This window comes from Kribbella polygonati (genome assembly GCF_050320105.1).
Classification (GTDB): domain Bacteria; phylum Actinomycetota; class Actinomycetes; order Propionibacteriales; family Kribbellaceae; genus Kribbella.
On the sequence record NZ_CP190129.1, the window covers coordinates 6,198,436 to 6,254,435 of the forward strand.

Here is a 56,000-nt window from a genome sequence, read left to right on the forward strand (position 1 = left end):
GCCGTACGGCACCTCCGCGGCCGATCTCGGTCCGTACGCCGCGATGGCGCTGGTGATCGGGTTCGGGATCCTGGAGATCGTGCTGCTGGCCGGGACCGCGTTCGCGGTCGGGGCGCGCCGGCAGACCCGGGAGCTCGGCCTGGTGATGGCCGCCGGTGGTACGCCGGGCGACGTACGGCGGATCGTCGTGACGCAGGGGCTGTTCGCCGGGCTGGTCGGGGTGCTCGGCGGACTCGTGATCGCGGGCGTCACCGTGTTCAGCGCGAAGCCGCTCTGGGAGGCGATGACCGACTCGATCTTCACCGCCTGGCAGATCCCGTGGGGGACGATCGCCGGGATCGCGGTCCTCGGGGTCGGCGCCGGGCTCGCGGCGGCCGTCGTACCGGCGATCAGCGCCGGCCGGCAGGCACCGATGGCGGCGCTGGCCGGGCGGTTCACGGTGACCTCGAAGGCGGCGCGGATCCGGATCGTCGCCGTCGTGTTGCTGGCCGTCGGACTGGTCTGCGTGTTCGCGGGCAGCGCCCAGCTCGGGGCGGCGCTGAAGTCGGCGCGGAGTTCACAGTTGGGCAACCAAGCGACGGCGACACCGAACGGCCCGATCGCGCTGGTGCTGCTCGGGATCACGGCCGCCGTCATCGCGCTGGTGTGGATGCTGCCGAGCCTGGTCGCGAAGGCCGCCGGCCTGGCCCGGATGCTGCCGTTGAGCGGCCGGATGGCGCTCCGCGACGCGTCCCGGCACCGGCACCGGACAGGTCCCGCGACCGCGGCGATCATGATGGCGGTCGCGGGTACGGCGGCGGTCGCGTTCGCCGCCGCCAACTCGATCGCGGCGGACGCGGCGAACTACGTCGCGGTCAGCAAGCACGGCAACGCCGTACTGCGGTTCGATCAGGGCGTCCCGGGGGCGCTGACGTACCGGCCGGAGCTGATCACCAGCCTGGACGGGATCCTGCCGGTCCGGCAGCAGTACGAGCTCGGCGACGTACTGCTGCCGAACGCGAAGGCCAACCAGTACGGCTACACGCCGGTCCTCGCGGTCGCGACGCCGCAGAACTTCGAGGGATCCGACGGGTTCACGCTGCTGGCGGTGGACCCGGCGTTCGTCGCGACGTTCGGCGCGTACGGCGAACAGGTGGCGGCCGGGATGCGGGACGGCAAGGTCGTCCTGCCGGGCGTTCCGTTGCAGGCGGGGCAGAAGGTTGCCATGCACAACGATGACAGCGAGCACCTGCTGCGGAACCTGGACGCGGTCTCGTACGGCAAACCGCCAGCGGTGCAGTTCCTCCGCGACACCGCGCTGATCAGTCCGGAGGCGGCGCGGAAGCTCGGCACGGTCCGGGTCTCCGAGGTGCATTTCGAGCTGACCCGCGATCCGTCGAAGGATCAGCTCGCCGCAGTCAGCCGGCTGCTCGGGTCCGACGAGGGCCTGACGGTGGAGAAGGGGTACCAGAACCCGGGACGGCTGTTCCTGATCGGGATCCTGCTCGCGGCCACCGTCGTGACGTTGCTGGGTGTCGCGATCTCGGTGTCGCTGTCGGCCGCCGAGGGCCGGGCCGATCTCGCGACACTGGCCGCGATCGGTGCCCCGCCACGGCGCCGGCGCTCGCTCGCGGCGGCCCAGGCGTGGGTGCTCGGTCAGCTGGGCTGCGTGCTGGGCGTGGGGGTCGGCGCGCTGTACGGGTACACCGCGCACACCGCGTTCGGGTCGCCGCGCTTCACGGTCCCGTGGGCGGAGCTCGCCGGCATCGTGGTCGTCGTACCGCTGTTCGCCGGCCTGCTCGCCTGGCTGCTCACGCGGTCCCGGCTACCGATGGTCAGTCGCGTCGATTAGCGCGATCTCGGGGTAGGCGACGGGATACGGGGGTGTGCTGGTGATGCGCCATTGGCCGCAGGCGCACTGCTGGTACACCACCAGGCCCTCGCTGACCTGGTGGCTGGAGACCGCGCTCCAGCGGTGCCGGTGGGTGTCTGTCATGGAACCATCGTGATGTAATGGCATTATGCATCTCAACCCTTACGGCGCCGACGCGGTGCTGCTCGCGGTGAACCTGGTCACCCGGCCGGCGCACACGCCGGAGGAGCTGGCGGAGCGGTGCGAGGAGAGCGGCGTCGAGAGCCGTCTGGTGCGGGACCGGCACGTCACCGCCGCGGACCTGGCCGCCGTACGGACGGCACTCGACGAGTGGCTGCAAGTCGTGGACGCTCCCGACGAACAGACGCGGGTGGATCTGGTGAACGCCATGCTCGCGAAGTACACCGAGCATCCGCGGCTCACCAACCACGCCGGCGACGGCTGGCACGTGCACTACCGCCCGGACCACGTCCCGGTCGGCCGGCTGGTCGCGACGCTGATCAGCACCGGTACGGCGCTGCACCTGGCAGGCCGCGGCATCACCCGCCTCGGCCGGTGCGCGACAGCCGGCTGCGACAACGTGTACGCCGACCTCTCCCGCACCGGCCGCCAGCGCTACTGCACCCCCGCCTGCGCCAACCGGGACGCCGTACGCCGACACCGGGCCCGCAGTACGGACGCCTAGGATGGGGAGATGAGCGAGAGCAGCAGCGAGGACCGGGAAGTTCCGATGGCCGGGGCGCGGACCGAGGACGGCAAGATGCTGATCGTCGGGCCGGACGGCATGGCCGTCGAGGGACCGCCGCGCTCCGACAAGAACCACGACGAACCCGACGACGAGCCGCGTTCGGTGACCGAGCTGGTCGAGCAGCCGGCGAAGGTGATGCGGGTCGCCAACATGATCCGCCAACTGCTGGAGGAGGTGAAGTCGGCACCGCTCGACGAGGCCTCCCGGGCGCGGCTGCGGTCGATCCACGAAGCCTCGATCAAGGAGCTGGAGAGCGGCCTGGCGCCGGAGCTGGTCGAGGAGCTGGAGCGGCTCAGCCTCGACTTCACCGACGACAGCACCCCCACCGACGCCGAACTGCGGATCGCGCAGGCGCAGCTGGTCGGCTGGCTCGAGGGTCTGTTCCACGGCATCCAGACGGCGTTGTTCGCGCAGCAGATGGCCGCGCGGCAGCAGCTGGAGCAGATGCGTCGCGCGCTTCCCGGCGGGCAGCAGCTGCCGCCGGACGGCCAGTTCCCCGACGCGCCGCAGGCCGGCACCGACGGCCCGGGCAGCGGCGGGATGTACCTGTAGACCCCTTAGTTCAAAGGCTGGAAGAACTCTTCGAGGACGGCGGCGACGCCGTCCTCGTCGTTTGCCGGGGCCATCCGGTCGACGACCGCGAGAACGTCGGGGTGCGCGTTCGCGACGCCGTACGACGTACCGGCCCAGGCGAGCATCGGCAGGTCGTTGACCGAGTCACCGAAGGCGATCGTCTCGGCAGCCGAGATCCCTTGTGTGGCGGCGAAATCGGCGAGCATCGCGGCCTTCGAGACGCCGGTGGCGGAAATCTCCACCAAACCGTGACCTCCGCTGTGACTGGCGGTCACTCGTTGGCCGACCAACGGATTCACCAGGGCGAGCAGGTCGTCGGAGTGCAGGCTCGGATGCCGCACCAACAGTTTCGCGGCCGGCTCTGCGAGCAGCTCCTCGACGCTCGCGACCAACGTGTCGTCGGGTGTCGGCCACCGGTTCAGGTAGACCGGTTCCTGTCCGTAGCGGTTCGGTCGCTCGATGGCGAACTGTACGTCGGGAACCGCGGCGCGGATCGCCCGCGCGACCTCCAGCCCGACGCCCGGATCGATCAGCCGCGTCCGGATCGCCTTACGGTGCGGGACGTCGTACAGAATGGCGCCGTTGGCAACAATCGCGACACCGTGGTCGCCGACCAGGTAGGCGAGGTCGTGCAGCCAGCGAGGTGGCCGGGCGGTGACCATCACGAAAACACTTCCGGCGGCCTGGGCCGCGAGGACCGCGGCCCGGGTGCGTTCGGAGATCGTTCCGTCACTGCGGACGAGTGTTCCGTCGAGGTCGGTGGCTATCAGGCGGGGTTGGTGCGGAGCCGTCACAGGGCCACCGTAACGTCCGGCGACCCGGTCTCGCATTACCCTTCCAAGTGCGCCGGGCGCAAGCGGTCGAGCCCCGGATTGAGACCTTTTTGACTTATCTGATTGAGCTTTTGACAACGTCACCAGACCGTTACGGCAGGATGCTGCAAAGGCAGCAAGTTCCCCTGCATCGCACGGTTGGCGCGTGATTTAGTGCGGAGGTCTGGCGGGGAACCGGGGGCTGTTCGGCCGCGTCGTATGCGTGTTCTGGATCAGCGCGACTGATGCCGCCCCACCTCCGGAAGCACACACAAACGTCGAACAACTGTTGCGGAATTGGCTGCAACCAAAACCGCGGCAGTGGCGTCAAGAGTTATGGATCGGTGCGTCCCACGCCCGGGACGACATGGTGGGCCGGCAACAAAGTGCGGGTCCACCAGCTAGTGGAGCCGTGCGAACGAACGTCGTTCACCGTTCGTTCACTCGGGTCCTGATACTTGGGGAGCCTTGATGACCGTCAACAGCGCCAACCTAGCGGGGCCGGGGGGCAGTAGCTCTCGAGCGGCTGTCGACACATCTTCCAACAGGGAAGGGGCAATGACCGGATGTATTGCCCGCACTGATGTTTTTCAGCACCGCCTGATGGAAGAGCCGCCGCCTGCCTCTGCAACCCGCCGTACCCGCGAGCGGTACGACCAGCTCGTCCGCGAAGCGAAGGCGCTGTGCGCCTCCTGCCCGCTCTTCACCGACTGCCTGTACAGCGCGGTCGCGGAGCACGACGTGAGCGGTTTCGTCGCCGGAACCACCGCCGCACAACGGCGTTCGATCCGGAACCTGCTCGACGTCGAGGTGCAGGCCGACGACTTCGACCAGCTTGCCGGCGCGCGGGGGACGCGCCGGCCGGTGAGCCACGAAGAAGTCCTGCGGCTGCGCACCCAGTACCCGAACGACAGCCTCGAGTCGCTGGCCATGCGCCTCGGCTGCTCGCTGTCGACGGTGAAGCGGCACCTGCGGCGTGCGCGCCGCGGGCAGAGCCCGGCCGCCAAGACCCCGCGGCCCCGGCCGCAGGTCAGCGCGGTGCTGGACGCGTTCGACACGGTCGTCGAGCAGCACCAGCAGCGCCGGACGGGCAGCACCCGAGTCGCCTGATCTGACCGCCGACCCGCCAGCTGGCAGTCAGGTCGAAAGGCCCGGAAATCCTGTGCACACAGGGTTTCCGGGCCTTCACTTGTCAGGTGTCAAGTATTTCGGCTGTCGCCGAAAGGGCTTGCGTCAGAACCAGCGGTTGAGTACAGCGGCGACGCCGTCGTCCTGCACCGACTTCGTGACCTCGTCGGCGGCCAGCTTGACCTCTTCGGGCGCGGACCCCATCGCGACGCCGTGACCGGCGTACGTGAGCATCTCGATGTCGTTGCGGCCGTCGCCGATCGCCAGCAGGCCGGACGGGTCCAGGTCGAGCTGCGCGAGCGCGACCTTCAGGCCGGTGGACTTGTCCACGCCCTCCGGTGCGATGTCGAGCCACGCGGTCCAGCCGACGAAGTAGCTCACCCCGTGCAGGCCGAGCCGTTCCGCCAGCTGGACGAAGTCGTTCTCGGACTGCTCCGGGTCGCGGATGATCAGCCTGGTCACGGGCTGCGGCGCGAGCTCGTCGTCGCGGACCACGCGGATCTTCGCGTTCGCCCCGAGGTCGCCGTCCGGGAACGGCGCGGTGACCAGGTAGCTGCCGTCGCTGTCCTCGACGGCCATCCGGGCGTTCGGCGCGTACCGGCGTACCGACGCGATCACCGTGGACGGGTCGAACGTCCGCTCGTCGACGACCGCGCCGTCCGGGTAGCGCATCGTGCGCGCACCGTTGCTACAGACAACGAATCCGCCGGTAGGCAGGCCGAGCCGTTCGGCGATCGGCTTGGTCGTCGACCAGGCGCGACCGGTGGCCAGTACGACGGGCACCTGCGCGGCGGCCCGTCGTACCGCGTCGAGGACCGCGGCCGACATCGTGTCGTCGTGGTCGATCAACGTGCCATCGATGTCCAGGGCAACGACAGTCGGCGTACCGGTCATTGAGCGACCGGTTCGAGGACCTCGCGGCCGCCGACGTACGGGCGCAGCGCGGTCGGGACCCGGACCGACCCGTCGGCCAGCTGGTGCGTCTCCAGGATCGCGACGATCCAGCGGGTGGTGGCGAGCGTGCCGTTCAGCGTGGCAACCGGCTGCGTCTTCCCGTCGGCGTCCCGGTGCCGGATGTTCAGCCGGCGGGCCTGGAAGTCCGTGCAGTTCGACGTCGAGGTCAGCTCGCGGTACCGGCCCTGCGTCGGCACCCACGCCTCGCAGTCGAACTTCCGGTACGCCGAGATCCCGAGGTCGCCGGTGGCGGTGTCGATCACCCGGTAGCTGAGCTCCATCTTGTCGAGCATCTCCTTCTCCCAGGCCAGCAGCCGCAGGTGCTCGGCGGCCGCGTCCTCCAGCCTGCAGTAGGAGAACATCTCGACCTTGTCGAACTGGTGGACGCGGATGATCCCGCGGGTGTCCTTCCCGTGCGACCCGGCTTCCTTCCGGTAGCAGGACGACCAGCCGGCATACCGGCGCGGGCCGTCGGTCAGGTCGAGGATCTCGTCCATGTGGTACCCGGCCAGCGCCACCTCCGACGTACCGGTCAGGTACAGCTCGGGGTCCTCGAGCCGGTAGACGTCGTCGTGCGCCGACAGGTAACCGGTGCCGCCCATCACCTCGGGCTTGACCAGGGTCGGGGTGATCATCGGGGTGAAGCCGTTCTCGACCGCCTGCTGGACCGCCAGCTGCAGCATGCCGAGCTGGAGCAGCATCCCGACGCCCTTGAGGAAGTAGAACCGGCTGCCCGAGATCTTCGCGCCCCGCTCCATGTCGATCGCGCCGAGCAGCTCGCCCAGCTCGAGATGGTCGCGGGGCTCGAAGCCCTCGGCGGCGAAGTCGCGCGGCTTGCCGACCTCCTCGACCACGACAAAGTCGTCCTCGCCGCCGACCGGGGCCTCGTCGGAGACCAGGTTGGGCAGCGCGGCCGCGAGCTCGTCGTACCGGCTGCCGGCCTCGTTCGCGGCGGCCTCGTTGGCCTTCACCTCGGCGGCCAGCGTCTTGGTGCGCTCCAGCAGCGCGGCCCGCTCGTCGCCCTTGGCCTGGGCGACCTGCTTGCCGAGCGACTTCTGCTCGGCCCGGAGCGCCTCGAAGGCGGAGATGGACGATCGACGCTCACTGTCGGCGACCAGGATCTGGTCCACCACCTCGGTACTCTCGCCACGCTTGGTCAGGGCAGCGCGGACGACATCGGGGTTCTCACGGAGCAGTTTCGCGTCAATCACACCCTGAGGGTATCGGGGCGTGTCTGAACCGGCGAAGTCTATTCGGGATGATGGGCTGGCAACACCGTCACCGAGGGGGATCCGAGCGGCCGATGAACCACCACCCACCCAGTACCGCGGTCGGCCGTGCGCTCACGGTCGTACTGGGGGTGTTGCCGTTCACGGTCATCACGCTGCTGGTCTTCAAGGACTGGCCGCCGCTCGCCCGCTGGGACCAGTCGGTCGCGGCGCGTGCCTCGGCGTACGGCGCCGCCCACGAGGGACTGGTCGACTTCTGGCAGGTCGTCGGCGCGGTCGCGGTGCCGTGGACGACGCGGGCCGTGATTCTCGTCGTCGCGGCGTACCTCTGGCGCCGGCGGGCGCGGCTGCTGACCATCTGGCTGCTCACGTCCGCGGTCGCGGAGCTGGTCCTGGTCCAGGTCGTGAAGGCGGTCTTCGAGCGCGACCGCCCGGCCGGGATGCTGGTCGAGACGAGCGGGTTCTCGTACGTCTCCGGGCACGCGACGGCCGCGTTCGTACTGGCCGGGGCGCTGGGCGTCGTACTGCCGTCGGTGCGCGGGTGGCGGCGCCGGTTCCGGCTGCTGGTGCTGCTGCCGGTGATCGCGGTGGTGTGGATCGTCTCCGCGGACCGGATCGCGCTCGACGTGCACTACGTGTCCGACGTACTCGGCGGCTGGGCGCTCGGGCTGGCGATCCTGACCGCGACGTCGATCGGCTTCGGCCTGCGGCCCGGGCTGCGGCGGCGCAGGCGGCGTACGGCGTCCGAGGCCGACGGTACGACGGCCCCGCCGCGAGCGGCCGTGATCGTGAACCCGATCAAGGTCGGCGACGGCGTCGCGTTCCGCCGCAAGGTGACGCGCGCGCTCGCGGTCCGCGGGTACGACGACCCGTTGTGGCTGGAGACCCGCGAGGACGATGCGGGCAACGCGATGGCGAAGCAGGCGATCGAGTACGAGTCGGACCTGGTGCTCGTGGCGGGTGGCGACGGTACGGTCCGGGTGGTCTGCTCGGCGCTCGCGCACACCGGGATCCCCGTCGGCGTGATCCCGGCCGGCACCGGGAACCTGCTGGCCCGGAACCTGCACATCCCGCTCGACCTCGACGACGCCCTCGAGCGCATCCTCGAAGGCCGCGACCGGCGGATCGACCTGGTCGCCGTCCACGGTGACGAGCTGGACAACGACCGGTACGCCGTGATGGCCGGGCTCGGGCTGGACGCCGCGATCATGTCCGACGCGCCACCGCATCTGAAGAAGCAGATCGGCTGGACGGCGTACCTGGTGTCGGCGGCGAAGAACGTGAACCATCCGTCGGTGCGGGTGCAGCTCACGATCGACGACGCCGAGCCGATCGAGCGTCGCGTCCGTACCGTGGTGGTCGGGAACGTCGGCATGCTGCAGGCGAACATCCCCCTCCTCCCCGACGCCCGCCCCGACGACGGCCTCCTCGACGTCGTCGTGATCGCCCCGCGGCGGGTGACCCAGTGGCCGATCGTCCTCTGGGGAATGATGACCCGCACCAAGCGCACCGACATGTACCTCGAGCGCTTCACCGGCCGCAAGGTCGAAATCCACGCCGCCGTCGACGTCCAACGCCAACTCGACGGCGACCCCATCGGCCCCGGCCGCTACCTCGTCACCGAAATAGAACCCGGCGCCCTGACCGCCCGCGTCCCCAAACGGCGGTAAAAGCTGACAGGGACTGACATACCCCCCTCGCGGCCCCGCCTGACTCGGTCGTCGCCGTACTACGCCCCGCTCCCGCCCACCCCATGCGCCGAGGCTGCCCGCACAAACCCGAGCGACCGGCCCGCGCCTCCCGGAGCGGCGCTGAAGGCGACTGTGCTTGCCCCGCGGTGCTCCACCCGGCTCCTTCGTCGCCACGCTCCGCACCGCTCCCGCCCACCCCCGGGATGTCACCCGCACCGCCGCCACTGCACAACCCGGACCAACCGCTCGACGCCGGCGCAGGCTGGACCACCTGCCCGTGCGGCGAGCCCGATCGCGCCCTCGACTAGATACCTACGACTATTGTTCCACACCGCGGGTAGGCGTTTGCTAAGGCCACGATGACATGCCTAAAATGCTTCTATACCGCCCGTCTCCTTCGTGGGACGGGTTTACTTTTGCCTCGAGTGCGGTGCCGATGTCGTCCGGGTGGGTCACCACGGAGCTGGCTTCTGAAGACTCCCCACGACGGCTGGCAATTGGGCGCCGAAGAGGTCGGCGGAGGTTAGTTGGTACCACCAGTGCCCGCCGACACCGTCGGTCGGCGCGCCGTTGAGTGCGCCGGCGGTGTAGTTCTTGGTCGGATTGACCGTGCCGACCGGCACGCGCTCACGGGCCTGACGGATGGGAAACTCCAGATCGCTGTCGTTGCTGATGACAACCGCTGCGTCGACGTTGTGCTGGAGGACGTCGAGGAGCAGGTGAGCGGCGACGTTGACGTCGCTGCCCTTCTCCTCCCGTCGGGCGACCGAGACCATGAAGACGGCGTCCGGGATATCAGCAGAGCACGCGCCGTCCTTGATCATCACCGGCCAGCCAGGGCGGGCGAGGACCGGTCGCCGACGTCGGTTGGCTGTAGCGAGCGGAGCTGTCGCGACGCGGCTGACATACGTGCCGTACGCGATCTCGTCGACGGAGCCGCACGCGGTCAGCGCGCGAAGGTAGACGTCTTGTTCGCGCGGGCCCGGCGCGCCGGGGTTGTTCGCATCGGCGCGGATCCTGGCTGTGCAGTAGACGACGCGGAGCGAGGTGGGCGGCGTCCAGCCTGCGTTCGCGGTGATGATGTTGGAAGCCAGTCCGCGCAGATCGAGCCAGCGCCACCCGGGCAGCCCGCCACCGCCAACAAGGAACTTGCCGCCGTAGTAGAGGTTGAACCCGTCGATGTAGACGCCAACACGCATGCTGGTCAATTTCCTGTCCGGTTGCTGGGGTGAATGGCGGCCGCCGCGACCTACTTCGGCCCGTCTTGTCAGTCGCCCGCGCGCTGGCACGAACATGTGGGCCGTCGCATGCAATTTCACTACAGGTAGACATGCGGACACTAATCGTAACTGGGGATCCGCTGACCACGCTCGGTCCTGCGAACCACCTCGGCCAATGCAGTCACCGGCGAGCGGTAGCTCGCAAGAACCGGGCGCCAGCCCGGGGCCGGGTGAGAGCGCGCGTAGCAAGGCGCGTCTGAGGAGCCGAGCGACGAAGTGAGTGGCTGCGGAGGACGCGGGGGCCACCACCTGGTGGGCCGGGTTCGGGGCGGTTGTGTCAGGGGGTGGGTGGACTCGGCATTGGTCGGCCCCAGGAGGTGTGATTCGAGATGGCCGGGGGGAGGTGCAGGGCGTCGATGCCGATGCCGAGGTCTCGTAGGAGGGTGACCAGTTCGGAGTGATGTTGCTGGGCTTGGTCCTGGTCGCCCAGGGCGGCGTGGGCGGTTGCGAGTCGGGCGAGGTCGTGGGCGAGTTCCAGTCGTACGCCCTCGCGCCGATGGCTCAGTAGGGCTCGTTCGAGCAACGGAGCGGCTTCGGCGGCTCGGTCGCGGGCGAGCAGGAGGTCGGCGCGCAGGCGCAGTTCGCCGTCTGTCGGCTCCGAATCCGGGGCGCTCGGGCCGCGCGACGCCGAACTTTCGTTGAGGATGCGCTCGGCGGCGTCGACGTCATCGGCTCGTAGCGCGATCGCCGCTCGGGTCTCGGCGAGGTCGAGGAGGACGTTGCGGTCCTCCAGGCTCGTCGCGAGCTGTTCGGCCTCGTCCAGCGACCGCTCGGCCGCCGTGATGTCGCCGGTCAGCGCGAGGCAATCGGCGTACGTGATCAGCCAGATGCTCAGTCGGCGGGACGGCCCGCGGAGCCGTTCGGCCTGCACGTTCTCGGCGACCAGGGCCGCGCCCCGGGCGGGGTGTCCGGTGCGGGCCAGCATCGTCCCGAGGTGTCCGTGGGCCATGGCCTGGACCATGGTGTCGTCGTGCGCGAGGGCCGCGGCTTCTTCGAAGCAGGCCGCCGCCTCCTCGAAGCGTCCGAGCTCGCGCAGTGCACAGCCCAGCTGTATCAGCGCGATCTGCTCCATCGACCCGGCCTCGAGCTCGCGCGCGACGGCGAGCTGCGACTGTGCCAGCTCGGCCAGCTCGGAGTACCGCCCGGCCTCGGCGGCAGTGTGGAACAGCGACCGCAGGACGCCCCACCGCAGCACCGGGTCGGAACAGCCGGCCACCCGCTGCAGCAGACCCGCGCGGACGTGCTCCTCGCCGCGGACGACGAGGTACCCGTCCGAACGCAGCGCGAGCGCGGCCGCCAGATCGACCTCACCGTCGCGGCTCAGTGCGTGGACGAGGTCACGGATGCTGTCGATCTCAGCGTCGAACCAAGCCGAGGGTTGCTCGGCGGCGACGGTCACCCGGCGGGGCGGGACACCCGCCGGAACCGTGGCGCCGTCCGGGCCGATCACCGGGCGCATGCCGTGACCGAGGCCGTCGTCGGCCTGCGACGCCAGCCCCAACCAGGCCACGGCGGCGGTACGCCGACACCACGCGACAGTGCCCGGGTCCTCCTCCAGGGCAGCCCGCTCGCCGGCGAATGCCGCGACCAGCGGGTGCAGGGTGAACCGGAGCTGTCCCGCGGCATCCCGACCGACCGGCTCAACGAGGTGGACGTCGACGAGCTCGTCCAGCGCCCTCGACCCCAGCGGTACGTCGTCCTCCAGCAGAACGCCGGCAAACCACGCCGGCCAGGTCGTCACCGAGGCGGCGGCCACCCTCCGGAGCAGTCGCTGAGCCGGTGCGGACAGGTGCCCGTCGTACGACAGCGCGATGCTGGCCCGTACGTCGGCGTCCCCGATCGCGAGCTCGTCCAGGCGGATGTGTTCCTCGCTGAGGTGCTCGACCACTTCGGACAGACCGACGACCCCGGACGCGAGCCGGGCCGCAACGACCATCAAGGCGAGCGGGAGGCGCCCGCACAGCTGTACGGCGGACCGGGCCAGCCGAGGCTCCAGCTCGCCAACGTCGCGGCCGGCGAGCAGCAGCTCGACAGCCACCTCGGTCGACAGAGTCGGCACGTTGCGGCGGAGCACTCCGGCGAGGCCGGCGAGCCGGTGGCGCGAGGTGACGATCGCGGCCGAACGAGGCGACGGCGGGAGCAGATCGCGAACCTGCCGTTCGTCGAGGGCGTCGTCCAGAACCACCAGCACCCGGCGGTTGGCGATCGCGCTGCGATAGAGCGCCAGTCGTTCGTCCCGTCGGCCGTGGGCGGGTGGGGCGGTCGTACCGAGAGCCCGCAGGAATCGGTCGATGATCTCGTCCGGGTCACGCGGGTGGCGCGAGGTGCCGTCCAGCTCGGCGTACAAGGTGCCGTCGGGGTACGCGTTCTGCACGCGGTCGGCGAGAGCGACGGCCAGTGAGGTCTTGCCGATGCCGCCTGCGCCGACAAGGAGGACCGTGCCTGGAGTGGGTTCAGGCGCCCGCAAGGCCTCGGTCAGCTGGGCGAGGAGGTCGTCACGTCCGACCAGAGAGACGGGGCGGGGCAGCTGACGGGGCACGTGCCGAGGAGACGCCGACGGCGGGTCGCCGTCCCGCAGGAGACTGGAGTGGGTCTCCTGAAGATCCTGCCCGGGCTCGACGCCGAACTCGGCGACCAGCTGGCGTCGCAGATCCTGGTAGGCGCTCAGCGCTTCGGTACGACGGCCGCTCCGGGCGAGGGCCCGCAACCGAAGGTCGTGCAGACCTTCGTGGAGTGGATCGGCGGCCAGCAGGGCGTGCACCGTCTCGAGGACGCCGGCGTGGTCATGCCTGGCGAGCTGCGCCTGGGCGAGCGCTTCGCCGGCCGCGACCCGCTCCCGGTGGAGGGACTCGCGGGTCGCCGCGGCCCAGTCGCCGGACAGGTCGGCGAGCGCGTCTCCGTGCCACAGTGCCAACGCTGCGTCCAGCTCGCTCCGGGCGTCGTCGTACTGCTCGTCACGCAGGTACTCCCGCCCGCGGACGACCTGCAGCCTGAACTCGTGCAGGTCGAGTCCGTGGTCGGTCAGAGCGAGCTGATAGCCCAGCGGACGGGTCACGATGAGCGCCCCGGTCGCGTCCAGCTTGCGGCGCAGCCGGGCGATGATGTTGTGCAGCTGCTGCCGGGCGGACTGCGGCGGTGACGGCCACACCGTGTCGATCAGCCGGTCGGACGACGTGACCCGGTCGGCGTTGATCAGCAGCATCGACAGGACGAGCCGCTCCCGGCCGCCGAGAGCGACGGGTTCGCCTGCCACCTCGACCGGCCCGAGAACGCGAAAGTGCACGGCACATTCTCGGTCACGATCAGGCCCACGCGTAGCTCAACGCCCCCGGCCGTCGAATGCGGTCGGGGGCGTTGAGGTCATCAGGTACTGCTCAGCTGCTGAGGACCAGGTGCCAGTGCGGGCTGTGCGAGCCGACGTAGGTGCAGCTCCAGGACCAGCCCTCGTACGGGCTCGACGGGTTGCCGGTGATGTTCTTGCCGGACTGGTTGCAGGCACCGCTCGTGCTGTACCAGCCGCCGCTCACCGTACTGGCCGACGCGATGCCGGCGGTGGCGAAGGACACCGCCATGACACCGGTGGCAAGCGCACCGGTCAGCACAGCAGACTTACGGAAAGTGGACATCGTGGCTCCTTCCTGAGGCCCGCCGCACCCGACGGACCGAACGGGATGACGCGCAAAGGCTCGCCCACCCCACTCACCATCCGCTAACCACTCGCTCACGACGCACTACCGTCCGCTCACGAGGTCGCACTTCGGCCCGGCAGTCCCGGACTCACGCGGGCTGACCACATCCGGATGCCACCACCGCCCCAGTCGCCACCCTCACTCGCTCGCAACCAGCACATACTCACCACGTGCCGCCGCCTCGCCGAGAACACCCGCCAAGCAGTCACCCACCAGCACGCGTGGGGCTTGCCACCTCCACACGTCCAGCACAGCCGGCCGCCGCCCATCCCCAGCAACCACTCACCACACCCAGCCTCACGCACCACGCCCGCCAACGCAGTCACGCGGAGCACGCGGGGGGCTTACCTCAGTTGACGGTTGGGCCGGCTTCTTTGTGGAGGGTGTCGATGGCTTCTTCCTCTTCGGGGGAGAGCTTCGACTCGCTGGTGAAGGACTTGATTTCCTTCGCGTACGTGCGGGCGTCGGCGCGGCTGTTGATCGAGGTGAGGACGACGCCGTCGCCGTTGTCGTCGAGGAGTGCCATCGACCAGGAGAGCTTGCCGCCGGTGTCGCCGAAGGCGTCGTACCGGACGACTGCGAGGTGCTGGAGGGTTTCCTTCAGTTCGCCGCGGGTGACGTCGAGTTCCTTGCCGAGGCGGCGGAGTTCGGACTTGACGGTGCCGGGCTTGGCCTCGGGTTGGGCGGGCGGCGGTTCCGGCGTGGGCTCGGTGCTGGGCTGGTCAGCGGGGCCCGTCCGGGCCCTCAGGGCCTGGATCGCGAACACCAGGGCAAGCACCGCCACAAAGAGGGCGGCGACCCCGAAGGCACCGGCTAACGTCGAAGACACAGAACTAGAGCCTAAAGCATCGCCTGCTCTGCCTGAGTGTTCAGGTGATCGCACAGCGTGCGTGGCCGGGGACGGATGCGGTACCTCGGGCCGCGGCAACGTAGATTCGCGGCGTGACACATATGCCTGATCAGGGCCCACAACCGGGCGTCCACGACCTCGGGTACGCCCGGCTCGACACCGACCGGCTGGAACGTACCGGCGACGCCGAGGTGGTGTACGGCGCGGGCAAGACGCCGTCTCAGGTCGTGGAACTGCTCCGCACCCTGCACGCCACCCACCCGGGGCACGCCGTACTCGCGACCCGGTTGACGGACGAGGCGCAGGAGGCGGTCGCGGCCGCGCTGCCGGCGGCGGTGATCGACCCGGTCGGGCGTACGGCGGTCCTCGGCGAGCCGCCGCGGCAGTCCGGGACGGTGGCTGTGGTGGCGGCCGGTACGTCGGACGCGCCGGTCGCGGCGGAGGCGGCGACGACGGCTCGTGTGTTCGGGGCCGGGGTGGACGTGATCACGGACGTGGGCGTGGCCGGGCTGCACCGGATCCTCGGGGTGCGCGAGCGGCTCGCGGACGCGGACTGCCTGATCGTGGTCGCCGGGATGGAGGGGGCGCTGCCGAGCGTCGTCGGCGGGCTGGTCGGTGTACCGCTGGTGGCTGTGCCGACCTCGGTCGGGTACGGCGCTTCGTTCGGTGGGTTGGCGGCGCTGCTCGGGATGCTGAACTCGTGTGCGCCCGGGGTGACGGTCGTGAACATCGACAACGGGTTCGGGGCCGGGGTGTTCGCGGCGCGGGTCGCCCGGCAGTCCAGCCCGCGCGAGACGAAGGACGCCTGATGCGCACAGCCTGGCTCGACTGCTCCGCCGGGGCGTCCGGCGACATGCTTCTCGGGGCGCTGCTCTCCGCGGGCGCCGACCTGGAGTACGTGAACGCGGCGGTGGCCGCCGTCGACCCGTCGTTGTCGGTGACGGTCACGCAGACCGCCCGCCACCAGATAGCTGCCACCAAGGCAACAGTCGAGGTCAACGGCACCCCCCACCCGGAAAACTTCCCGGACGCCGGTCACGGGCATGGGCACGGCCACGGTCACGGTCACGGCCACGAGGCCCCCGCGGCTGACGCCGCAGACGCAGGAGCTAGCGCGGCGGAGAGCTCCGCTGCTGGATCTGGCGCGGGCGCTGGATCTGGAGTTGGCGCGGGCGCTGGAGCTGGGGATGGCGCGGGAGCTGGCGCGGGCGCGGGAGCTGGAGCGGGCGCGGGAGCTGGGGCGGGCGCGGGCGCTGGAGCTGGGGATGGCGCGGGCGCTGGGGATGGGGATGGCGCGGGCGCTGGGGATGGCGCGGGCGCGAGAGTCGAGAGGGCGGGCGCGGGCGTCGAGAGCGCGGGCGCGGGTGCGGGCGTCGAGAGCGTGGGGGTGGGGGGTGAGGGGCAAGGCGGTGGTTCCGCGGGTGGCTCGCACCAGCACTCGCACTCTGGGCCGACTCGGGCTTGGGCGGAGGTGCGGCGGTTGTTGGAGGAGGCCGCGCTTGAGGAGCAAGTGCGGGAGCGGGCGATTGATACGTTCGCGCGGTTGGCTCGGGCTGAGGGGGCGGCTCATGGGGTGGAGCCGGAGACGGTGCACTTTCATGAGGTTGGGGCGTTGGATGCGATCGCGGACATCGTCGGGGTGGCTGCTGCCGCGGTGAGTCTCGGGGTGGAGCGGGTCGTGGTTTCGCCGATCGCGCTCGGGAGTGGGAAGCAGGTGCGGGGACAGCACGGCGGGATTCCGATCCCTGGGCCGGCGGTGCTGCACCTGGTGTCCGAGGCGGGTGCGCCGGTGCTCGGCGGGACCGCGCCGTACGAGATGACCACTCCGACCGGGGCGGCGCTGCTCGCGACGCTGGCCGACGAGTACGGCGCGATGCCGCCGATGCGCGTCACCGCGACGGGCGTCGGCGCGGGCGGACGCGACCCGGTCGAGGTGCCGAACATCCTCCGCGTGATCCTCGGCGACTCGACCGACCAGCCGGCGACCGAGCTCGTCTACGAGACGAACGTCGACGACCTCGACCCGCGGCTCTGGCCGCAGGTGCTCGCGAAGTTGCTGGCCGCGGGCGCCGCGGACGCGTGGCTGACGCCGATCCTGATGAAGAAGGGCCGTCCCGCCCACACCCTCTCGGTCCTCGTCACCAGCGCGAACGCCGACGCCGTACGGCGGGTCGTGCTCACCGAGACCTCCGCGATCGGGCTCCGCGAGTACCCGATCCGCAAGCACGCCGCCGACCGCGAGTTCAGCACGATCAAGCTCGACGGCCACCCCATCAGCGTGAAGATCGCCAGGTACGACGGTCAGGTGGTCAACGTGCAGCCGGAGTACGACGACGTGGTCGCGGCCGCCGCCGAACTCGGCCAACCGGTCAAACACGTCCTCGCCCGCGCGATCGCCGCCGCCGAGGCCCTCTGGAGCTAGCTCGCGGCGGCCTTCTCCGCGACCTGCTTGCGGCGGGGCCATTCGTACGGCCACCACTGGGCCCCGTTGCGGCGGGCCCAGACGATGAGACCGATCAGCACGGCCAGCTCGATCGCCGGGCAGAGGGTGTCGCGGAGGCGGGAGCTGAAGAACTCCAGCGAGTCCGACAGGCTCGCCGCGACCTGCCGCGCGTGCGGGTCCCGGCCGGGGACGTACGCGATCGCGAGCATGGTCGTACGGACGACCATCAACCCGTCGACCTTCGACGCGGCGACCGCGGCCAGGGCGGCCCAGGCGATCACGTCGTACCAGGGCAGCGAGTACATCGCGGTCAGCGACCACGCGATCGCGTAGATCGCGGTGTACCGGATCGCGGCCGGGGTCGGGTCGTCCGGATGTGTTTGCGGCACCAACGACTTCGGGAACACCTGGCAGAGCAGGATCGCGACCACGATCAGGCCGACCCAGGCCAGGATCGCGATCACCGTCCTGACCAGACCGTTGGGCAGGAACAGCGTGAAGAGGCTGAGCAGCACCTTGTGCGGCGTGCCGGTGGAGATGAACGACGTCTGCGACCGCGCCTGCTGGAACGCCTGCAGGCCGACGATCGCGTACAGCCCGCCCATCGCGATCGCGCCGCCGCCGCAGAAGTACAGGCACTTGCGCCGGTCGGCCCGCAGCGCCCACAGCATCGCGATGCCGACCAGGCCGATCGACAGCTTCGTGCAGCCCGCGACGCCGAGCATCAGCCCGGCGAGGAACACGTGCCGCCGGAACAGCACTAGCGCGATCACCGCGAACATCACCGCGATCGAGTCGTTGTGCGCGCCGGCCAGCACCGCCCAGAGGAGCAGCGGGTTCGCCAGGCTGAGCATGATCACGCGCCGCTTGGCCGGCAGGTCCTTGCCGACCAGCTTGACCAGCAGCAGCCCGGTGACGACCAGGCTGATCGCGATCGACAGCTGCAGCATCCACACGGTGAGCTGCGCGGAGTCGCCGCCGATCAGCGAGGACAGCCACTGCACCCAGGTCGCGATCGGCCCGTACACGCTGCGCGCGCCCTGCCACGGCCGCTCGGTCGCGGTGATCACCGGGTCGTACCCGAGCCGGATGGTGTCCGCCGGCGAGGCCGTGTACGGGTCGCCGCCGAGCGACATGATCCGCCCGTACGCCGCGTAGATCAGCACGTCGCCCGACGCCATCGGGGGCACCAGCGTCACGGCCGCCGTCGTACCGATGCCCAAGGCAATCAACCGGTCGACGCGCGGCGCCCAGCCGTGCCGCAACGCCTTGGTGGCAAGGAAGACGCCGTACCCGCCGAGCAGGATCGCGACGTAGATCATCACCGACACGAGCCAGTCGTTCGGCTTCGCGTCGAACCAGTACGACGGGAGCCACGGGTGCCGGTTGGTCAGCGTCAGTACGACGACGGACGGTCCGAGCAGGCCGACCGCGACGATCAGCGCCGTACACGCGAGGTAGAGGGCGACGGCGCGGCGACCGTACTTCCGTCCGAGTTCGAGGTCGCTCATTGCGCGGACTTCCACGGGAACCGGCTGCTCCCCCCACCGTCCGCGGGCAGCGCACTGCGGGCGGCGAGCGCACGCCGGACGTGCAGGTACTGCTTCGCGCGGTGCAACTGCCCGCGCAGATCGGTCCCGGTCGCGCGGTGCCGGACCTCGATCGGCACCTCCACGATCCGGAAGCCCTTCCGCCCCAGGTCGATCGTCAGCGCGGTCTCCACCCCGAACCCGGCGGCCAGCGGTACGGCGGAGTCGAACGCGGCGCGGGTCAGGCACCGCTGCCCCGACAACGGCTGCTCCGGCGCCCAGCCGGTGGCCCCCTCGATCCCGGCCCGCGACAGCCGTACGACGAACCCGTGGCCGCCGGCCTTCGACCCGTCGGCACGCACCTGTGCCGGCAGCGTCCCGATCGTCATGTCCGCGCGGCCCGTCTGCACCGGCTCGATCAACGGCCCGGCCGCGGTCGCGGTGTCGGTGAGGTCGGCGTCCAGGAACAGCAGGTGCCGCGGGCGGGCGCCGTCGCGCTCGGCGACCGCCGCCGCGCCGGTCTCCATCGCCGCCGCCTTCCCGCGGTTCCGCTCGTGCCGGACGACGACCGCGCCGGCCTGCTCGGCCACCTCGGCGGTCCGGTCGGTGGAGCCGTCGTCGACGACCACGACCAGGTCGACACCGATGATCTTGTGCACGGCGTCGACGGTCGCCGCGATCCGGCCGGCCTCGTCCTTGGCCGGGATCACGCAGGCGACGGCGCGCTCGAACGGTTCCTTGTCGTCGGGCTTCTCGTTGGGCACAGCATCACCGGGCACAGCACCGCAGCCTAGTTCCTCGGCAGGCGATCGATCTCCTCAGTATCGGCCACCTGTGGAGATTCGTTCTTTCGAACGATCGGCGATATCGGCCAGCTGGCAGATGTTCCGCCGCGGCGGGGGCCGCAGGATTTGAGACATCAGCAGAACCCGACCGGAAGAGGTACCCGAAATGACCCGCACCGTGGTTGCGAACTTCTCGCTCTCGCTCGACGGCCGCACCAACGGCCCCGGCGGCGACTACGACATGAGCTGGATCGTTCCGCACGCGATCACCGAGGGCGCCCGGAAGCACATGCTCCGGGTCACCGGCCCGGCCACCACCGCACTGCTCGGCCGGAAGAACTACGAAGGCTTCGGCAGCTTCTGGCCGTCGGTCGCCGACGACGAGAACGCCGCACCGCAGGACCGGACATTCTCCCGCTGGCTGAACGAGACCGAGAAGGTCGTCTTCTCCGCCACCCTGACCGAGGCGTCCTGGCAGAACTCCCGGATCGCCGACGGCGAGCCCGCGGACGTGGTGAAGGAACTCCGCGCCCAGGACGGCGGCGACATCATCGTGCTGGCCAGCTCCAGCGTGATCCGCGCGCTGCTCGCGGCCGACGAGATCGACCGCCTCAGCATCACCCTCGACCCCGAGCTGGTCGGCGGCGGCGCCCGCCTGTTCGAGGACGGACTGCCGGCCACGTCCTGGACGCTCACCGCCAGCACCCCCACCGAGTCCGGCGCCCTCTGCCTGTTCTACGACCGCATCCGCGACTGATATTGTCGGACAATCAGACACATTGTCGGGAGTAGGGTGGACAGATGGCTGTGAGTACGTACGGCGTCGACAGCGAGGTCGGCCGGCTGCGAACGGTGATGCTGCACCGGCCCGGCAACGAGCTCCGGCGGCTCACCCCGCGGAACAACGACAAGCTGCTGTTCGACGGCATCCCGTGGGTCGGCCGGGCGCAGGACGAGCACGACGCCTTCGCCCAGGCCCTCCGCGACCGCGACGTCGAGGTGCTGTACCTCGGCGAGCTGCTCACCGAGTCACTCAACCATCCGGAGGCCCGTGCCCAGGCGGTCGCCGGCGCGACGGAGGACCTGCGGCTCGGCGACACCCTCCGCGACTACCTACGGGCCTCCCTCGGCGACCTCGACCCGGCGGCGCTGGCCGAGGCGCTGATGGCCGGCGTACGCAACGACGAGGTGCACTCCGGCGGGCTGGTGACGTCGTTGCTGGCGCACGAGGACTTCCTGATCGACCCGCTGCCGAACCTGCTCTTCACCCGCGACTCCAGCGTCTGGATCCGGGACTCGGTCGCGGTCACCTCGCTGGCGATGCCGGCCCGGATGCGCGAGACGCAGCTGACCGAGCTGATCTACACGTTCCACCCGCGGTTCGCCGGCGCGGACAAGGTGTACGACCACCAGTTGGAGCATGTCGAGGGCGGCGACGTCCTCGCGCTCGGTCCCGGCGTACTCGCGGTCGGGGTCGGGGAGCGGACCACGCCGGCCGGGGTGGAACGGCTGGCCCGGCGGGTGTTCGCGAAGGGCCTGGCGCACACGGTGCTCGCCGTACCGATCGCGCAGCAGCGGGCGACGATGCACCTCGACACCGTCTGCACGATGGTCGACACCGACGCGGTGCTGATGTACCCGAACATGGCGGAGCACATGCAGGCGCTCGCCGTCACCAGCAACGGCGAAGAGCTGCACATCGCCGCCCCCGAGCCGTTCCTGGTCGCGGCCGCGAAGGCGCTCGGCATCGACACCCTGCGCCGGATCGACACCGGCCTGGACCCGGTCACCGCCGAACGCGAGCAGTGGGACGACGGGAACAACACCCTCGCGGTCGCCCCGCGGGTGTGCATCGCGTACGAGCGCACCGTCGAGACCAACGCCCGCCTCGAGGAGTCCGGCATCGAGGTCGTCCGGATCTCCGGCTCCGAACTCGGCTCCGGGCGCGGCGGCCCGCGCTGCATGTCCTGCCCGGTACTGCGCGCTCCGCTGGCCTCCTGACGCACGCCCGTGAGGCCGGCGACACGCGGAGTGAAATCGGGGCTTGTGGCGGAGGGGCTTCCTGGGTAATCTTCATGCCTAGGCCCAGGCCCTGTTGCTCCCCCGTCAGCAGGACTTGGGCCGTCCACGTTTCTGGGCCAATTTGAACGATCATGGCCTAGACCACTGTAAGTCAGCAGAACGCCCCCTCAGCCGCGGCCGAGGGGGCGTTCTCGCGTCGTCAGCGGATGGTGAGCTGGCGGCTGGCCAAGCCGGCCTTGGCGGCCCGCTCCTCGGTGGTCAGCGGCGCCTCGGTCGCCAGCGCCTTCTCCAGCGCGGTCGCGAAGTCGGCGGCGGGCGTCTCCACGTCGGCGGCCTCGGTCCCGGCGGGCAGCTCCCAGACCGGGGCCAGTACGCCGAGCGCGCGGAAGGAGCCGATCAGGCGGCTGCCGGCGATCAGCGCGGACGAGCCGGCGGCATGCAGGCGGGCCAGCGCGTCGAGGAGGGTGTCCTCGGTGTGCGGCATGACCCAGCGCAGGTAGATCCGGTCGCCGATCTGGGTCCAGTACGCCGCGTCGACCGACTCCAGCCGTACGGTCGGGGCCGCGGCCGCGTTCGCCCGCTCCAGGCCGGCGGCCACCTCGCCGGTCGGGTCCTCGACGTTCTCGCCGACCCAGAAGTCGAAGCCCTCGTGGACCTTGACCTCCAACGGCTTGCTGGTGTCGATCAGGTCCTGCAGCCGCGGGCCGTCCTTCATCAGGTCGCCGAGCTGGATCGGGTTGCCGGGCTCGGTGTGCAGCGCGGCGGTGATCGCGTGCCCGAGGTCGCGGCTCGGGTCGCCGGAGGACGCGTGCGTCTGGAGGCCGATCCAGATCGTCTCGTCGTCGCGGACCAGGCCCGGCATCGCCATCGGGAGCAGCGTCACCAGGTTGACGGTCTTGCCGGCGTTGTCGCCGACCAGCTCGACCTGGACGCTGCCGGACGGGACGATCTCGCGGAACGCGATCAGGTCACACTCCGACGGCAGCCCCTCGAACGGCCGGACCACGAACGCGTCCGCCGCCTGGGCGCGGTCCTTGCCGTGGCACTGCTTGAACCGCTTGCCCGAGCCGCACGGGCAGGGTTCCCGCGGGCCGACGTCGACCAGGTCGGCCGGGTCGAGCGTGACGGTCGGAGTCGTGTTCTGCGCGCGCTGCCGCGACTTCTTTCCCATAACCCCGCAGTCTTACAGCCCGCACCACCCCAGAGCCAACCGGGCGAGGCTGGCTCAGTTCGGGATGGTGGCGTGCACGGTGCGGTGGGTGGCGGCGGTCCGGACGTCCCAGCCGGTGGTCAGTACGTCGACGATCGCCAGCCCGCGGCCGCCGACGGACTCGGGGTGCGGGTCGGTGATGCGCCGCGGCTCGGTGTCGCCGCGTCCGTCGGTGACCTCCACGTGGATACCGGCCTTGTCGATCCACCAGGCGGCGCGGACGTCGCCGGTGGGCAGTGGCGGGGCGTACCGGATCGCGTTCGAGAGCAGCTCGGACAGCACGAGCTGAGCGTCGTCGGAGGCGGCGCGGGCGACCCGGTAGCGCTTCAGGTAGGCGCCAAGACGGCGCCGGGCGTCCGCTACCGCGGACACTTCGTGCGGCAGTACGACGTCCACGACGCTGACGTCGGCGGGCAGGGTCGCAGAGGACAAGCAGGGTCTCCTCGATGATCGGTTCAGCCACTGGGACTTCTGCCCACGAACCAGGCCCCGAAAACACCCGCGAGTATTCCGTTACACAGCCTCTACGACCGCCCGCCTAAACACCCGGAAACCGTAACGAAATCGACGGAATTGAACGTTGCAATAACCGGCCGCATTCACCCCGCTACGTATCCACACCAGCGTGACACAAACCACACAATTCCGTCCCGGCGTGTCACAAACCCGCAGGTCAGGTACGGCGTCCTACATCTTCCCCCAGTACCCGCAAGGCCAGGTCCGGGCGGTCGCTGATTACCGCGTCGACCCCGATGTCGCGGCAGTGCCGGACGTCGTTCTCGGCGTTCACGGTCCAGACGTGCACCTGGTGCCCGTGTTTGTGCGCGCGGTCGACGTACTCCGGGTTCGCGGTGACGATCGCCAGGCTCGGACCGGCGTACGACACCCCGCCCGGGAGGGTTCCGTCGCGAAAGCGCAGCGGGATCTTGTCCATCAGCAGCACGGTTCGCAGGCCGGGCGCCAGGGTCCGCATCCGGCGGAGCGAGAGCCAGGAGAAGCTCATCACCCGGACCGGCGACTCCGTTCCGAGCCGCGGACGGGCCCAGCCGAAACGGTCCAGCGCCTCGACCAGCCGGCGTTCGACGAGGCCGGCGTACCGGGTCGGGTGCTTGGTCTCGACCGCCAGCTCGACCGGTCGGCCGGCGTCCCGGACGGTCTCGAGCAGCGTCTCCAGGGTGAGGACGGGCTGGACGTCGTTCCCGTTCTTCCAGGAGCCCCAGTCGTACCGCTCCAGCTCGGCGAGGGTCAGCTTCGAGACCACGCCGGTGCCGTTCGACGTACGTTCGATGGTCCGGTCGTGGACGCAGACGAGCTGCCCGTCGGCGGTCAGCCGGACGTCGCACTCGAGGCCGTCGGCGCCGTACTCGATGGCTCGCTGGTACGCCGCGAGCGTGTGCTCCGGCTCGACCGCACTGGCTCCGCGATGGGCGACGACGCGCGGGATGCTCCGCATGGGAGAAACTCTGTCACATGGACATGCGGGCGATCGTGCTGGACGGTCCGGTGCCGCCGGAGGAACTGCGGGTACGGCGGGTCCCGGTGCCCGAGCCGCCCACCGGGTGGGTGCGGATCAAGGTGGAGGCGTTCGGGCTGAACCGGTCGGAGTACCACCTCCGCGCCGGGCTCGCGACGAACGCGAAGTTCCCGGTGATCCCCGGGATCGAGGCGGCCGGCACCGTCGACCTCGCGCCGGGCGGCGAGTTCGCCCCGGGACAGCAGGTGGTCGCGATGATGGGCGGGATGGGCCGCGCGTACGACGGCGGGTACGCCGAGTACACCGTCGTCCCGGTGGCGTCGGTGATCCCGGTGCGGACCGACCTGGACTGGGCGACGCTCGGCGCGCTGCCGGAGATGCTGCAGACCGCCCCTGCTCGCTCTACACCGGGCTGGCGATCGAGCCGGGGCAGTCGCTGCTCGTTCGCGGCGGTACGTCGTCCGTGGGCGTCGCGGCCGCCGTACTCGCCAAGGAACACGGACTGACCGTGCTGTCGACGACCCGCAATCCGGAGCGCGTGCAGGTGCTTCGCGAGCTCGGGGTCGATTATCCGATCGTTGACGACGGCAACGTTGCGGAAAAGGTCCGGGCCACTCTCCCGGGCGGTGTCCACGCGGCGCTCGAACTGGTCGGGACGAATGTTCTCCCGGACACCCTCAAAGCGACGGCGGTGCACGGGACTGTGTGTTTCACCGGAATGCTCAGCGACTCCTGGACAATCCCCGACTTCTACCCGATGGACTACCTCCCGAACGGGGTCCGGCTGACCGCGTACGGCGGCGAGAGCTCGGACCTGCCCGCCGACGCGTTCCAGCGGTACGTCGACCTGGTCGCGGCCGGCACACTCCCGATCCGCATCGACCGCGTCTTCACGATGGACGAGATCGGCGAGGCCCACCGCATCATGCAGGACGGCGCGGCAGTCGGGAAGCTCGTGGTGCGGATCTCCAGGCCATCACAATGAGCGCCCGCGCGGCTCGCTGAGCGGGCACCCCCGGGCCGCGGGGCGATTGTGATGGCCTGGCGGTCCGAGCTGATGCTGGGCCGGCCACCTGACGGGCCCAGCACCAACGGATCAGGCGGTCGCTTCCTGCAGGGCGGGCGTGCGGCCCACGGGCCGGGGGAGGCCGTAGTGGTCGCGGAGTGTCGTACCCGTGTACTCCGTGCGGAAGAGGCCGCGGGCCTGCAGGATCGGGATCACCTCGTCGACGAAGGTCTGCAGACCGGACGGGAGTACGGGTGGCATCACGTTGAACCCGTCCGCGGCGCCCGCCTCGAACCAGTGCTGGATCGCGTCCGCGACCTGGTCCGGCGTCCCCGTGAACGTCCGGTGGCCGCGTCCGCCGCCGAGGCGGCCGATCAGCTCGCGGACGGTCAGCTTCTCCCGGCGGGCGAGCGTGACGATCAGCGTGTACCGGCTCTTCGCGCCCTCGATCTCGTCCTCGTCCGGGAGCTCCGCGGGCAACTGCTGGTCGAACGGCAGGTCCTCCGGCGCCACCCGCAGCGTCCGCGCCAGCTGCAGCCGCGCGTACTCCGGCCGGATCAGCGAGTCCAGCTGATGCTCCAGCCGTTCCGCCTCCTCGACCGTGGACCCGATCACCGGCACGATCCCGGGCAGGATCTTGATCGTCGACGGGTCCCGCCCGAGCGCTGCCGTCCGCGCCTTGAGGTCCTGATAGAAGTCCTGCGCGTCCTCCAGCGTCTGCTGCGCGGTGAACACCGCCTCGGCGTACCGCGCCGCCAAGCCCTTCCCGTCCTCGGAAGAACCCGCCTGAACGATCAGCGGATACCCCTGCGGAGACCGCGGCACGTTGAGCGGTCCGCGTACCTGGAAGTGCCGCCCGACATGATCGATGGGCTGGACTCGCTCTTGGACGGCCCACACACCCTCGGACTTGTCCGCGATCGCGGCGTCGTCCTGCCACGAGTCCCACAGCCGGTACGCGACCTCGAGGAACTCGGCCGCCCGTTCGTACCGCTCCGCATGCGCGGGCTGGTCGGCGAGGTTGAAGTTCCGCGCCGCCTCCGGGCCGGCCGTGGTGACGACATTCCACCCCGCGCGCCCGCCGCTGACATGGTCGACGCTGGCGAACCGCCGCGCCAGGTTGTACGGCTCGTTGTACGTCGTGGACGCGGTCGCGATCAGCCCGATCCGCGAGGTGACGGCCGCGATCGCGGTCAGCAGTACGGTCGGCTCCAGCGAACCGGCGGGCCGCCGTCCGACGTTCCCGAACAGCACCGGCGAGTCCGCGAAGAAGATCGAGTCGAACAGCCCGCGCTCGGCCAGCTGCGCCAGCTTCTGGTAGTGCTCGACCGACGTGTTGGCGAACGGGTCGCTCTCCGGCAGCCGCCAGGACGCCTCATGGTGCCCGGTGCTCATCAGGAACGCGTTCAGGTGCAACTGCCTGCTCATACCGAAACTCCCAAGGCGTCGAGAAGCCGCGCACGCACCGCGGCGAATCCTGGATCGGCCGCACTCCGCGGCGCACTCAATGCGATGACTTCGGTGGCGACGATCCGGCCGGCGTCGAGGACGATCACCCGGTCGGCCAGCACGATCGCCTCGTCGACGTCGTGCGTCACCAGCAGTACGGCGGGCTGGTGCGCGGCGCACAACTGCCGCAGCAGCGCATGCATCTTCAACCGGGTCAACGCGTCCAGCGCCCCGAACGGCTCGTCCGCGAGCAACAGCTCGGGCTCACGCACCAGCGACCGCGCCAGTGCGACCCGCTGCTGCTCACCACCGGACAACTCGTTCGGCCACGCCTTCTCCCGGCCGGCCAGCCCGACTTCTTCGAGGCTCTTCCGGCCGCGGTCCTCGACCGCTCCCAGCCCGAGCACGACGTTGTCCAGAACCCTTGCCCAGGGCAACAGCCTGGAGTCCTGGAAGACGACCGAAACGTTCTGCGGCACGGCAATCTCACCCGACCCCTCGACGTCATAGTCCAGACCGGCGAGGGCCCGCAGCAACGTACTCTTCCCGGAACCACTCTTCCCCAGCAGTGCGACGAACTCGCCCGGCGCAATGTCCAGGTCGAGCCCGTCCAGGACGGCGCGCTCGTCGTACCGCCGGACGAGGTCGCGGACCTGGACGGTTACGAGGCCAACGTTCGGCGCCATGAGAGCGCCCTCCTCTGGATCAGGCGGACGACCGCGTCGGAGAGCAGGCCGAGGACGCCGTACACGACCAGGCCGACGATGATGATGTCGGTCTGCCCGTACGTGCGGGCCAGCTCCATCATGTAGCCGATGCCGCTGGTGGAGTTGATCTGCTCGACGACCACCAGCGACAGCCACGCGCCGGTGACCGCGAACCGCAGGCCGAGCAGGAACCCGGGCAATGCGCCCGGGAGTACGACGCGGCGGACGAACTCCCACTGCGAGAGCCCGACGGTCTGCGCGAGTTCGACGTACCGGCTGTCGATCGTCCGGAGGCCGTTGTGGGTGTGGATGTAGATCGGCACGAACACCCCGAGCAGGATGGTGACCACCTTCATCGACTCGCCGATCCCGAGCCAGAGGATCAGCAGCGGCAGCAACGCCAGCGACGGGATCGCCCGCTTGATCTGGATCGGGCCGTCGAGCACCGCCTCGCCCAGGCGGGACAGGCCGGAGATCAGCGCGAGTACGACGCCGGCGACGATACCGAGCGCGAGTCCGATCAGGGCCCGCTGGGCGGAGGTCCACAGGTTCGACTGCAGGCGGCCGTCCGAGATCAGCTCGGCGGCCGTGCTGACCACCGTCCACGGTGCTGACAGGATCCGTTGGTCGATCCAACCAGCGGCCGAGCCGACGCTCCAGATCACCAGCAGGAGTACCGGTCCGATCGCGGCGCCGAACCTGATCGGCCTCCCCGGCCCGAGCCGACGACGCCGTACGACGGGACTCGCCGCGGCCCGGGTGCGGAGCCCGGGCAGCGTGGTCGCGCTCATTTGGCACCTGCCTTGATCGCGTCCGCGGCGACGGTCTGGAACCGCAGGTCGTACAGGTCCTTCGCCTGGATCACCGGGTTGCCGGTCTCCTTGGCGAGCAGCTCGATGGTCTGCTGCTGCCGCTGGATCGCGTCGCTCCAGTCGGCCGGGATGTCCGGGTGCCCGGCGTTGTCGACGAGCCACTGCCCGTCGGCCGCGCTGAGGCCCTGGTCCTTCACGTAGTACCCCTCGATCCATTCCTTGGGGTGCTTGTCGATCCACTCCTGCGCGATGCCCCAGGCCGCGACGTACGCACGGATCGCCGCCGCCTTCCCGGGATCCTCGAGCGACTCGACCGGGCCGTACAGGTGGCCGGCGTCGTCGCGCAGGCCGTGGTCGATCGTGGACGCGCCGTCCTTGCCGTACTTGGCGAGGTACCGCTTGATCTGCACGCCGCCGATCGGGGCGACGTCCACCTGCTTCGAGGCGAGCGCGTTCGAGTAGACGTCACCGGTCGACGGCAGCTCGACCAGCTTCACGTCCTCCTTGGTCAGCCCGGCCTTCTGCAGCACCTTCAGGATCAGCGCGCCCTGCGCCTGGCCCGGGCTGTAGGCGATCTTCTTGCCGCGCAGGTCGCCGAGCGTCTTCACCGACACCCCGGGCGCGATGCCGAGCTTGTAGATCGGGTGGTCGATCGGGTCCTGCCGGAACTTGGAGGCGACGATCTTCACCTTCAGACCGGTCCAGGTCGCGTTGATCGCCGGGATCTCGGCGACCGAGCCGAGGTCGAGCGCGTGCGCCCGGAACGCCTCGGTGGTCTGCGGGCCGCCGCTCAGGTTCGCGAACTGCACGTACTTCGCGACCTTGTCGTACTGGCCCGAGAGCTTCAGCGCGACCTCGGTGGCAGGGTCGCCGACGACGATCTTGGTGCCATCCGGGACCGTGGTCGGGAGGGCAGCGTCGAGCGACAGCTTGGCGGCGCCGTCGTCGGTCTTCGCGCTGCAGCCGGTGACGGCGACGGCGAGGAGGGCGAGGGCTGTGATGAGACGTCTATTGGACATGGTGGGCTTTCGCGTAGTTGCCGTCGTGGTAGAGCAGCGACTCGTGCTCACGGCGTTCGGTGTGGGTGGCGAGGCGGGCGACGACCAGGTAGTGGTCGCCGACCGCGAAACGGTGCTCGACCTGCGCGCGCAGGAAGCTCGGGGCGTCGTCGAGGGCGGGTTCGCCGGTGGCCAGCCGGGACCAGCGGGTCGGCGCGGCGAACCGGTCGATCCCGCTGGTCGCGAACCGGCCCGCGATCGCGTGCTGGTCGGCGGACAGGAAGTTGATCACCAGGCTGGGCGCCGTACTCACGGTCGGCCAGCTGGACGCGCTGGTGGCGATCGCGAACGAGACCAGTGGCGGCAGCAGGCTCACCGACACCAGCGAGGTGGCGGTGAAGCCGACCGGGCCGTGGCCGGCGTCCGCGGTGATCACCACGACGCCGGCGGCGTGGCGACGGAACACGGACTTGTAGACGTCGGCGTCGACGATCCGTTCTTCGGCGCAATCGGGTACGACGGAAAGGGCGGGTACGGACATGACTCTCCCTCGGATAGGAAGGGGTGAGCGGCGAGAGTTCGCCGGAGTGGCTGGGGCCCGCGTCACCGACAGGTGGCGCTCGCCGTCCGCAGCAGATCGATGACGCGACGGCGGGTGAGGTGGGTCGTCGTCATGTCAGCTATCTTCGCACCATTGTCTACTGCACAACTAGACAATCTCGTGATCCGGACTCACACGCCGGAGTGGGTGTGCGTTCTACTTACGTGATGACTACGGGGCTTCCACCGTTCCAGGCGCTCGTCGACGAGCACTGGCGGGACGTGGCGCGGCTGGCGCGGGCGATGGCCGGGCAGGACGGCGACGACGTCGCGCAGCGCGCCTGGGAGAAGGCGTACGCGGCGTACCCGGCGCTGAAGTCGGCGAAGAACCTGCGCGGCTGGCTGCTCACCATCACCGCCCGGTGCGCGACCGACGTACACCGGGCACGGAAACCGCAGCGCCCCCTGGAGGACGCGCCGCCGGTCGCGGTCGACGGCCCGGAGGCCGCCGCCTGGCCGGACCCGGACCTCTGGCGGGCGGTGAACGAACTGCCGGAGCGGCAACGCTTCGCGATCACGCTGAAGTACGTCGGCGACCTGGACCACCACGGTGTGGCCGCCGCTCTGGACACCACGCCCGCCGCGTCGCGCCGACTGGTCAGCGACGCGCTGGCGACCTTGCGCACGAAACTCGGAGTACACGATGACTGATCTCGAGAGCCGGCTGACCCGGCTGACCACGCCCGACCTGAAACCGCCGGCGTTCCCGGAAGCGGACGTCGCCTACACGCTGCACGACACGCCGATCGGGACGATGCTGCTCGCGGTCGCGCACGGGAAGGTCGTCGCGAGCTCGTTCGGCGACGAGGAGACGATGACCGCCCGGCTCGCCCGCGCGGTGTCCCCGCGGGTACTGCGCCAGCCGCGGCCGCTGGACGACGTACGGCGGCAACTCGACGAGTACCTCGCCGGCCGGCGGCACGCGTTCGAGCTGGACGTGGACCTGGTGCTCGCGTCGCCGTTCCAGCGGCTCGTGCTCGAGGACCTGCCGGAGCACACCAGCTACGGGCGGACCACGACGTACGGCGCCGTTGCCGTCGGCATCGACAAGCCGAAGGCGGCCCGCGCGGTCGGTACGGCGCTGGGCGCGAACCCGGTGTGCGTCGTACTCCCGTGCCATCGGGTGATCGGCGCGAACGGCGCGCTCACCGGCTACGCGGGCGGGCTGGACGCGAAGCGCTTCTTGCTGAATCTGGAAGCAAAAAGCTGACATTTCCGGAGTCGTCCGGAATGGATCTAGACTCGACCGCCAAGGAGCAGATCCCCAGTGTGGAGTGGGGATCTGCTTCTTTTACACGTCAACCAGCTGCCGGGGCGTGGATCTCGAGGATGAGCCGGCGACGGCCGCCCCACTCGCGCTTGTAGACCTTGTAGTCGTCGATCCCGGCGGCCGCACAGAGCCGGCCGTAGCTGATCTCGTCGTGGATGAAGTGCACGCTGCTGCGGTTGTCGTCGTGCTCGGTCGTGACGATCCGGTGCTCCGGCCCCTGGCGCATCCCGTTGGCGATCTCACCCGCGGTCGCCGGCCCCCACACCGGTCCCTCGATGATCGCGATCCCGCCCGGCTTCAGCACCCGGGAGATCTCGCAGATCGTGGAGATCTGCTCGTCCTCGGCGAACAACTCGTGGAACGCCGTCCACAGGCAGATCACCGCGTCGAACGAGTCCCACTTGTACGGCAGGTCGGTCATCGACCCGATCGCCCAGTCGATCGCGAGCTCCTCCTCGGCAGCCTGCGCCCGACCGGCCTCGAGCAGGTTCGGCGAGATGTCCAGCGCCCGCACCACCTTCCCGCCCCGCCGCAACGGCAACGCGATCCGCCCGTACCCACAACACAGGTCCAGCACGGTCTCCCGCCCGACCAGCAGCTCCTCGACCGCCTTCACGATCACCGCGTCCCGCTCAGGCGTCGTACGCGCGGCCAACCCATCGGCCCCTAGTTCCGCGTACTCGGCCCGGCTACGCAGTGCGGAGTTCAGCATGAGGGCCAGTATCCCGTTCCGCCCGGGTCAGTTGTCCAGCGCCCATCAGTAAGAGGGGAGGTGACGAGCCCCGCGATGCTCCGCCCGGCTCCTTCGTCGCCGCGCTGCGCACCGCTCCCACCCACCCCGGACTGAGCCTCCGCACTACGGGTGGCCGCACAACCCGACTGCACCCGCTGCGCAGTTCGAACACCCGCCTCATGACCAGCCAGCCGAACCACCTTGACGACCACTCCGGTCACGCTGTTTGGAACTGATCAACCGGGAAGTACAACCTCTGTGGACCCGTCGGAGGTGACTCTGACGGTCCAGTCAGTGATCGGCGGCTGGCCGAAGGCTCGCCAGTCCGCATACGTGTGTTCCACGTCGGCCCAGAGATCTCGGTCGCCGATGAGACTGACGGTGTCACCTCCCACCTGTGCCCACGAACCGTCAGCTGCGCTCAGGGTGACTTCGCCGTCTTGGCGCCACGACCAGATATCAAGATTCCGCCGCCAGCTGTACAAGGCGAACGCCGCGTCATCAAGGACATCGGGCGGGACCCGGACATCCCGCCGTTCGATCAGCCCAGCCCGGTGTTGGTGCTCCTCGATGGTCAACTCAGGCAGATTCTGACCATCGTCCGCGAACTCGGGCACCCGCCGGGCGCTCATGAAGTACCCCCGAGGCGGCATCAATCGCCCCGTCGCACCCCGACCGTCGGCGTCGACGACCAGCTTCAGCCAGGCACCGACCTGCGTGTTCGACGGCGGCCGGAGGTCGGTCAGGATGATCGCTCCCGGTCTTGCCCAGGTAATCCAGTCGGGCGGCACCTGGTCGACCGCATGAGTGGCGAGAATTCGGTCGTAGCCACGCGGCGCCGGTTCCGTAGACGGGTGATAGCCCACCCCCGCCAGGCGATCGATGGCGGCGTACAGCAGTTCCTGGTCGATCTCGATCGTGGTCACGGCTGCATCGCCGAGCAGGTGACACAGGATGGCCGCGTTGTAACCAGTACCTGTGCCGCTCTCCAGCACCCTCAGGCCCGGGTGCACGTCAAGTTCTTCGATCATGTCCGCCATGACCGACGGCATCGAGGACGACGAACTCCACACAAAGCTGCCCGGCTGCCCTCGAACCGGCTTGGTCTGTGTCATCAACGCCTGATCCGAGTAGAGCGCATCCAGGTACTCCGGACTGGTCCCGTCGACGACACCGACGACCTGTGCCGCACCCTCCGGATCGACATCCAGGCGCAGGAACTCAGGTACGAAGTGGTGCCGTGGAGTCTGGGCGAACGCCGCCTCGAGGCGCGGGTCGCCGAGGTACCCCTTCTCCTTGACAGAGGCAACCATCTCGGCAGCCCGGCACCGCCAACCACGCGGGTCGATCCGATTGGTCGTCATCTGATCTCCAGCAGATCAGCCAGCGGGGCGCATTCACCGGCACGGCGCACACCCCAACAGCCCGGCGAGGCAGTGGTCATGACGATCCTCCTACAGGGTTGGCTGTCGGCCGACGCGCCGGCATCTCCGCGAGTCACGGCAGCTCCGGATCGTCATGGCAGTCCCACGTCGACGCCCGCAGCACCGGCCAGCCGCGCTCCGTCCGCTGGACCGGCACCGGTGGACCCGGCGGATCGAGCAGCCGTCGGATCGCCCGAATGGTCTGCTCCGGCGACCATCCCGCATCGAGAACCTGGCGCACGCCGGCGACAACGCCTTGAGATATCTGCTCGGTCATCACTCGTCCCCGTCGTACGGAAAGGTTGTTTGGAACGGCCAGGGCGACAGGGCAGGAGAACGACGTACCCGCCTGCGCATTCGGGGCTCACCCGCCGCCCTGACCTACCCCCAACCCTGTCGCCAACCACTCAGCCAAACCACCGAGACGACCAATGAGCCTTCCCCAACTCCTCCCCGTTGAACAGGGACGTTCCGTGGCATCATGAGTACGGTGAGTACTAGTTCGGCGGCCAGGCCAAGTGGTAGCCCGAGCCTGCGACAAGCACGCAGGCAGTGGGCAGCGGACCTGCGCGCCCAAGGCTCGACGTGGGTGGAGATCGCTGACACGTTCGCCGACGGGTACGGCGTCAACCCGCGCGTGGCGTTTCGTCTGGCACACGGCTGGAGCCAGCGTGAAGCGGCCGAGCAGTGGAATCAGCGATGGCCGGATGAGCCGAGGACCTTCAAGAACTTCTCGTATTGGGAACAATGGCCTGCCACGACCGGTTACGCGCCATCGCTGGACGTCCTGGCGAGAATGGCTCAGCTGTACCAGTGCTCGGTTGCAGACCTCGTTGTGGACCTGGCGGACTTCCGCGAAATGGATTCTGCGCAGACAGCTGGCGGAAACCTCACCGGTTTATGGCACTCCTCGTACACGTACTACTCGTCAGGCCGCAACAAGGAACTCCAAGGCGAGCACGTCGTCCGACTACGCCACGCGGGAGGTCGGATCATCGCTGCCAGCGATCCTGCCGAGCAGGAATCCAGGCTCGCGCTGGAACTGTCCGTCCGAGGCGCGATCGCCACCGGCACCTGGACCGAGCGGACCGCACCGGCCGGCTACTACCGCGGCGCGGTTTATCACGGGGCCGTCCAACTCGTCGTCAGTCCCCACGGACGCTCCATGACGGGCCGCTGGCTCGGCTTCGGCAAGCGGTTCGCAGTGAACACCGGAGACTGGCAGCTGGACTGGCTGTACGACTGAGATCACACCTCAGGAACTTCGGCCGATCCGCTGATCAAGGCAACAATCGTCGTACCGGGAGCGAAGGCCCTGCGCTCCACCAGGTCGAACAGCGCGTACATCATCTTCGCCTCGTAGACCCAGTCCAGCAACAGACCGTGTCTCCCCGCGAAGTCCTCGATGAACATGTCCAGTTCGGCTGTTCGCTTCGCATAACCGCCGAAGTGGTAATCGCACTCGAGCCGCCAACTGCCCGAGCGCGCACCGAACGCCGACGTCTGGAGGTCGATGATCTCCCGCTCCAGATACCCGCCGCCCTTCAGCACCGGGACACCAACGGCCGACTGCTGCGGGCTCAGCCCCGCGGCGACGCCGGCCAGCGTCCCGCCGGTGCCGACCGCACAGAACAAGACATCGAACGACTCCGTCAGTTCCGACGGGATCTCCGCGCATCCGCGTAGAGCTTCCGTATTACTGCCGCCTTCGGGAAGCAGATAGAACGCGCCGAACTCGCGGCGCAGACCGTCAATGACAGCTTTCGAGGTCTTTGCACGATACGTCGTCCGGTCGAGGTAGGTCAGCTGCATGCCGCGCCTGACGGCGTACTCCAGGGACGGGTTCAGGGGCTGATGTTCCTCGCCGCGGATGACGCCGATCGTGGCGAAACCTCCGTAGTACCCGACCGCCGCCGTGGCCCGGATGTGGTTCGAGTAGGCACCGCCGAACGTCAGCAACGTGCCGAGGCCAAGCTCCCGCGTGGCAGCGACGTTGTACTTCAACTTCCGCCACTTGTTCCCCGGAAACTCCGGATGAATCAGATCGTCACGCTTCAACAGAACATGCACACCTGCCGCCGTCAGGCGATCGTCTGGAAGCTCGAACACCGGCGAGGGCAATCGAAGGCTGAGCGACTCTCTTTCACCCACCGCCCCAGCATCGCACGACCATAGAGCTTCACCCACGCCATGGAACGTCTAATGCTTCATCTCGGACCCCGCCGGGCGGACTGCGCCGTAGAGTTGAACGCTCTGCGGTGTGCTGTGCAGTTGGCCAACCGATGATGGGCGTACTCAAGCGGCTCCGTCGCGCCGGGTGGCATGTCGGCGTCAGTGGCCCTGAGCCCGTCGCAGAGCACAGTCTGCGGGTCGCACAGCTTGCGGCTCTGATGCCAGCGAGGAGGGCAGCGTCCCGGCGCGGGCGGCGTACCTCGGGATGTGGCATGACTCGCAAGTCGTCAGCAACGAACGCATCACCGAGGACCAGGTCGCTGTCCTTCCGGAGGCGGCTGCGAAGAGCATCAGGGGAAGCGGTCACCGAGTACGAAGCCGCCGAGACGATCGAGGCTCGCTGCGCGAAAGACGCCGATCGCCTTGAGTGCCTGATGCAGGCGGTCGAGTACGGCGAAGCCGGCCACAAGCGCGTCACCGGCTGGATCGAGTCCTCCCGCGCCCGAATCCAGACCGACTTCGGCCGCCGCCTCGCCGAAGCAGCACTTCAGACCTCACCCCTCGCCTGGCGCGATCGCTGACAGTCGGCGACCGTACGTCTGGCGAGGTCCGACCCAACCCAAGTTGACGCAGTGGCGGTGGCACCGACGACCTCTCACACTGTGAATATGTGGGCGCCTTGATGTCAGAGGACTTTGCCACGTGCAGGACGGGCGGTCAGGTGGCGCAGTTCTGCCCTGGCACTTCGTCAGAGTCCGGGGTGGGTGGGAGCACCGGGGGGCTCATCACCTTCGCTGTCCGGGTCTGGTGCGAGCCGACCGAGTTGTGCAGTCACTCCTCAGTACGTAGGCACAGTCACGGGTGGGCGGGAGCGGCGCGGAGCACGGCGACGAAGGAGCCGGGCGGAGCACCGCCGGGCTTATCACCTTCTGTTTGTGTGTCCTACCCGACCGCCCGGCCGAGCCAGCGGCGGGCGGCGTACTCGGGGACGCGTTCAGGGCAGATGTTTCTCGCCACGTAATGTCGCACCTTCGGCTCGGCGCGCACACTGGGTGCGGGGAGGAGTCGAGATGACGACGTACGACGATCTGAGCGCACTTTTCATCAACTGCACGCTGAAGCGGTCCCCGGAGCGTAGTAACACCGAGGGATTGGTGGAGGTTAGCCGGCGGATCCTGGAGAAGCAGGGGGTCGGGAGCGAGGTGGTGCGGGCCGTGGACCATGACATCGCTACCGGGGTGTGGCCGGATATGACCGAGCACGGGTGGGCGACCGATGCCTGGCCCGCGATCCAGGCGAAGGTGATGGCGGCTGACATCCTGGTGATCGCGGGGCCGATCTGGCTCGGTGACAACAGTTCGGTGACCAAGCGGGTGATCGAGCGCCTGTACGGCAACTCGTCGATCCTGAACGAGCACGGGCAGTACGCGTACTACGGACGCGTCGGCGGCTGTCTGATCACCGGGAACGAGGACGGGGTGAAGCACTGCGCGATGAACGTGCTCTACTCGCTGCAGCACCTCGGGTACACGATCCCGCCGCAGGCCGACGCCGGGTGGATCGGCGAGGCCGGGCCGGGGCCGTCGTACCTGGACGAGGGGTCCGGGGGCCCGGAGAACGACTTCACGAACCGGAACACCACGTTCATGACCTGGAACTTGTTGCACCTGGCAAGGATGCTGAAGGACGCCGGCGGGCTTCCGGCGCACGGCAACCAGCGGTCCGAGTGGGACGCCGGCTGCCGCTTCGACTTCGAGAACCCCGAGTACCGCTAGCCGACCGGCCGCCGGATCCGGCCGAGCAGGACGGCGGCGAACATCGAAACGACGATCGAGGTGTATGTCGCGCCCAGCCAGCCCGGCACCGGGTGGTGGTTGAAGATGGTCTGCTGGAGGTCGGTCCAGAACGGGGACCAGCCGGCGACCGTGCCGGGGTTCACCAGCTGGTAGGCGATGAAGCCGATCAGCCAGGCGACGGCCGGTTGCCAGCGGAACTTCGCCGTGCTCGACACGTCCCACTTCATCTTGCTGACCAGGAAGAAGTCGGCGATCGCGACCGCGAACAGCGGGATGAAGACCGAGCCGATCAGGTAGAGGAACTGGGTGTAGTTGCCCAGGTCAATGAACATCGCGATGCCGGTGGCAACGACCCCGATGGCGACCGAGATCCAGCGGCGGTCGATGTGGCCGATCAGGTTGTGCAGGGACATGGTCGTCGAGTAGACGTTTGCGTACGCCTCGTCGACCTCGTCCACCAGCAGGACGAAGAGCGCGATCGCGCCGGCGGGCAGCGTGACGAGGGCGGTGATCACGTTGTCGGTGTTCGTCTGCAGAGTCGCCACCGCGAACACGCCGAGCGCGTAGTAGATGACCGCGGCCAGACCGTACCCGAGTGCGGAACTGCTGAACGCCGCCTTGTTCGTACGCGAGTGCCGCGTGTAGTCGGCGGCCAGTGGGGCGAACGACACCACACCGGCGGCTGCCAGGTCCACCGCGGGCCAGAAGCCGTACACGTTGTCCTGCGGCAGGGCGTGCACCGGCCTGGTGAGCACCTGGACGAAGAGGTACGCCGACGCGATCAGCACCAGCCACACCATGAACTTCCGCAGCAGCTTCACGCTGCCGAGCGGACGTACGGCCATCGAGGTGGCGACCAACCCGGCCAGCAGGACGAACAGCCAACGCCATTTCGGCCCGGTCACCGCGACCGCGGCCTGCGAGATCACGATGATCTCCATCGTCGCCCAGCCGATGTTCTGCGCGATGTTCAGTACGGTCGGCGCCATCGACCCGCGCCGCCCGAAGATGCCCCGGAGCGCCGCCATCGCGGGCGCGCCCGTGTGCGAGCCGAACACGGCCGAGCCGCCGAGCACCAAGGCGCCGAGCCCGCAACCGACGACGATCGCGAGCAGGCCCTGGGCCAGTGACCCGGTGTACGCCGCGACCAGCGCGCCGGTGACCGGTCCGAACAGCGAGATCCCGAGGTTCGCCCAGAGCGTGAACTGCGGGAAGAACCCGAGCGTGCGCGGCGCGTCCGTGGTGAGGACCAGCGGCGCCTCGACGGTACCGGCAGAACGAACAGTCGTATCGGTCATGAGTGACCCCACTCCCTACGCCGGCATTACCCGGTCAGGTTCAGGCGGTCGGCGACCCAGCTGTCGCCCTCTCAGCCCGCGCATCTCGGTGCGAGCTCCCGCATAGGTTTGTGCGGAAAAGCTTAACTCGTCAGCTGGTCGAGGGAAGAGCGGCCGCTCGTTCTATGAGCGCGGCCAGCTCCGGGCCGTTCGTCACGACCGGCATGTGGGCGCCGGTGTCCAGCGTGCGGGCCTCGCCGTGGCTGAGCTCGGCGAGCCGTTCGACCCACTCCGCGGTCGACAGCAGGTCGTGCCGGCCGCGGACGATCAGTACGGGCGCCTTGACCCGGGAGATGACCTCCGCCAGGTCGTGGTGGCGGGCCGCCTCACCGGCCCTCGCGATGGACGGCAGCGTCGTACGGGCGTACTGCGGGGTCACGGTACGGATCAGCTTCGGTGAGTCGGGTACGGCGGAGCCGAGCCAGCGGACGGCTCGGTCGACCCAGCTGGACATCCGGGCGTCGCCGGCCGGGGCGATCAGCACCACGGCGTGCGTCAGCTCCGGGTAGCGGACCGCGGTCTCGACGACGATCTGGCAGCTGGCGGAGTGGCCGACCAGGACCGCCCGCTCGCGGATCTTGTCCGCCAGCACGACCGCCAGCGCCCGCGGGTGCAGGTCCTCCCGCGAGCCCGCCGGTTCGCCGTACCCGGGAAGCGTAACCACGTGGTACGGCGTGGTGAGGTGTTCGACTGTCCGCGCGTACGACTCGGGGCCGAGGCCCAGACCGGGGACGAGGACGACCGGTGCGCTCACTCCCAGGGAGCCTTGGCCGGCGGCGCCTTGACGACCGGGTTCGGCAGGTCGGGGCGCAGCTCGCGGTACCCGAGGAAGAACCCGACGGCGAGGAGCAGCAGCCCGAAGCCACCCCAGCCGTACGCCGCGGGCAGCCGGTGGACCGCGCCGTCGTTGCCGCCGAGGCCGGTGGACAGCACGATGATCAGCCACACCAGGATCGGGATCGCGGACACCGCGACGGCCAGCAGGCCGACCAGCTCGGGCGGCTTCGGGTTGGTGCCGGCCTTCCGGCGGGCGAGCAGGTCGCGGACCCACATCACCAGCCCGGCGACGCCGACGACCACGAGCAGCAGCTGGCCGATCGCGTCCAGTACGTCGGTCCGGAGCGGGTGGTTGAGCGGTGAGCCGGGCGCCTGGGAGATCTCCCGGAGCGCGACGCGCTGGACAGTCAGGACGAGCAGGCCGTAGATCGCGGCGATGAACGCCGCCAGCCCGAGGACGCGGGAGACGCGGGGATCACGAGCGTCGGCCCGGCCGTACGTCGGGAGCTCGTTCGGCTGCGGGTTCGACGGCTGGCCGTACGGCGCGCCGGGGCGGTAGGCCGGGGGCTGCACGTACGCCGGATTCGTCGGCTGCTGCGGTTGCTGGTCGCCGTACGGCTGAGGTTGTGCGTACGGGAACTGCTCCTGCGGCGGCTGGTGCCCAGGGCCGTAAGAACCGTCGCCGTACGGCGTGGGTGGAGCGTAGTGGTGCTCCTCAGCGGGCGGCTGCTGCTTGCCGGGCTCGTTCTCCCGGCCGTACGTCGGGAAGTCCTGTGACGACATCGGCTGCTCCTCCCGTCCATACCCAGTCTCTCAGGTCGCCTTGACTGTCGGCCAGGCGTTCGGCAGGCAGCCCGCGAGGCCCTTGGTCTGCTGCATCATCACCGGCGCGGGGGTCTTCGGAGTGGTGCAGGTCGAGTGCCCATGGCCGAGCGCGTGCCCGACCTCGTGGTTCACCAGGTAGCTGCGGTACAGCTCGACGTTGCCGTTGTACGCGGGGATCGCGTAGATCCAGCGCTTCGCGTTCAGTACGACGCGGTCCTCGACCCGGCAGGACACCTCGCCGCCGGTGTCGAGCGGCAGGCAGAGCTTGTCGGTCAGCGCCGGCGTGGCCAGGATGATCCGCAGGTCGGCGTCCGGCTTGTCGGTACGCTCGAAGCTCACCGGGTGCAAGGCCTGCCAGCCGCGCGGATCCGTCAGCGTCTTGTGGATCTTCGCCGCGACCTCGGCGCCGTTCACCGTGACGCCCTGCTCGATCTCCACGCGGTAAGTGAGCTTGTCGCGCACCCCGTTCGCCTTGCTGAACCCAGGCACGACGGCGAGCTTCCCGCTGGACGCGAAGACCTTCGGCTTCTTCGTCAACGACGGCGCCGGGCGCAGCGGCGTGGTGAACTTCTGCGTCGGCGTGGGCACCGGCGTCGGCGTCACCGAGACGACCTGCTCCTCGTCCGCGACATCGTTGACTCCTGCAACAGCCTGCGCCGCGAGGCTGCTGCGGTGGGTGATGTCCGGATGCGCCACCACGACCGTCGCCAGCACCGCGAGCGCCGTCACCACCAGCCACTGCCCGCGATAGGACTTCCGACGACTGTGCTGGCCGCGCCGTCGGGAGGTCATGACAGTTGACCCTACCGATTGCTGCCGAGGCACGAAAGTCGCGTTGTGTTAAGCCGTCCGGGTGCGGAGGAACTTTCCGAAGTGGGGGACGGTGAAGGCGACGGTGCCGCGCTCGGCGGAGAAGACGAGGCCTTTCTTGATCAGGCCGTCGCGGGCCGGGGAGAGAGACTGGGGTTTGCGGTTGAGGGTGGAGGCGACCTCGGACGTCGGGACCGAGCCGTCGTCGACGCCGATGCCGAGCTCGGCCATCGCGCGCATGTACTCGCGTTCGGCAGGGGTCGCGCGTTCGTAGCGGGAGCCGAAGAAGCCGACGGTCAGTTCGGCCGAGGCCTCGGGGGCGGCGACGGCGACGTCCTTGATCGTGATCGGCGAGGTCGGCGCGTGGTCCCAGGTGGAGTGCGCGAACGCCTGCACGAAGTACGGGTAGCCGTCGGTCTGCGCGTACAGCTCGTCCAGGGCCTCCTCGTCGTACTGCACGCCCTCGCTCTCGGCCGGGATCATCAGCGCGCGGTCGCACGCGTCCCGGGCCAGGCGGTCGACGCGGATGTAGCGGAACAGCCGCTCGGAGTACGACTTGCTGGCGGACAGTACGGCGGGAAGATGCGGGAGGCCGGCGCCGACGACGACCAGCGGGGCGCTCTGCTGGGAGATCTCGTGGCAGGCGGCGCACAGCGCGGACAGGTCGTCGGCGCTGATGTCCTGCATCTCGTCGATGAACAGCCCGACCCCGACGGTCAGGTCGCCGGCCAGGTCGGCCGCGTCGGTGAACAGCTCGATCAGGTCCATCTCCAGGTCACCGGAGTCGGCCCGGCCCTTCGCCGCGGCCACGTCCACCGGCGGGTGCCAGCGGATCCCCTTCCGGTCGTCGGCCGCCGTACGCAGCGCGAAGGCCTTGAGTACGGCGCTGAACTGGTCGACCTTGTCGTCGTCGCGGTGCCGGTGGCCGAGCTCGCGCATCGCGGTGTGCAGCGCCTGCGCGATCGGCAGCCGGATGCTCTGGTCCGGCCGGGCCTCGATCTTCCCGGTACCCCAGGCGCGCTTGATCGCCTGGGAGCGGAGCGTGTTGAGCAGGACGGTCTTGCCCACGCCCCGGAGTCCGCTGAGCACCAGGCTCCGCTCCGGTCTGCCTGCCGCGACCCGTTCGAGCACCACCTCGAACTGCCGCACCTCGGTGTCGCGTCCGGCCAGCTCAGGCGGCCGCTGACCGGCGCCGGGCGCATAGGGATTCCGGATCGGATCCATGCTTTCACTGTATGAGGCCGTCTAGCGTTTTCCGTAGATTGACCGATCAACGACGAGAGCGTGTCGCTCAGGCTGTCTACGACTTTCTAGTGAAATGAGTAGACATCGATAGACACCCCCAGCGACCGCAAGACCACTAGGGTTCCGCCCATGGTGGAGTGGGCTCCGCAGGCAGGGGCGTTGTACGAGCGGGTGCACCAGCAGTACGTCGGCGGTGCGCGCAAGCTCGAGGCGCTGATCAACGAGCTGATCGGCGAAGAGGAAGGCATCAACTACCTGAGCGCGACGGCCCGGGCGAAGGACCCGGAGTCGTTCCTCGTGAAGGCGTCGAAGCCGCACCCGGACGACCCCGCGCGGCCGAAGTACGACGACCCGCTGAACCAGATCACCGACCTGGTCGCGGCCCGGGTGATCACGTTCCTGGTGGAGGCCGTGGACCGGGTCTGCGAGGTGATCGAGGAAGAGTTCGAGATCGTCGAGCACACCGACATGGGCGCGCACACCCGGGCGCAGGGCGTCTTCGGGTACGCCAGCAAGCACTACCTGGTCCGGCTGAACGAGCACCGCCGGGAGCTTCCGGAGTACGCCGTACTGAAGAACCTCGTGATGGAGATCCAGGTCCGTACGGCGGTCCAGCACGCGTGGGCGGAGTTCGAACACGACATCCGGTACAAGCTGGACATCCCGCCGGACCGCAAGCCCGAGTTCGACCGGAGGTTCCTGCTGGCGGCGGCGTTGATGGAGCTGGCCGACAACGAGTTCACCGAGATCGACCGGCTGTACCGCGAACTGGCCGCGACTGCGTCGGACAAGGCGCCGCTGGACCTCACGACCGCGACGCTGACGACGTACCTGAACCGGCGCTACCCGGACGCGCCGCACGCGAAGACCACGCACTACGCCTGGATCCTCGGCATCCTGCATCGCCTCGGCGTGACCACCGAGGAACAGCTCACCGACCTGCTCACCGGCATCGACAGCGAAGCAGTCCAGGCCGCCATGACCCACCGCGCCCCGGCTGGCACCGTACGCCGTCTCGACGACGACCTGCTCGCCGCCAAGGGGTCTGCGTACCTGGAGCTGTTCCCTGAAGAAGAGCGCCGGCAGAAGATCCTGAAAGGCCGCCTCAAGGCCCTTACCCGCGCCGGCATCACTGCACGGTGACCAGGGCTTGTCACGCTGCCCGATAGGGCGATACTGAGCTCAAGGGGACACACGCGTGGCGGTCTCGCCATGTGGGGGGAGTACAGAGATGGATCCGTCGTCTTCAGACACGAGTGCTTCGGTCAAGGTCATCGCGTTCACATTCCTCGCGCTGGTCATCTCGCTGCCGCTGATCGCCTACATCGTGCTGGTCTGGCTTCCACTCCGGGTGAACGCGGGCGCGACCAGATTCACCGGGAAGTACGGGGGGTGGCACCTGGTGCACGTCACCGGGAGGGTGCTCGCTTCGCGGCGGCACACCGAAACGACGACCACAACCGAGTACGGCGGCTATTCGGGCGTTCTTGGGACGTCAACGACCAGGACCGACGTCTACGACCAGCTTGCGCTGCAGCTGGCGGACGGCCGGCAGGCGAACGTCGAGGTGGTCAACTTCAACGTCAGCGCGTGGCCTGGGCAGGTGGTGAGCTTCTGGACCGCGGTGAAGGGCAACAAGCGGTTCACGTTCGCGGTGCTGAACCACTCCACCAATCAGCAGAACGTGAACGACCAGCAGGTCTTCAGGATCATGCTCTCGCAGCCGCTCCAGATCATCTTCGTGCTGTATCTGGTCGGACTCGTCCTGCCGATCGCGTTCCTGTCCGTGTTCGGCGGAGCCGGGGTGCCGTTCCTGCTCTGGCTGCTCCTGCTGATCCTGTTCGTCGTCGGCCAACGCCGGGTACGCCGCAAGTTCGACAAGAAAGGCATCGCCACCCTCTGGCAACACAGCCACGCCGAGGCCCAACCACTACTCGCGCACTAACGGCGGTACTCCAGCTTGACCACGTTGTTGTCGAAGGTGCGCGCAGCCGTCAGCGTCAGGTCCTGTCGCGTCTCGAAGAGCGACGGGCCGCTGCCGAGCGCGACCGGGTGCACATAGATCTCGTAGGCGTCGACGAGGTCCGGCTCCGCCAGCGCGTGGATCAGCTGTGGGCTACCGATCACGTAGAGGTCGCCGGCGGCGGTCCTGCGGTGCTCCTCGAGTGCGTCGAGTTCGCGGACCACGGTCGTGTTCCAGTCGGCCGACTCCAGGGTCCGGGAGAACACCAGCTTCGGCATCGCCGTCCACACCTTGCCGTACTCCACCAGGAACGGCGCGCCGTCGGCGGTCGGCCAGTACGACGCCATGCCGGCGTACGTGTTCCGTCCGTACACGAACATGCCCGCGGTCCGGTGTACCTCGACGAAGTGGGCGTGGAGCTCGTCCTTCACCTGCAGCCAGTCGAGTGCGCCGCCCTCCGCGGCCAACCGGCCGTCGACCGACGTCTGGACCGACACCACGATCTTGTTCTCTGTCATGTCACCTGGTCGGAGCTGTCCCGGGATCTTTGACAAGGGCTTCCGCGGTACCGCGGGCCCAGCGGCTGGTGGTGATGATGCCGAGGACGAGGACCAGTACGCCGCAGCCCGCGATGATGAACCAGCACAGCTGGGCCGCGCTCACGAAGCCCTTCTCGAAAGGGCCGACCAAGCGGGCCGTCAGGACTGTGCCGGCGACGGCGACGCCCAGGGAGGCGCCCACCTGGCGGCTGGTGGAGGCGATGGCTGCTGCGACGCCCGCCTGGGCGCGGGGCATGCCGGAGACGGCCGCGTTGGTAATAGGTGCGTTCAGCATGCCAAAACCGAGCCCGAAGACCAGGTAGGCCACTAGCAGATGCAGTGTGGCCGTGGTTGTGCTCAGCTGCGACAAGATCAGGCCGGAGATCGTCAGCATCGTCCCAGCGACCACCAGCGGTACGCGCGGACCACGGTGACCCACCAGCCACCCGGAGATCGGCGCGAACACCACGGTCATCGCCGCCATCGGCAACGTCAGCAAACCGGCGTGCAGAGCGGTAAACCCGCGCACAGACTGCAGATAGAGCGAGTTGAGGAACAAGAACCCGGACAGCGCCGAGAACCCGCACACCGCGATCAGCGTCGCCCCGGAGAACGGCGCGCTCCGGAAGAACCGCGGATCCAGCAGCGGCTCCTCCCGGCGGCCCTCGTAGTACACGAGCGACACCAACGCCGCCACGCACACCACGAAGCACCCGATGATCAGCGGCGACCCCCACCCCGCCGACCGCCCCTCGATGATCCCGTACGTCAGCCCGCCGAGCAGCAGTACGACGAGCACCTGCCCGACCGGGTCGATCCGCCGCGGCACGGCCGCCCGCGACTCCGGTACGAAGAACGCCGTCATCAGTACGGCGGCGACCGCGACCGGCACGTTGATCCAGAAGATGAACCGCCAGCCGGCCGCGTCCACCAGGGTCCCGCCGACGACCGGCCCGACCGCCATGCTCAGCCCGACCACGCCGCCCCAGACCCCGATCGCCTGGGCCCGCTCCCGCGGATCGGTGAACGTGTTGGTAATGATCGACATCGCCACCGGGTTCAGCATCGACCCGCCGACCGCCTGCAGCACCCGGAACAGGATCAGCAGGTCGATCGAGGGCGCGACGCCGCAGAGCAACGACCCGATCCCGAACAGCACCAGCCCCACCTGGAACGTCCGCCGCCGCCCGACCCGGTCCGCGGTCGACCCGGACACCATCAGCAGACTCGCGAGCACCAGCGTGTACGCGTCGATCGTCCACTGCAGCTTCTGCACCGACGCCCCGAACTCGGCCCGGATCGCCGGCAACGCCAGGTTCACGATCGTCGAATCCAGCCCGACGATGAACAGGCTGGAACAACAGATCGCCAACACCAGCAGCCGCCGCCCGCGACTGGTCTCGTTGTTCATCGCCCACGAATGTACAACGTTGAACGACTTGACCGGCCACGGGCGGCGGATCGTCTCAGCGGACGCCGAACATCGAGTCGATCGTCTGCGCGACGGTGTTGCCGTTCCGGTCGGTCGCCTCGACGTGCACCGACACCGAGGTCGCGCCCCGCGGCGGCACGAGCAGCGCCTGGTAGTTCGTCCGCAGGTTCGCGCCGGCCACCGGTTTCCAGGTCGTCCCCCCGTCGTAGCTGGCGGTGACCTCGACCGACGTGAAGGCCGCCGTACTAGTCGTGGCGGTGCGCTCGTAGTACGGCGTGATCCGCAGCGGGACCACCCCGTGCCGGACGGTGTTGGTGCCGTCGGTGGGAGCGGAGTACCTGAGGTAGAGCAGCTGTTGCGGGGAGCAGTTGACGTTCGGCTCGACGTACCGCTGGAGGCAGGTCGTGTTGCCCATGGTCGACGTGCCGGAGTGGGCCGAGCCGAAGGTCCACTCGATGTGCTGCTTGGCGCCGTACTTGTACAGGTTGTAGCCCTTCTGCGGACCTGTGTTCAGGTCCGAGTCCAGCACGAGCCGGTAGCGCCCAGGCTCGGGCGGCAGCGCGAAGGACGGGAAGGCACCGATGTACGTCGTACCCGGGATCTCCTGCCCGTCGCGATACAGCTTGGCCTGTGCGCCGTTGACGAGCAGCACCGCGTTCACCAGCGGATCCGCGTTCGCGTACTCCGGGACGACGACCAGCCGGTCGCCGTCGCGGCAGGCGAAGCAGAAGCCCATGTGGCCGACGTTCGTCGCATCAGGCGGTACGTCGGACGGCCCGAGGCCCCGCGGTGCGCCCAGCCAGCGCTCGTCCGGGTTCCGGCCCTGACGCAACGTCGTACGCCGGTCCTCCAGCGACAGCTGGCGGGTGTCCATGCCGGCCGCGCGGATCCACTGCACCTTCGGCCCGACCGGTCCGTACAGTTCCTCCCGGGTCTGTGGATAACTGTCGAGGTGGTTCGGCCAGGTGAAGAAGGTGTGCGCCTCGTCCGCCGAGTCGAACCGGCTGCCGACGAGTTCCTGCCCGCCACCGTACGGCGTCGGCTGCCACTCCGGCGTGTAGCTGGTCCGCACCCGCGCCATGTCCCGGTCGTGCACCTGGAACGTCCCCGAGTCCGGGAACCGCCCGGACGAGAGCTGCGACACGTGGTACACGACCGGCGAGTTCGGCGTACCGGTCAGCGACACCGTCACCGGCCCGTGGGCGAGCGTCTCCCGCAGCTTCGCGCCCTCGGTCGCGTCGATGCCGGCGACCGGGATCACCACCGGGGAGTCCCAGAAGATCGGCACCGGGTACAGGTCGCAACTGCCGGACTCCTGCAGTACGCCGACCGCGCCGGCTGCCTTCAGCGCGGCCAGGTCGTCGTCGTGCAGCTGGCACTCCCAGCCGCCGTGGCCCCAGGTGAACGACATCAGCACCAGCTTGCCGCGGACCTTCGCCAACTCGTCCGGCTCCAGCGACCAGCCGACGTCGATCAGCGGCAGCTTCCGGTACCGCCCGTCGAAGCGCACCGACGGCGGAGTGGCGTCCCAGTAGTTCGGGTCCATCGCCAGCCCGCGGCCGTTGGCCGAGTCCACCGCCAGGTGCACCGGCGGCACCGCCCGGGTCGCGCTGAACTTCAGCGAGAACATCCCGGCCGTGACCTTCTTCGTCGGCGCGAAGTAGAAGTCACCGTCGCGGTACTTCGTGAACGGGAACGTCACGGTCAGCCGATCGGTCCCGTCCGCGGTCGTCCGGAAGGCGACCACACCGCCGCCGATGCTCTGCGTGTGCGTGTCGGTGGCGACGCGATACGGCACCGCGTCCTTGTCGTCGAACGTCAGGGACACCGGCCCCTGCACGGACAGCTCGGGCTCGGCGAACATCACGTTCTCCAGCCGCATACTCGGTAGCTCGCGGTCGTGGTTCACGAAGATCGCCCAGCGTCCGGGCTCCAGGTTGAGCGTGAGCGTGCCGCTCAGCTGATCCGGCGCGAGCTGCAGGTTCTGCTGCACCACGAGCTTGGCCGTGTGGTCGTCCAGGTTGATCGCGCTGACCAGGCCGCCGAACATCGTCGGCGCACTGAAGTTCACATGGACCCGCACCTGATACGTCAGCCGCGCCTTGTTCATGGCCACGGCTGTCCGCACCTGTACGCCGTCCGCGGTCGCCACCACCGCACCGGACGAGAACCCTGTCCGCAGCTGACCCGCGTGGACGGTCACGTCGACGTTCGCGGTCGAGTGCGCGGGTACGACGACCTGTCCAGGCACACTGACCGAGGACAGCGAGCTGCTCAGGTTCAACGTGACGTCGGAGTCGCCGTCGTTGCGGTAGCCGAGCTGCCGTACGACGTCGCCCTCCTCGGTGTCGAGGATCCGGCCGAAGTCGACGCCACCGGTCACGCCGTACACCTGCTGCGACACGGCCCGGGCGACGTCCACCCGGCCGGCACCCTGCTCGAACACGGAGTACCCGTCGTCCTTGCTGCTGCTCATCAGCGCGGCCTTGAGCTGGGCGGCCTGCCAGTCCGGGTGCTCCTGCGCGAGGATCGCGGCGGCTCCGGCGACGTGCGGCGTGGCCATCGACGTACCGGACAGCGAGGTGTAGTTCGCGTCGACCGGAGTGCCGAGGCTGGTGCCGGCGGCGCGGGCGGCGACGATGGCCGAGCCGGGGCCGGCGATGTCGGGCTTGCTGACCCGGTCCGGGTACAGCAGCGGTCCGCGGCTGGAGTAGTACGCGAGCTTGTCGCTCTTGTCGACCGCCGCGACCGTCAGCGCGGACGCGGCGACGCCAGGCGTGCTCACCGACGACGTGCTGCCGTTGTTGCCGGCCGCGACCACGAACAGTGCGCCGGTGGCCGCGGTGATCCGGTCGACCGCGAGAGCGCCCACATCGTCGCCCTCGTCGGCGTCCGGCTCACCGCCGAGGCTCATGTTGATCACCTTGGCCCCCTGGGCCGCGGCCCATTCCATCCCGGCGATGATGTCGGAGTCCTGCCCGATGCCCTTGTTGCTCAGCACCTTGCCGATCACCAGCTGGACGCCCGGGGCGACACCCTTGTACTTGCCGGCGGAGGCCGCGCCGGAGCCGGTGATGATCGACGCGACGTGCGTCCCGTGGCCGAAGCCGTCCGAGGTGTCCGGGTCGGCGGTGAAGTTCTTCGACTCGACGACCTTGCCCTGCAGGTCCGGGTGGTTCGGGTCGAGGCCGGTGTCCAGGATCGCGACCTTGACACCCTTCCCGTCGTACCCGGCCGCCCACGCCTGTGGGGCGCCGATCATCGGCACGCTCTGGTCCAGGGTGGCGTGCAGCTTCCGATCGAGCCACACGTGCGTCACGCCACGGGCGAACGCCCGCCGACCGGTCTGCGCGATCGAGGCCCAGAACGTGCTCGCCTGACTCTTCGGTACGTCGGCAGCCGTCGCATGCACGCTGGTGAGCTGCATGGTGGGCTTCAGACCCGGTACGGCGGCCGCCTGGGCGCGGAGCTTCGCAGCAGGAACGGCTGTGGACAGCTGGGTGATAACGGGCAGCTGCGAGGTGGCGTCGTCGGCGTACCCGTTGGCGACCAGGTAGTTGATGTCGAACAGGCTGCGGTCGAGCACACCGGCCGAGAGGTACGGCAGGGCGTCGTCCGGGACCACCAGGCGCTGCTTGCTGGTCTCCACCATCTGCAGGTGCGGCGTGTAGCCGCTTGAGCGGGCGACCGGCTGCAGCTCGACCTGCGTGTTCCCGTCTGGGTCAGGCGTCAGCGAGACCTTGTCGCCGGTCACCAGCGTGACCGTGGTCGGCCTGGTGACGTGCGGCGTCCTCGGCGCGACCTGTGGTGGGGGCGGTGCGGCGACCGTGGGGTTCGGCGCGGACAGGACGGTGGCCAGCAGCGCCGTACCGAGGACGGCTGCCAGGGCTGAGCGTGACATGGGCGGCTCCTGCGATATCGATTTCCCAGGAGCATCAGCTGGCGGGCCGGCGGAGTAAAGCGGTTCCCGCGACCTGTCTAGGCCAATGACTGAGATCGGTCATACGCTGAGCCGGTGCTGGAGCGCCTGGGGATCGACGCGGAGCAGGAACAGGCGTACGAGCACGTGCTGACGCGCCCGGACCGTACTGCCGCGGAGCTCGCTGTCGGGAGCGCGGATCTGGACGCGCTGGTCACCAAGGGGCTGATCCGGGTGGACGGCGGCCGGTACAACGCCGTACCGCCGGCGGTCGCGCTGCAGGGGCTGCTCGACGACCGGCAACTCGAGCTGGATCGGGCCGCGGCCCGGATCCGGGAGCTGGAACGGCTGCACAGCGCCACGCCGAACGGCGCCCGTCCGGCACCGGTCGAGGTGGTGGCGGGCGACCAGGCGCACGACTATCTGCTGGCGATCCATCGGGCGACGAGGTCCGAAGTACGGGCATTCGAGACGCCACCGTATGTGAAACCGATCTCAGTCGAGGACGCCCAACTGGCGGCCACCGCGATCCGGCAGGGGGTCTCGCACCGGATCGTCTACAGCCGGGCGGCGGTGGACGAGCAGGGTCTGGAGACGCTGCTGGTGACTCTGTCGGTCGGCGAACAGGCCAGGGTGACCGGCGACGTACCGATGCGGCTGGCGATCTACGACAACCGGATCGCGACGCTGCCCGCGGTCACCGGTACGCGGACCGACGAGGGACTGCTGGTGGTCCGGCCGAGTGCGCTGCTGGACGCCTTGATCGCTTTGTTCGAACGGGTTTGGGCCTCGGCGCTGCCGCTCACCCTGACCGCCGAGGAGCCGGCCGGGACCGGCGCGGCCGAGGACCGGATCCTGGTCGCGCTGCTGTCGGCCGGGATGACCGACCAGGCGATCGCGCGGCAGCTCGGGATCAGTCTGCGGACCGTCGGCCGGCGGATCCAGCGGGTCCAGAACGGCCTGCACGCGGAGACCCGGTTCCAGGCCGGGGTGGCGGTCGGGCTGGCCAGGTCCGGCGCCGATCCGGACCCCGACTGAAAAGGGTTTGACGGGCTGTCGGCGGCGGCACCTAGGCTTGATCCATTCGCCTGGTCAGGCCCCTCTTTCAACCCTTCTATGCCTCATTGCGAGACGTCATGTCCTTGCGCCTCATTCCGTTCGCCGATCCGGGTGTGCCCGACACCCGGTCCGGCCTCCGACTCATTCTCTGGCTGGAGCACCAGCAGCTCCGCGGGCAGTTGCTCGCGGTGTTCTGGGGACTGGTGTACTTCGGCGGGATCGCCGCCGCTCCGGTCGCGGTCGGGCTGGCCGTGCAGGCGGCCATCGACCTGTCGTGGCCGAAGCTGATCCTTTCCGGCGGGCTGCTGCTCGCCTTCGGTGCGGCCAAGGCCGGCGCCGACTCGTTCTTCCACCGGGCCGTCGTGACCAACTGGATCAGTACGGCGGCCCGGCTCCAGCAGTTGCTGTTCCGCAAGGCCGCGGAGCTCGGCTCGCTGCTCACCCGGCGGATCGCCGCCGGCGAGGTCGTGCAGGTGAGCAGCGGCGACGTCGAGAAGATCGGCTGGTTCGTCGAGGTTCTCGGCCGGTTCGTGGCCGCGCTGCTGACCTGCTTCGCGGTCGTGATCGGCCTGCTGCTGTACGAACCCCGGCTCGGGCTGGTGGTCGCCGTCGCCGTCCCGGTGCTGGCGTTCTCGATCGTCCCGCTGATGGGTCCCGCGGAGCGCCGCGCGGACGAGCAGCGGGCCAAGGGCGGCCGGGCCACCGAGCTCGCCGCCGACACCGTCGCCGGGCTGCGCGTGCTGCGCGGCATCGGCGGGGAGCAGCTGTTCCTGGAGCGGTACCGCGCGGCCTCGCAGGAGTACCGCACGAGCGCGGTGCGCAGCGCCCGGATGTGGTCGCTGATCGCCGCGCTGCAGGTGCTGTTCTTCGGGCTGTTCCTGGTCGTCGTGGTGTGGATGGGCGTCCGCCTGGTGACGTCCGGCCACATCTCGGTCGGCGAACTGGTCACGACGTACGGCTTCATCACGTTCATGCTGGTGCCGCTGCACACGTTCGAGGAGACCGCGAGCGCGTTCATCTTCTCGAAGGTGTCGGCCCGCCGTGCCGCGCGGGTGCTGTCGCTGCAGCGAACCGACGAGACCAAGGCCACGGCCGAGGCGCAGCTGCCGGCGGGCGACCTGCTCGACCCGGTGACCGGGCTGCACGTCCCGGCCGGAAGCTTCACCGCGGTCGTCAGCGGCGACCCGGACGCCGGCGGCCTGCTGGCCGACCGGCTGGGCGGTCACAGCCCGACGGCGACCGACGAGGCCTCCGTCCAGCTCGACGGTGTCGCGCTGGACAACCTCCCGCTGGACTCGGCGCGCACGGTCGTGCTGGTGCAGGACAAGGACCCGGTGCTGTTGTCGGGGACGGTGCGCGAGCTGTTCGACGTACCGGCCAGTGGTGCGGTCTCCGCGGAGACCGCGCTGGACGCGGCACAGTGCGAGGACATCCTCGACGTACTGCGGCAGTCGCTGCCGGCCGGTGAGTCCGACGCGATGAACGCCGTCCTGACCGAGCGAGGCAGGTCCCTGTCCGGCGGTCAACGGCAGCGGGTGGCGCTGGCACGGTCGCTGTACGTCGACCCGCAGGTGCTGGTGCTCGACGAGCCGACCAGTGCGGTCGACGCGCACACCGAGGCCCGCATCGCCGACGGCCTGCAGCTGCTGCGCCGCGGCCGGACCACGGTGGTGTTCACGTCGAGCCCGCTGATGCTGGACCGCGCGGAGCGGGTGGTGTTCGTGCCGGACGGCCAGGTGGCCGCGGTCGGTACGCACCACGAGCTCCTGCACAGCAACGCGCAGTACCGCGCTGTTGTGACCCGTGAAGAAGAAGCAACGTTCGAGGAGTCCTTGTGAGGAGCAGACTGCTGGATTCGCTGCGCTCATCCAGGTGCCCTGAGTACGACCCGGCAGCGCCGCAGGAGGTAGTGCGGCTCCCGGTGGCGCAGGGTACGACGGTCCGCGCGTACATCAAGAGCCTCTTCCGTCGGCACCGTCGGCAGTTCCTGTGGCTGACCGTGGTGAACACGGTGGCGGCGCTCAGCGGCATGGTCGGTCCGTGGCTGCTCGGCAACGTCGTGCAGAAGCTGTCCGAGGGCCGCACCGACGTGAAGCTGCCGTACGTCGTGATCGGGTTCGTGATCGCGCTCGCGGTGCAGACCGTGTTCGTCCGGTTGACCCGGCTGCGCGGCGCGGTGCTCGGTGAGGAGATGCTCGCGGACCTCCGCGAGGACTTCCTGGTCCGCGCGGTCGGCCTGCCGCCGGGCGTGCTGGAGCGGGCCGGTACGGGCGACCTGCTGTCCCGGATCACCACCGACATCGACCGGCTGTCGCACGCCATGCGGGACGCAGTACCGCAGCTGACGATCGCGATCATCTGGGCGTCGCTGCTGATCGGGGCGCTGGTCGTGACCGCGCCGGCGCTGGCCGTGGCGATCGTGATCGCGGCGCCGATCCTGATCGTCGGCGGCCGGTGGTACTTCCGGCGCGCGCCCTCGGCGTACCGCTCGGAGGCGGCCGGGTACGCCGCGGTCGCCTCGGCGCTGGCGGAGACGGTCGACGCGGGCCGGACCGTCGAGTCGCACCGGCTCGGTCAGCGGCGGATCCAGTTCGGCGACACCCGGATCGGCCAGTGGGTCGCCTGGGAGCGGTACACGCTGGTCCTGCGGATGATCCTGTTCCCGATCATCAACATGACCCACACGGTCGCGCTGGCCGCGGTCCTGGTCATCGGTGGCGGGTTCGCGATCCAGGGCTGGCTGACGGTCGGTGCGCTGACCACCGGCGCGCTCTACATCCAGCAGCTCGTCGAGCCGGTCAACATGATGATCCGCTGGTACGACGAGTTGCAGGTGGCCCAGGTCTCGTTGGCGCGGCTGGTCGGCGTCCGGGAGGTCGAGACGGAGGCCACGACCAGCCAGGACGAGCCGGACGGGCGGACCGTACTCGCGGACGACGTGCGGTTCGGGTACCTCGAGGGTCGCGACGTACTGCACGGCGTGACGCTGACGGTCGAGCCGGGTGCCCGGGTGGCGCTCGTCGGACCGTCCGGCGCGGGCAAGTCGACGCTGGGCCGGTTGCTGGCCGGCATCTACTCGCCCCGCGTCGGTGACATCACGCTGGGCGGCGCGGCGCTGGACCGGATGTCGGCGGAGCAGGTGCGCAGTCATGTTGCCCTGGTCAACCAGGAGCACCACGTGTTCGTGGGCAGCGTGCGGGACAACCTGCGGCTGGCTCGCCAGGACGCGTCCGACGCGGACCTGTGGGCGGCGCTGCGGTCGGTGGACGCCGACGGCTGGGTCGCCGGGTTCGACGACGGGCTGGACACCGAGGTGGGGTCCGGTGGGGTCTCGCTGACGCCTGCCCAGGCGCAGCAGGTCGCACTGGCCCGGTTGGTGCTGGCCGATCCGCACACGCTGGTCCTGGACGAGGCGACCTCGTTGATGGACCCGCGGGCGGCCCGGCATCTGGAGCGGTCGCTGGCGACCGTGCTGGAGGGCCGGACCGTGGTCGCGATCGCGCACCGGCTGCACACCGCCCACGACGCCGACGTGATCGCCGTCGTCGAGGACGGCAAGATCGTCGAGCTGGGCGGCCACGACGAGTTGGTCGACGCCCAGGGCGCGTACGCCGCGCTCTGGCACTCCTGGCACGGCGACCGCTGACACACGTGGAGGGCGTTCGCACTCGGACGCCCTCCACATCGTGTGAGGATGAACGCGTGCTGCTGACGACGCTGTTCTCGCTGCCCACCACCCTGGCTCTCGACATCGACGACGCGGGCCGGATGCTGGTGCTGTACGACGGCACCGGGACACGTCAGGTGAACGAAGTCGCCCCGGACGGGACCTGGCGGGCGCTGACCGATCTGGGCGACACCTGCCGAGGCGCGCGGTTCGTGCCGGGCAGCAGCCAGGTCGTCGTCGAGCACGACACCGGGGGCGACGAGCGCGGTCAGCTGTCCCTGCTCGACCTCGCCGACGACGGTCTCCCGGCGCTGACCCCGCTCGTGCACGACGCGGAGTACATCCACCACCTGGTCGCTGCCCGCGCCGGCCGGATCCTCTACACCACGAACCGGCGCAACGGCGTCGACTTCGACCTGGTCACCCGCGAGCTGGCGAGCGGCACCGAGACCGTGCTGTACGACGCCGGCGGCTGGGTGATGGGCGTGAACCCGTCCCCGGACGACAAGTGGGTCGTCCTGTCCAAGGCGAGCAGCCCGGCGAACTCGATTCAGCTGCTGCTCGTCGACACGTCCAGCCGATCGGTCACCGAACTGACGCCCGCGGACGCGCACAACGACCAGGGCCCGGTCGCCTGGCTGCCCGACTCGTCCGCGTTCCTGGTGTCCACCGACGCGGACCGCGATCGCAAGGCGGTCCGCCGGTACGACGTGGCCGACGCGGCGTGGACCGACGTACTCGTGGACGACGCGCGGGACCTGGCCGCCTGGCCGTCGCCGGACGGCGTACACCAACTGGTCGGCGTACTCGAGGACGGCGAGGTCGCGCTGGCGCTGCACCGGGTGGAGGACGGCGAGCTGGTGGCGCCGGTCGGGCTGCCCGCGGGCGGGTGCGCGGCGCTGACGATGATGACGCCGGACCCGATCTGATCGGCGGACGGCTCGTTCGCCGCGATCACCTACAACTCCCCGGTCTCGCCGCCGACCGTCTACCGGTACGTGCCGAACGGCGAGCCGGCCGCGATCGGCGAGGTGGAGGTCCCGGTCGCGCTCGAGCACCCGGAGAGCCTGCGGGTGCCCTCCTTCGACGGCGAGCAGGTCCCGGTCTTCGTGTTCCGGCCGACCGCTCCGGACCTGGGATCCACGGTCGTCCACGTGCACGGCGGTCCCGAGGGTGCCGCGATGCGGATCT

At 69.5% G+C, this 56,000-nt stretch carries 53 protein-coding genes and 1 riboswitch (2 of these 54 only partly in view); of the genes, 23 read left to right on the forward strand and 30 right to left on the reverse strand.

Going from position 1 to position 56,000, the window contains the following annotated elements; translation table 11 throughout:
- Positions 1–1,831: the 3' portion of an FtsX-like permease family protein gene (locus ACQHIV_RS29375; RefSeq protein ID WP_427887071.1), read on the forward strand. 779 nt of this gene lie to the left of the window's left edge; 1,831 of the gene's 2,610 nt are visible here — the last part of the coding sequence; the start codon falls outside the window, past its left edge; it ends in the stop codon at positions 1,829–1,831.
- On the opposite strand, the gene ACQHIV_RS29380 is transcribed toward ACQHIV_RS29375, so the two are convergent.
- Entirely contained in the window at positions 1,805–1,975 is a 171-nt protein-coding gene (locus ACQHIV_RS29380) for a hypothetical protein (protein WP_427887073.1), read from the reverse strand. The two genes, ACQHIV_RS29375 and ACQHIV_RS29380, sit on opposite strands and share 27 nt — an antisense overlap.
- A gap of 25 nt (positions 1,976–2,000) precedes the next feature.
- Between ACQHIV_RS29380 and ACQHIV_RS29385 the strand changes: the two genes are divergently transcribed.
- Together ACQHIV_RS29385 and ACQHIV_RS29390 are read left to right on the forward strand one after the other, a co-directional pair.
- On the forward strand, positions 2,001–2,537 hold the full coding sequence (locus ACQHIV_RS29385; RefSeq protein WP_427887075.1) for a CGNR zinc finger domain-containing protein: 537 nt from the start codon (positions 2,001–2,003) through the stop codon (positions 2,535–2,537).
- A 9-nt stretch (positions 2,538–2,546) separates the two neighbouring features.
- Complete coding sequence (locus ACQHIV_RS29390) at positions 2,547–3,152, forward strand: bacterial proteasome activator family protein (RefSeq protein WP_427887077.1); 606 nt, start codon at positions 2,547–2,549, stop codon at positions 3,150–3,152.
- A gap of 5 nt (positions 3,153–3,157) precedes the next feature.
- On the opposite strand, the gene ACQHIV_RS29395 is transcribed toward ACQHIV_RS29390, so the two are convergent.
- Positions 3,158–3,967 (reverse strand): HAD family hydrolase, encoded by an 810-nt coding sequence (locus tag ACQHIV_RS29395; RefSeq protein WP_427887078.1) that lies wholly within the window; start codon positions 3,965–3,967, stop codon positions 3,158–3,160.
- 621 nt (positions 3,968–4,588) lie between these two features.
- On the opposite strand from ACQHIV_RS29395, the gene ACQHIV_RS29400 reads away from it, so the two are divergent.
- Positions 4,589–5,095 (forward strand): WhiB family transcriptional regulator, encoded by a 507-nt coding sequence (locus ACQHIV_RS29400; protein ID WP_380190349.1) that lies wholly within the window; start codon positions 4,589–4,591, stop codon positions 5,093–5,095.
- A gap of 123 nt (positions 5,096–5,218) precedes the next feature.
- Here ACQHIV_RS29400 and ACQHIV_RS29405 read toward each other — a convergent pair whose 3' ends face one another.
- A complete protein-coding gene (locus ACQHIV_RS29405; RefSeq protein WP_427887080.1) occupies positions 5,219–6,007 on the reverse strand; it encodes an HAD family hydrolase in 789 nt (262 codons plus the stop codon).
- Positions 6,004–7,278, reverse strand: coding sequence for a serine--tRNA ligase (gene serS, locus ACQHIV_RS29410; RefSeq protein ID WP_427887082.1), 1,275 nt, complete (start codon positions 7,276–7,278; stop codon positions 6,004–6,006). Before serS ends, ACQHIV_RS29405 begins: the two co-directional genes overlap by 4 nt.
- 92 nt (positions 7,279–7,370) lie before the next feature.
- Here serS and ACQHIV_RS29415 point away from each other — a divergent pair, with 92 nt between their 5' ends.
- Positions 7,371–8,966, forward strand: a complete 1,596-nt coding sequence (locus ACQHIV_RS29415; RefSeq protein WP_427887084.1) for a diacylglycerol kinase family protein — start codon at positions 7,371–7,373, stop codon at positions 8,964–8,966.
- Between the two features lie 473 nt (positions 8,967–9,439).
- Here the strand turns inward: ACQHIV_RS29415 and ACQHIV_RS29420 are convergent, their stop codons facing one another.
- From ACQHIV_RS29420 to ACQHIV_RS29435, 4 genes are all read right to left on the reverse strand, one after another.
- Positions 9,440–10,186 (reverse strand): hypothetical protein, encoded by a 747-nt coding sequence (locus ACQHIV_RS29420; protein ID WP_427887086.1) that lies wholly within the window; start codon positions 10,184–10,186, stop codon positions 9,440–9,442.
- 358 nt (positions 10,187–10,544) lie between these two features.
- Complete coding sequence (locus ACQHIV_RS29425; RefSeq protein WP_427887088.1) at positions 10,545–13,550, reverse strand: BTAD domain-containing putative transcriptional regulator; 3,006 nt, start codon at positions 13,548–13,550, stop codon at positions 10,545–10,547.
- A gap of 91 nt (positions 13,551–13,641) precedes the next feature.
- Positions 13,642–13,893, reverse strand: coding sequence for a hypothetical protein (locus ACQHIV_RS29430; protein ID WP_380190343.1), 252 nt, complete (start codon positions 13,891–13,893; stop codon positions 13,642–13,644).
- Positions 13,894–14,305: 412 nt separating this feature from the next.
- Positions 14,306–14,785 carry a DUF4446 family protein gene (locus ACQHIV_RS29435; RefSeq protein WP_427887090.1) on the reverse strand — a complete coding sequence of 160 codons (480 nt, stop codon included), beginning with the start codon at positions 14,783–14,785 and terminating at the stop codon, positions 14,306–14,308.
- A 122-nt stretch (positions 14,786–14,907) separates the two neighbouring features.
- Here ACQHIV_RS29435 and larB point away from each other — a divergent pair, with 122 nt between their 5' ends.
- Complete coding sequence (gene larB / locus ACQHIV_RS29440) at positions 14,908–15,615, forward strand: nickel pincer cofactor biosynthesis protein LarB (RefSeq protein ID WP_427896589.1); 708 nt, start codon at positions 14,908–14,910, stop codon at positions 15,613–15,615.
- Entirely contained in the window at positions 15,615–17,228 is a 1,614-nt protein-coding gene (gene larC, locus ACQHIV_RS29445; protein ID WP_427887092.1) for a nickel pincer cofactor biosynthesis protein LarC, read from the forward strand. Before larB ends, larC begins: the two co-directional genes overlap by 1 nt.
- Here larC and ACQHIV_RS29450 read toward each other — a convergent pair.
- On the reverse strand, positions 17,225–18,760 hold the full coding sequence (locus tag ACQHIV_RS29450; protein WP_427887093.1) for a DUF2029 domain-containing protein: 1,536 nt from the start codon (positions 18,758–18,760) through the stop codon (positions 17,225–17,227). The two genes, larC and ACQHIV_RS29450, sit on opposite strands and share 4 nt — an antisense overlap.
- Positions 18,757–19,557, reverse strand: coding sequence for a glycosyltransferase family 2 protein (locus ACQHIV_RS29455; protein WP_427887094.1), 801 nt, complete (start codon positions 19,555–19,557; stop codon positions 18,757–18,759). The genes ACQHIV_RS29450 and ACQHIV_RS29455 overlap by 4 nt, the downstream gene beginning before the upstream one ends.
- A 172-nt stretch (positions 19,558–19,729) precedes the next feature.
- Here ACQHIV_RS29455 and ACQHIV_RS29460 point away from each other — a divergent pair, with 172 nt between their 5' ends.
- Together ACQHIV_RS29460 and ACQHIV_RS29465 are read left to right on the forward strand one after the other, a co-directional pair.
- Positions 19,730–20,320, forward strand: coding sequence for a dihydrofolate reductase family protein (locus tag ACQHIV_RS29460; protein WP_427887096.1), 591 nt, complete (start codon positions 19,730–19,732; stop codon positions 20,318–20,320).
- Positions 20,321–20,364: 44 nt separating this feature from the next.
- Positions 20,365–21,564: an arginine deiminase gene (locus tag ACQHIV_RS29465; protein ID WP_427887098.1), complete on the forward strand. Its 1,200-nt coding sequence runs from the start codon at positions 20,365–20,367 to the stop codon at positions 21,562–21,564.
- Between the two features lie 220 nt (positions 21,565–21,784).
- Here the strand turns inward: ACQHIV_RS29465 and ACQHIV_RS29470 are convergent, their stop codons facing one another.
- The 3 genes from ACQHIV_RS29470 to ACQHIV_RS29480 all read right to left on the reverse strand — a co-directional run bounded on the left by ACQHIV_RS29470 (position 21,785) and on the right by ACQHIV_RS29480 (position 24,248).
- Complete coding sequence (locus ACQHIV_RS29470; protein WP_427887100.1) at positions 21,785–22,756, reverse strand: DUF5926 family protein; 972 nt, start codon at positions 22,754–22,756, stop codon at positions 21,785–21,787.
- Between the two features lie 54 nt (positions 22,757–22,810).
- Complete coding sequence (locus ACQHIV_RS29475; protein ID WP_427887101.1) at positions 22,811–23,227, reverse strand: ATP-binding protein; 417 nt, start codon at positions 23,225–23,227, stop codon at positions 22,811–22,813.
- Positions 23,228–23,468: 241 nt separating this feature from the next.
- Positions 23,469–24,248, reverse strand: a complete 780-nt coding sequence (locus tag ACQHIV_RS29480) for a glycerophosphodiester phosphodiesterase (protein WP_427887103.1) — start codon at positions 24,246–24,248, stop codon at positions 23,469–23,471.
- A gap of 17 nt (positions 24,249–24,265) precedes the next feature.
- Between ACQHIV_RS29480 and ACQHIV_RS29485 the strand changes: the two genes are divergently transcribed.
- On the forward strand, positions 24,266–24,775 hold the full coding sequence (locus ACQHIV_RS29485) for an alcohol dehydrogenase catalytic domain-containing protein (protein ID WP_427887105.1): 510 nt from the start codon (positions 24,266–24,268) through the stop codon (positions 24,773–24,775).
- The gene (locus ACQHIV_RS29490; RefSeq protein WP_427887107.1) at positions 24,733–25,254 is read left to right on the forward strand and encodes a zinc-binding dehydrogenase; all 522 of its coding nucleotides are present in this window, start codon (positions 24,733–24,735) and stop codon (positions 25,252–25,254) included. The genes ACQHIV_RS29485 and ACQHIV_RS29490 overlap by 43 nt, the downstream gene beginning before the upstream one ends.
- Positions 25,255–25,365: 111 nt before the next feature.
- Here ACQHIV_RS29490 and ACQHIV_RS29495 read toward each other — a convergent pair whose 3' ends face one another.
- The 5 genes from ACQHIV_RS29495 to ACQHIV_RS29515 are packed head-to-tail and all read right to left on the reverse strand — an operon-like array spanning position 25,366 to position 29,782.
- Positions 25,366–26,703, reverse strand: coding sequence for an LLM class flavin-dependent oxidoreductase (locus ACQHIV_RS29495; RefSeq protein WP_427887109.1), 1,338 nt, complete (start codon positions 26,701–26,703; stop codon positions 25,366–25,368).
- The gene (locus tag ACQHIV_RS29500) at positions 26,700–27,410 is read right to left on the reverse strand and encodes an ABC transporter ATP-binding protein (RefSeq protein WP_427887111.1); all 711 of its coding nucleotides are present in this window, start codon (positions 27,408–27,410) and stop codon (positions 26,700–26,702) included. The genes ACQHIV_RS29495 and ACQHIV_RS29500 overlap by 4 nt, the downstream gene beginning before the upstream one ends.
- The gene (locus ACQHIV_RS29505) at positions 27,386–28,222 is read right to left on the reverse strand and encodes an ABC transporter permease (RefSeq protein WP_427887113.1); all 837 of its coding nucleotides are present in this window, start codon (positions 28,220–28,222) and stop codon (positions 27,386–27,388) included. The genes ACQHIV_RS29500 and ACQHIV_RS29505 overlap by 25 nt, the downstream gene beginning before the upstream one ends.
- Positions 28,219–29,262, reverse strand: a complete 1,044-nt coding sequence (locus ACQHIV_RS29510; protein ID WP_427887115.1) for an ABC transporter substrate-binding protein — start codon at positions 29,260–29,262, stop codon at positions 28,219–28,221. The genes ACQHIV_RS29505 and ACQHIV_RS29510 overlap by 4 nt, the downstream gene beginning before the upstream one ends.
- Positions 29,252–29,782 carry a flavin reductase family protein gene (locus ACQHIV_RS29515; RefSeq protein WP_427887117.1) on the reverse strand — a complete coding sequence of 177 codons (531 nt, stop codon included), beginning with the start codon at positions 29,780–29,782 and terminating at the stop codon, positions 29,252–29,254. The genes ACQHIV_RS29510 and ACQHIV_RS29515 overlap by 11 nt, the downstream gene beginning before the upstream one ends.
- 227 nt (positions 29,783–30,009) lie before the next feature.
- Between ACQHIV_RS29515 and ACQHIV_RS29520 the strand changes: the two genes are divergently transcribed.
- Positions 30,010–30,492, forward strand: coding sequence for an RNA polymerase sigma factor (locus ACQHIV_RS29520; RefSeq protein WP_427887119.1), 483 nt, complete (start codon positions 30,010–30,012; stop codon positions 30,490–30,492).
- Positions 30,485–31,051: a methylated-DNA--[protein]-cysteine S-methyltransferase gene (locus ACQHIV_RS29525; protein ID WP_427887121.1), complete on the forward strand. Its 567-nt coding sequence runs from the start codon at positions 30,485–30,487 to the stop codon at positions 31,049–31,051. Before ACQHIV_RS29520 ends, ACQHIV_RS29525 begins: the two co-directional genes overlap by 8 nt.
- Before the next feature lie 88 nt (positions 31,052–31,139).
- On the opposite strand, the gene ACQHIV_RS29530 is transcribed toward ACQHIV_RS29525, so the two are convergent.
- The 3 genes from ACQHIV_RS29530 to ACQHIV_RS29540 all read right to left on the reverse strand — a co-directional run bounded on the left by ACQHIV_RS29530 (position 31,140) and on the right by ACQHIV_RS29540 (position 33,545).
- Positions 31,140–31,823, reverse strand: coding sequence for a class I SAM-dependent methyltransferase (locus ACQHIV_RS29530; protein ID WP_427887123.1), 684 nt, complete (start codon positions 31,821–31,823; stop codon positions 31,140–31,142).
- Between the two features lie 257 nt (positions 31,824–32,080).
- On the reverse strand, positions 32,081–33,208 hold the full coding sequence (locus ACQHIV_RS29535; RefSeq protein ID WP_427887124.1) for a hypothetical protein: 1,128 nt from the start codon (positions 33,206–33,208) through the stop codon (positions 32,081–32,083).
- Between the two features lie 133 nt (positions 33,209–33,341).
- Positions 33,342–33,545, reverse strand: a complete 204-nt coding sequence (locus tag ACQHIV_RS29540; RefSeq protein ID WP_427887125.1) for a hypothetical protein — start codon at positions 33,543–33,545, stop codon at positions 33,342–33,344.
- A gap of 312 nt (positions 33,546–33,857) precedes the next feature.
- Between ACQHIV_RS29540 and ACQHIV_RS29545 the strand changes: the two genes are divergently transcribed.
- A complete protein-coding gene (locus tag ACQHIV_RS29545; protein ID WP_427887126.1) occupies positions 33,858–34,514 on the forward strand; it encodes a hypothetical protein in 657 nt (218 codons plus the stop codon).
- 2 nt (positions 34,515–34,516) lie between these two features.
- On the opposite strand, the gene ACQHIV_RS29550 is transcribed toward ACQHIV_RS29545, so the two are convergent.
- A complete protein-coding gene (locus ACQHIV_RS29550) occupies positions 34,517–35,455 on the reverse strand; it encodes a 1-aminocyclopropane-1-carboxylate deaminase/D-cysteine desulfhydrase (RefSeq protein ID WP_427887127.1) in 939 nt (312 codons plus the stop codon).
- A gap of 257 nt (positions 35,456–35,712) precedes the next feature.
- Between ACQHIV_RS29550 and ACQHIV_RS29555 the strand changes: the two genes are divergently transcribed.
- Both ACQHIV_RS29555 and ACQHIV_RS29560 read left to right on the forward strand, forming a co-directional pair.
- Positions 35,713–36,021: an HD domain-containing protein gene (locus ACQHIV_RS29555; protein WP_427887128.1), complete on the forward strand. Its 309-nt coding sequence runs from the start codon at positions 35,713–35,715 to the stop codon at positions 36,019–36,021.
- Positions 36,022–36,510: 489 nt separating this feature from the next.
- Positions 36,511–37,215 (forward strand): flavodoxin family protein, encoded by a 705-nt coding sequence (locus ACQHIV_RS29560; RefSeq protein ID WP_427887129.1) that lies wholly within the window; start codon positions 36,511–36,513, stop codon positions 37,213–37,215.
- On the opposite strand, the gene ACQHIV_RS29565 is transcribed toward ACQHIV_RS29560, so the two are convergent.
- The 5 genes from ACQHIV_RS29565 to ACQHIV_RS29585 all read right to left on the reverse strand — a co-directional run bounded on the left by ACQHIV_RS29565 (position 37,212) and on the right by ACQHIV_RS29585 (position 42,209).
- Positions 37,212–38,534 (reverse strand): purine-cytosine permease family protein, encoded by a 1,323-nt coding sequence (locus tag ACQHIV_RS29565; RefSeq protein ID WP_427887130.1) that lies wholly within the window; start codon positions 38,532–38,534, stop codon positions 37,212–37,214. The two genes, ACQHIV_RS29560 and ACQHIV_RS29565, sit on opposite strands and share 4 nt — an antisense overlap.
- A riboswitch (TPP riboswitch) is annotated at positions 38,530–38,646 on the reverse strand. (Overlaps the previous gene by 5 nt.)
- Before the next feature lie 18 nt (positions 38,647–38,664).
- Positions 38,665–39,327 (reverse strand): alpha/beta fold hydrolase, encoded by a 663-nt coding sequence (locus ACQHIV_RS29570; protein WP_427887131.1) that lies wholly within the window; start codon positions 39,325–39,327, stop codon positions 38,665–38,667.
- Complete coding sequence (locus tag ACQHIV_RS29575; protein ID WP_427887132.1) at positions 39,324–40,133, reverse strand: hypothetical protein; 810 nt, start codon at positions 40,131–40,133, stop codon at positions 39,324–39,326. The genes ACQHIV_RS29570 and ACQHIV_RS29575 overlap by 4 nt, the downstream gene beginning before the upstream one ends.
- Positions 40,134–40,163: 30 nt before the next feature.
- Complete coding sequence (locus tag ACQHIV_RS29580; protein WP_427887133.1) at positions 40,164–40,967, reverse strand: DUF3152 domain-containing protein; 804 nt, start codon at positions 40,965–40,967, stop codon at positions 40,164–40,166.
- Between the two features lie 48 nt (positions 40,968–41,015).
- Positions 41,016–42,209, reverse strand: a complete 1,194-nt coding sequence (locus tag ACQHIV_RS29585; protein ID WP_427887134.1) for an ATP-binding protein — start codon at positions 42,207–42,209, stop codon at positions 41,016–41,018.
- A 150-nt stretch (positions 42,210–42,359) separates the two neighbouring features.
- On the opposite strand from ACQHIV_RS29585, the gene ACQHIV_RS29590 reads away from it, so the two are divergent.
- The gene (locus ACQHIV_RS29590; RefSeq protein WP_427887135.1) at positions 42,360–43,373 is read left to right on the forward strand and encodes a GTP pyrophosphokinase; all 1,014 of its coding nucleotides are present in this window, start codon (positions 42,360–42,362) and stop codon (positions 43,371–43,373) included.
- Between the two features lie 88 nt (positions 43,374–43,461).
- The gene (locus tag ACQHIV_RS29595) at positions 43,462–44,175 is read left to right on the forward strand and encodes a hypothetical protein (RefSeq protein ID WP_427887136.1); all 714 of its coding nucleotides are present in this window, start codon (positions 43,462–43,464) and stop codon (positions 44,173–44,175) included.
- On the opposite strand, the gene ACQHIV_RS29600 is transcribed toward ACQHIV_RS29595, so the two are convergent.
- The 3 genes from ACQHIV_RS29600 to ACQHIV_RS29610 are packed head-to-tail and all read right to left on the reverse strand — an operon-like array spanning position 44,172 to position 50,065.
- Positions 44,172–44,711 carry a dihydrofolate reductase family protein gene (locus tag ACQHIV_RS29600; RefSeq protein ID WP_427887137.1) on the reverse strand — a complete coding sequence of 180 codons (540 nt, stop codon included), beginning with the start codon at positions 44,709–44,711 and terminating at the stop codon, positions 44,172–44,174. The two genes, ACQHIV_RS29595 and ACQHIV_RS29600, sit on opposite strands and share 4 nt — an antisense overlap.
- Position 44,712: 1 nt before the next feature.
- A complete protein-coding gene (locus ACQHIV_RS29605; RefSeq protein ID WP_427887138.1) occupies positions 44,713–46,143 on the reverse strand; it encodes a DHA2 family efflux MFS transporter permease subunit in 1,431 nt (476 codons plus the stop codon).
- Positions 46,144–46,198: 55 nt separating this feature from the next.
- Positions 46,199–50,065: a S8 family serine peptidase gene (locus ACQHIV_RS29610; RefSeq protein WP_427887139.1), complete on the reverse strand. Its 3,867-nt coding sequence runs from the start codon at positions 50,063–50,065 to the stop codon at positions 46,199–46,201.
- A 114-nt stretch (positions 50,066–50,179) separates the two neighbouring features.
- On the opposite strand from ACQHIV_RS29610, the gene ACQHIV_RS29615 reads away from it, so the two are divergent.
- From ACQHIV_RS29615 to ACQHIV_RS29635, 5 genes are all read left to right on the forward strand, one after another.
- Positions 50,180–51,121 carry a helix-turn-helix domain-containing protein gene (locus ACQHIV_RS29615; RefSeq protein ID WP_427887140.1) on the forward strand — a complete coding sequence of 314 codons (942 nt, stop codon included), beginning with the start codon at positions 50,180–50,182 and terminating at the stop codon, positions 51,119–51,121.
- 98 nt (positions 51,122–51,219) lie between these two features.
- Positions 51,220–52,980: an ABC transporter transmembrane domain-containing protein gene (locus tag ACQHIV_RS29620; protein WP_427887141.1), complete on the forward strand. Its 1,761-nt coding sequence runs from the start codon at positions 51,220–51,222 to the stop codon at positions 52,978–52,980.
- The gene (locus ACQHIV_RS29625; RefSeq protein ID WP_427887142.1) at positions 52,977–54,788 is read left to right on the forward strand and encodes an ABC transporter ATP-binding protein; all 1,812 of its coding nucleotides are present in this window, start codon (positions 52,977–52,979) and stop codon (positions 54,786–54,788) included. Before ACQHIV_RS29620 ends, ACQHIV_RS29625 begins: the two co-directional genes overlap by 4 nt.
- 56 nt (positions 54,789–54,844) lie before the next feature.
- Complete coding sequence (locus ACQHIV_RS29630; RefSeq protein ID WP_427887143.1) at positions 54,845–55,738, forward strand: hypothetical protein; 894 nt, start codon at positions 54,845–54,847, stop codon at positions 55,736–55,738.
- Between the two features lie 69 nt (positions 55,739–55,807).
- On the forward strand, positions 55,808–56,000 hold the 5' portion of the coding sequence (locus ACQHIV_RS29635; protein WP_427887144.1) for an alpha/beta hydrolase family protein. 623 nt of this gene lie beyond the right edge of the window; the window shows 193 of its 816 coding nt (coding positions 1–193); its start codon is at positions 55,808–55,810; its stop codon lies beyond the right edge, outside the window.

Coding starts and splice junctions, on each gene's coding strand:
- ACQHIV_RS29420 (WP_427887086.1), bottom strand. CDS start 10,186: ATGCGTGTTGGCGTCTACATCGACGGGTTCAACCTCTACTACGGCGGC.
- ACQHIV_RS29585 (WP_427887134.1), bottom strand. CDS start 42,209: ATGGATCCGATCCGGAATCCCTATGCGCCCGGCGCCGGTCAGCGGCCG.
- larB (WP_427896589.1), top strand. CDS start 14,908: ATGCCTGATCAGGGCCCACAACCGGGCGTCCACGACCTCGGGTACGCC.
- ACQHIV_RS29590 (WP_427887135.1), top strand. CDS start 42,360: ATGGTGGAGTGGGCTCCGCAGGCAGGGGCGTTGTACGAGCGGGTGCAC.
- ACQHIV_RS29535 (WP_427887124.1), bottom strand. CDS start 33,208: ATGACGACCAATCGGATCGACCCGCGTGGTTGGCGGTGCCGGGCTGCC.
- ACQHIV_RS29525 (WP_427887121.1), top strand. CDS start 30,485: ATGACTGATCTCGAGAGCCGGCTGACCCGGCTGACCACGCCCGACCTG.
- ACQHIV_RS29450 (WP_427887093.1), bottom strand. CDS start 18,760: ATGAGCGACCTCGAACTCGGACGGAAGTACGGTCGCCGCGCCGTCGCC.
- ACQHIV_RS29530 (WP_427887123.1), bottom strand. CDS start 31,823: ATGCTGAACTCCGCACTGCGTAGCCGGGCCGAGTACGCGGAACTAGGG.
- ACQHIV_RS29565 (WP_427887130.1), bottom strand. CDS start 38,534: ATGACCGATACGACTGTTCGTTCTGCCGGTACCGTCGAGGCGCCGCTG.
- ACQHIV_RS29515 (WP_427887117.1), bottom strand. CDS start 29,782: ATGTCCGTACCCGCCCTTTCCGTCGTACCCGATTGCGCCGAAGAACGG.
- ACQHIV_RS29480 (WP_427887103.1), bottom strand. CDS start 24,248: ATGCGGAGCATCCCGCGCGTCGTCGCCCATCGCGGAGCCAGTGCGGTC.
- ACQHIV_RS29500 (WP_427887111.1), bottom strand. CDS start 27,410: ATGGCGCCGAACGTTGGCCTCGTAACCGTCCAGGTCCGCGACCTCGTC.
- ACQHIV_RS29505 (WP_427887113.1), bottom strand. CDS start 28,222: ATGAGCGCGACCACGCTGCCCGGGCTCCGCACCCGGGCCGCGGCGAGT.
- ACQHIV_RS29595 (WP_427887136.1), top strand. CDS start 43,462: ATGGATCCGTCGTCTTCAGACACGAGTGCTTCGGTCAAGGTCATCGCG.
- ACQHIV_RS29405 (WP_427887080.1), bottom strand. CDS start 6,007: ATGACCGGTACGCCGACTGTCGTTGCCCTGGACATCGATGGCACGTTG.
- ACQHIV_RS29555 (WP_427887128.1), top strand. CDS start 35,713: ATGACTCGCAAGTCGTCAGCAACGAACGCATCACCGAGGACCAGGTCG.
- ACQHIV_RS29560 (WP_427887129.1), top strand. CDS start 36,511: ATGACGACGTACGACGATCTGAGCGCACTTTTCATCAACTGCACGCTG.
- ACQHIV_RS29460 (WP_427887096.1), top strand. CDS start 19,730: ATGACCCGCACCGTGGTTGCGAACTTCTCGCTCTCGCTCGACGGCCGC.
- ACQHIV_RS29600 (WP_427887137.1), bottom strand. CDS start 44,711: ATGACAGAGAACAAGATCGTGGTGTCGGTCCAGACGTCGGTCGACGGC.
- ACQHIV_RS29390 (WP_427887077.1), top strand. CDS start 2,547: ATGAGCGAGAGCAGCAGCGAGGACCGGGAAGTTCCGATGGCCGGGGCG.
- ACQHIV_RS29520 (WP_427887119.1), top strand. CDS start 30,010: ATGACTACGGGGCTTCCACCGTTCCAGGCGCTCGTCGACGAGCACTGG.
- ACQHIV_RS29380 (WP_427887073.1), bottom strand. CDS start 1,975: ATGACAGACACCCACCGGCACCGCTGGAGCGCGGTCTCCAGCCACCAG.
- ACQHIV_RS29605 (WP_427887138.1), bottom strand. CDS start 46,143: ATGAACAACGAGACCAGTCGCGGGCGGCGGCTGCTGGTGTTGGCGATC.
- ACQHIV_RS29430 (WP_380190343.1), bottom strand. CDS start 13,893: ATGTCCACTTTCCGTAAGTCTGCTGTGCTGACCGGTGCGCTTGCCACC.
- ACQHIV_RS29510 (WP_427887115.1), bottom strand. CDS start 29,262: ATGTCCAATAGACGTCTCATCACAGCCCTCGCCCTCCTCGCCGTCGCC.
- ACQHIV_RS29470 (WP_427887100.1), bottom strand. CDS start 22,756: ATGGGAAAGAAGTCGCGGCAGCGCGCGCAGAACACGACTCCGACCGTC.
- ACQHIV_RS29575 (WP_427887132.1), bottom strand. CDS start 40,133: ATGTCGTCACAGGACTTCCCGACGTACGGCCGGGAGAACGAGCCCGGC.
- ACQHIV_RS29385 (WP_427887075.1), top strand. CDS start 2,001: ATGCATCTCAACCCTTACGGCGCCGACGCGGTGCTGCTCGCGGTGAAC.
- ACQHIV_RS29415 (WP_427887084.1), top strand. CDS start 7,371: ATGAACCACCACCCACCCAGTACCGCGGTCGGCCGTGCGCTCACGGTC.
- ACQHIV_RS29580 (WP_427887133.1), bottom strand. CDS start 40,967: ATGACCTCCCGACGGCGCGGCCAGCACAGTCGTCGGAAGTCCTATCGC.
- larC (WP_427887092.1), top strand. CDS start 15,615: ATGCGCACAGCCTGGCTCGACTGCTCCGCCGGGGCGTCCGGCGACATG.
- ACQHIV_RS29485 (WP_427887105.1), top strand. CDS start 24,266: ATGGACATGCGGGCGATCGTGCTGGACGGTCCGGTGCCGCCGGAGGAA.
- ACQHIV_RS29620 (WP_427887141.1), top strand. CDS start 51,220: ATGTCCTTGCGCCTCATTCCGTTCGCCGATCCGGGTGTGCCCGACACC.
- ACQHIV_RS29610 (WP_427887139.1), bottom strand. CDS start 50,065: ATGTCACGCTCAGCCCTGGCAGCCGTCCTCGGTACGGCGCTGCTGGCC.
- ACQHIV_RS29465 (WP_427887098.1), top strand. CDS start 20,365: ATGGCTGTGAGTACGTACGGCGTCGACAGCGAGGTCGGCCGGCTGCGA.
- ACQHIV_RS29540 (WP_427887125.1), bottom strand. CDS start 33,545: ATGACCGAGCAGATATCTCAAGGCGTTGTCGCCGGCGTGCGCCAGGTT.
- ACQHIV_RS29495 (WP_427887109.1), bottom strand. CDS start 26,703: ATGAGCAGGCAGTTGCACCTGAACGCGTTCCTGATGAGCACCGGGCAC.
- ACQHIV_RS29400 (WP_380190349.1), top strand. CDS start 4,589: ATGGAAGAGCCGCCGCCTGCCTCTGCAACCCGCCGTACCCGCGAGCGG.